Consider the following 57,671-nt stretch of genomic DNA (forward strand, 5'->3'; position numbering starts at 1 on the left):
TCGACGCGGAGCGCCCCGAGAACAGCCCGATGTCGCGGTGGATCACAAGCCGGCTCTACATCGGCGACGAGGACACGCGCCTGGCGCAGTACATGCTGCTCGGCATCGGCGGCGTGCGGGCGCTGGAGGCGATGGGGATCGAGCCCGGGCTCGTGCACCTCAACGAGGGCCACGCCGCGTTCGTGTCGCTCGAGCTGGCGCGCCGCAACTACAGCGGCACCGGGTCGCTGTCCGCGGCGCTGGAGATCGGCCGCACGCAGACGATCTTCACCACCCACACGCCGGTCCCCGCGGGCAACGACACGTACCCGGCCGGCCAGGTCGCCGACACGCTGGCGCAGATCGCCGGCACGCTCGGCGTCAAGGCCGAGGAGATCATCTCGCTCGGGCGCACGAACATGGAGGAGGGCGCCGAGCCCTTCGGCGTGACCCAGTTCGCCCTGCGCACCTCGCGCGCCGCCAACGGCGTCTCGCGCCGCCACGGCGAGGTCGCACGCGAGATGTGGCAGGCGATGTGGCCGGAGAAGGACGTCGACGACGTCCCGATCACCTACGTCACCAACGGCGTGCACATCCCGACGTGGATCGGGCACCCGATGTGGGAGCTGCTCAACCGCCACCTCGGCGAGGACTGGATGGACCGCGCGACCGACCCCGCCACGTGGGCGCCGGTCGACGACATCCCCGCCAAGGAGCTGTGGGACGTCCGCACGGCCCAGCGCGCGCAGCTGATCGAGTACGTGCGCGAACGCGCCGTCACCGACCGGCTGGAGCGCGACGAGCCGCGCGCCTACGCGGAGGCCGCCGCGAGCTTCGACCCCGACGTGCTGACGGTCGGCTTCGCCCGGCGCCTGGCGACCTACAAGCGGCTCGACCTGCTGCTCGTCGACGTCGAGCGGGCGATCCGGGTCGTCGCGGGCGACCGGCCGATCCAGGTGCTGCTGGCCGGCAAGGCGCACCCGCGCGACGACGGCGGCAAGCGGCTCGTGCAGGGTCTGTTCACGTCCAAGAACGCGCCCGGGTTCGCCGAGCGGATCGCCTACCTGAACGACTACGACCTGCGCATGGCCGCCTGGCTCGTCCGCGGCTGCGACGTCTGGATCAACCTCCCGCGCCCGCCGCTGGAGGCCTCCGGCACCTCCGGCATGAAGAACGTCATGAACGGGGGCCTGCAGCTGAGCGTGCTCGACGGCTGGTGGGCCGAGGGCTACGACGGCCACAACGGCTGGGCGCTCAGCGGCGACGTCGACCACGACCACGGCGCCCAGGACGCCCGCCACGCGCACGAGCTCTTCCGCCTGCTGGAGGAGGAGGTCGCGCCGGAGTTCTACCGCTCCTCAGGCGACGGCATCCCGCGCGACTGGGTCGCCCGCATCCGCCGCTCGCTGCGGACGCTCGGCCCCGAGTTCGGCGCCGGACGGATGCTCGAGGACTACGAGAAGAAGGTCTACGCCCGTTAGGGCCTGATCTCCGTGTGATCGGCGGTGGCGGTCGCCTCCGCGGTCGTCGTCGGGCTCGCCGTCGCGGTCGGGCTCGGCGTCGACTCGGTGGTGGGCGCCACCGTCGGCGTCTCGGTCGGGAAGGGCGTGGTCGTCGGCACCGCCGGCACCGTGCCCGCCCCGCCCGCGGGGAGCCGCGCGTCGAGCTCCTTCTGAACGTCGGTCTGGAACTGCTTGAGGCTCTGGTCGAAGGACTTCGTGACGTCCTGGACGCGGTCGTTCAGGTGGTCCTCGAAGATCCGGCCGGCGATCAGGAGCATGATCGCCACGCCGACCAGGACGGCCACGGCCGCGCCCACGAGCATCCACGGGGTGACGGTCCGCCCGGCACTGAAGCGCGCCGTGCAGTAGGGGCACCGCGGACCCGTCGCGTAGGAGATGCGCGCGCATTTGGGACAGACACGCTGCGGCGGCGGCGCGACGACGGTGGTTGCCTCCATGAGACCTAGCGTACGACGCAGTCATCCGACGCAACCCCGACGCACCGTCGATTCGGATAATCCCGGCATGTCTGAGACCGACGCGCCGACGACGATCACCGAACACGAGGCCCAGGAGGTCGCGCGCGCCAACGCGACCGGACTACAGCCCGTCGTCTTCATCCACGGCCTGTGGCTGCTCCCGAGCAGCTGGGATCGCTGGGCGACGCTCTTCGAGGAGGCGGGCTTCACCGCGCTGACGCCCGGCTGGCCCGACGACCCGGAGACGGTCGAGGAGGCCAACGCGCATCCGGAGGTGTTCGCCAACAAGGGCATCGGCCAGATCGCCGACCACTTCGACGAGATCATCAGCGGCCTGACGACCAAGCCGGTCGTGATCGGCCACTCGTTCGGCGGGCTGCTGACCCAGATCCTCGCCGGCCGCGGACTCAGCGTGGCGTCGGTCGCGATCGACCCGGCGCCGTTCCAGGGCGTGCTCCCGCTGCCGTTCTCGACGCTGAAGTCGGCGTTCCCGGTGCTCGGCAACCCGGCCAACCGCAGCCGCGCCGTGCCGCTCACCTACGAGCAGTTCCGCTACGCCTTCGCCAACGCGGTCGGCGAGGAGGAGGCCAAGGCGCTCTACGACGAGTTCGCCGTGCCGGCGGCCGGCAAGCCGCTCTTCCAGGGCGCGGTCGCGAACTTCAACCCGTGGACCGAAGCCAAGGTCGACACCGAGAACCCGGAGCGCGGCCCGCTGCTGATCATCTCGGGCGAGAAGGACCACACGGTGCCGTGGGCGATCTCCAACGCGTCGTTCAAGCGTCAGGAGCACAACAAGGACGCGGTGACCGAGATCGTCGAGATCAAGGGCCGCGGCCACGCGCTCACGATCGACTCCGGCTGGCGCGAGGTCGCCGACACCGCGCTCACGTTCGTGAAGCGTTTTCTCTAAAGGGCTCAAGGTCTGGCGCCGCCTGCCGATAAGGCGGGCGCATGCTCAGAAATCTCGTGGCGGCGCGGGCCGCGCACTGGGAGGACCCGAATCGAGCGCTCGAGGCCGCAGTGAGCGCCGAAGCCACCGGCCGTCGCACCGACGACGACGCGCTGGTCGTGCGCGCACTCGCCCTCCAGGGGACGATCGCGCTCAACCGCGGCGACCTGCGGACCGCGCTGGCGCTGGCCACCGAGGCCGACCAGCGCACGGTCCAGGAAGGCTGCGCACGAGCCGAGCTGGCGGCGCTGAAGGCGCAGCTGGCGTTCTTCTCCGGCTCCTACGCGGACGCGCTCAGCCACGCGGAGACCGCGATGGCGATCGCCGACACGTTCGGCGACCTCGAGCTGCGGCTGTTCGTCCGGCGCGCGGCGTGCATGGTCTACGGGACCGTGGGCGTCTCGGGATGGGCGGAGTGGCTGCAGGACACGCTCGACCTCTCGATCGCGGCCGGGGACGGCTGGCAGGAGGCGATCTCGCGCAACGACCTCGCCTGCTGGCACCAGCGTGAGGGACGCCTGGCCGACGCGGAGGCCGAGATCGCGCGCGGGATCGCGGTCGCGCGCCGGCTCGAGCGCCGCGATTTCGCGCTCGGCATCCTGCACTCGACGCGCGCCGACATCCGGCTGCTGGCGAGCCGCCCGGACGGCGCGCTGGCGGACGCCGAGCGCGCGCTGTCCTATCTGTGCGCGCAGTCGCACCCGAACCCCTACGTCTTCGGCGTCACCGTCCGCGCGCAGGTGCAGGCGCTGTCGGCGCTCGGCCGGCTCGACGACGCGCGCAGCTCGGGCGAGGACGCGCTCGACCGGCTCGGCGAGCACCTCCCGTACGCGCGCAGCATCGTGCTCGGCACGCTCGCGGACGCGCTTCACGACGCGGGCCAGATCGAGGAGGCCTACGAGGTGCTGCACCGCAGCGTCGCGGCCGAGCGCGAGGGCCTGCAGGACCTCGCGGAGCTGCGGGTGAGCCTCGAACGCACACGCGTCCAGGCCGAGGTGCTCTCGCAGCAGAACGCGGAGCTCGAGGCGCTCGTCCACCAGCTGGGCGACGCGCACGCCGAGCTCGAGCAGCTCAAGGAGCAGTTCCGCGAGCAGGCCGACCGCGACTGGCTCACCGGCCTGCACAACCGCCGCTACCTCGCCCGCCAGCTCGACGGCGTGGGTACGGACTTCAGCCTCGCCGTGCTCGACCTCGACCACTTCAAGGGCATCAACGACACGTTCGGGCACGAGATCGGCGACCAGGTGCTGATCCGGGTCGCCGGCCTCCTGCTCGACGTCGTGCGGCGCAGCGACGTGGTCGCCCGCACGGGCGGCGAGGAGTTCGTGCTGCTGATGCCGGCGTCGGACGCCGACGACGCCGCGCACTGCTGCGAGCGCGCGCTGGCCGCGATCCGCGCATACGACTGGAACGCCGTCGCCGACGGTCTGACGGTCACCTGCAGCGCCGGCATCGCCCGCGCGGACGAGGCGCTCGGGCTCGACCGCGTCGCCTCCATGGCCGACCGGCGCCTCTACGACGCCAAGGCGCGCGGACGCGACCAGGTCGTCATCGGTTAGGGGCCCCTAATGCGACGTGCCATGCTGGGAGGCATGGCACCCGCTCGCTCCCCGCGCGTCGCCGAAGTCGTCGAGACCATCGCGCTTTCACCCAGCCTGGTCCGCATCATCTTCGCCGGCCCTGGTCTGGACGGCTTCCCCGCCGGACCGTTCACCGATCACTACGTCAAGCTGATGTTCCCGCAGGGGGACTACGAGGTCCCGTTCGACCCGGCCGCGATCCGGGGCGAACGGCCGAAGGCCGAGTGGCCCGTCGTGCGCACGTACACCGTGCGTCACTGGGACCCGATCCGCTCCGAGCTGACGATCGACTTCGTCGTGCACGGCGACGAGGGCGTGGCGGGGCCGTGGGCCGCGAACGCGAAGCCGGGGGACCGCCTGCAGCTGATGGGCCCGGGCGGGGCGTACGCGCCGTCGCCTGACGCCGACTGGCACCTGTTCGTGGGCGACGCGAGCGTGCTGCCGGCGATCGGCGCCTCGCTGGCCCGGGTGCGCTCGGGCGTGCCGGCGAAGGTGTTCGTCGAGCTCGACCAGCTCGCGGACGCGCAGGACTTCATCAGCGTGGCCGAGGTGGAGGTCACGTGGGTGCGGGCGGGCGGGCTGCTCGATGCGCTCGCCGACGCCGAGTGGCCGGAGGGCGACGTCCAGGCGTTCGTCCACGGCGAGGCGACATCGGTGCGCGAGGTGCGTCGCCACCTCGTCGTCGACCGCGGCGTGCCGCGCGAGGCGCTGTCGGTCTCGGGCTACTGGAAGCGCCAGCGCACCGAGGACGGCTGGCGTGACGACAAGGCCGAGTGGAACCGCCTCGTCGAGGCGGACGCGGCCGCCGTCTGACCCAATAAGGGGTCAGGCCCCTTAACATTGCGAACGGCGGCGTAGAGCCAAAAGAATTGTTAAGGGGTCTGACCCCTGCTTAAGAACGGGGCCGGCGCGCCGAGCACCCCGGGTATGCCTTTCCGCCGCACCCTGCCGGTAGCCGCGATCCTCGCTCCGGCCGCACTCGTCGTCGTCGCCGCCTACGTCGCCAGTGCCGGGGTGATGGTCCATCTGCCGCACGTCGTCCATCTGATCGCGGTCACCGCGGCGGGTGCTCTGGCCGGCGCCGCCGCGATCGCCATGTCGGTGATCGCGGTGCGGCTGAACGACGGGCGCGCGGTCCTGCTCGGGTTCGCGTTCTCGGTGATGTCGGTGATGCTGGTCTTCCACGCGCTCGCCACGCCCGGGGTGCTGATCGGCGACAACGGGCTCGTGCAGGCGGCGGGCGCGCTGAACCTGCCGCTGGGCGGGACGATCCTCGCGGCAACCGCGCTGCCGGCGTTGCGCCGGCCGCGCAGCGCGGGGACGGTGCTGCGCGTGCAGCTCGTGACGATCGTCGTCCTGGCCGTGCTCGGCACGCTGGCGCTGGTCTTCCCCGGCATCGTCCCGTCGGTCCCGCGCTATCAGAGCCTGGCCGCGGACCTCATCTTCGCCATGGCCGCGCCGCTGCTGGCCGTGCTCGCCTACCGCGCCGCGCGGACCTACCTGCTCACGCGCCGGACGGCGGACCTGCTGGTCTCGACGGGGGTCGTGTTCCTGATCGGCGCCGAGTTCGGCCTGTTGAACTCGGACATGATGGATCTCGTCTGGTGGGTCGCCCACGCCTTCGAGGTCGCCGGGCTCGGGCTCGTCGGCATCCCCGCCGCGCTCGACCTGCGCCACTCGACCGCCTCGCGACCGCTGACCGGCGATCTGCGGGCCTCCGACATCGTCGCCGACGAGGAGACCTTCCTCGGCGGGCGCGTGCACGCGCTGCTGCTGCGGCTGGCCGAGAAGGACGGCTCGACCGAGGGCCACACGCGGCGGGTGGCGACGCTCGCGGTCCAGATCGGCGAGCACCTGCAGCTCCCACCCGCCCGCCTGCGCCTGCTCGCGCTCGGCGGCCTCCTGCACGACATGGGCAAGCTCGCCGTGCCGGACCACATCCTCAACAAGCCCGGCAAGCTCACCGACGAGGAGTTCGCGGTGATCAAGGGCCACCCGGTCGCCGGCCGCGAGCTGCTCAGCGAGCTCGGCGGGTTCCCCGACCTCGTGCTGGACCTGGTCGAGTCGCACCACGAGCGCCTCGACGGCCGTGGCTACCCGAACAAGGCCGAGGCGGGCAAGCTCGCGCTCGAGGTCCGCATCCTCACGGTCGCCGACGTCTACGACGCGCTGACCGCCGACCGCGTCTACCGCGAGGCGTGGCCGATCGAGCGCGCGCTCTCGCTGCTCGACGAGGACACCGGAAGCGCCTTCGACGCGACCTGCGTCGCCGCGCTGAAGGCCGTCGTGGCCCCGCACGTCGACGAGGTCACGTGGCGCGCCGGCCTCGCGGAGGCGGCCGAGGCGATCATGCCGCGGCCGCCCGCACCTAAAGGGGCCTGACCCCTTTAGACGGCGACCGCCGCGAGCGCGTCGCGGGGGTCGGTGTACGCGCGGCCCTGGTCGCGCGCGACCGGCTCGTAGGTGACCTTGCCGCCCGCGACGTTGAGGCCGGCGAGGAACCCGGGGTCGCTCAGCAGGGCGCCCTCGGCGCCTTCGTTGGCGAGCTTGGTGACGTACGGCAGCGTCGCGTTGGTGAGCGCGAACGTGGAGGTGATCGGCACCGCGCCCGGCATGTTGGCGACGCAGTAGTGGGTCACGCCGTCGACCTCGTAGGTCGGGTCCGTGTGGGTCGTCGGGTGCGACGTCTCGAAGCACCCGCCCTGATCGATCGACACGTCGACGAGCACCGCGTGCTCCTTCATCAGCTTCAGCTGCTCGCGCTTGACGACGTGCGGCGCCTTGGCGCCATGGACGAGCACCGCGCCGATCACGAGGTCGGCCTCCGAGAGCATGCGCTCGACGTTCAGCGTCGTGGAGAACACCGTCGACGCGCGGTTGTTGAGGAGGAAGTCGAGCTCGCGGAGCCGGTCGATGTTGCGGTCGAAGATGTACGTCTCGGCGCCCATGCCGATCGCGACCTCGGCCGCGGTCAGGCCGACCACGCCGCCGCCGATGATCATCACCTTGCCGGGCGCGACGCCCGGCACGCCGCCGAGCAGGAGGCCACGGCCGCCGAGCGGCTTCTCGAGCATGAACGCGCCCGCCTGCGTGGCGATCTTGCCCGCGACCTCGCTCATCGGCGCCAGCAGCGGCAGGCGACCGCGCGTGTCGGTGACCGTCTCGTAGGCGATGCAGGTCGCGCCGGAGTCGATCAGGCCCTGGGTGAGCTCGGCGTCGGGCGCCAGGTGCAGGTAGGTGAAGAGGATGTGGCGCGGCTCGAGCAGCGCGACCTCGGACGGCTGCGGCTCCTTGACCTTGACGATCATGTCCGCGCCGGCGAAGACCGCCTCGGCGTCCGGGGCGATCTCGGCGCCCTGGTCGACGTACTCGGAGTCCGGGATCGCGGAGCCGACGCCGGCACCCGCCTGGACGAGCACCTCGTGCCCGCTGTCGACCAGCTCGCGGACACCCGCGGGCGTCAGCGCCACGCGGTACTCGTCGGTCTTGATCTCGGTCGGGACGCCGATGCGCATTCGTCTCTCTCCAGGGTCGGGAATCTTCTATCGATCGTGCCCGGATCGACCACGTCTGTACAGTTCGTATGTGGAAACCACAGGACTCGACGCGATCGACTTCCAGATCGTCAACGCACTCATCCGAAACGGAAGGGCGTCGTTCGCCGACCTCGGCAAGGCCGTGGGGTTGTCGCCGCACGGCGCCGCCGACCGCGTGCGCCGGCTGCAGCGCGCCGGCGTCATCACCGGGTTCACCGCGCGGGTCGCGCTGGCCAACGTCGGCCGCTCGCTGGACGCGTTCATCGACGTGCGCCTGCTGCCGACGACGTCGTCGGAGACCTTCGAGGCGTTCGTGCTCGGCCTCCCCGCCGTGCAGGAGGTGGCGTTCGTGACCGGCCGCTTCGACTACCACGTGCGGGTCGCGTGCCACGGCGCGGACGACCTCGATCAGACCGTCCGCGCCATCCGGCGTCAGGGTGCCGCGGCGTCGGAGACGAGGATCGTGCTCCGCGCCGCGACGAGCGCCTTGGAGATCAGCTGACCGCCCGGGCGGCGTTGAAGCCGTCCGAGACGGTCACGCGGACGTGGCCGTGCCCTGGCAGGTGGATCCGGTCCCGGTTCGGGCCGCTGTAGATCGTGTGCCAGTGGCGGCCGTCACGGGACGTGTCGACGGTGGCGGTCAGCGCGCGGCTGTCCGGGTCCGAGGCGGTCCAGCCGTGTCGCGTGATGCGCACGCGGGGCGGGCGCGAGCGCTCGATCGTGTCCAGCACCTCGCCGTCCTTGACGAGCTCCACCGAGGCCGCATTCGCGGGGACCGGGCCGCCGAAGCTGCCCGCGCCGGGCGCCTCTTCGGTGGGCGTGACGCGGACGCCGGCGTCGGAGATGACGGCGCCTGTGGCATCGCGGGCGCGCAGGCGCAGCGGGGACGACGGCACGCTCTCGGGCGGGACGCTGTCCTCGTCGGGGGCGAGCACGGCGCCGATGTCACCGTGGCCGGCGCCGACGCTGCCGGTCGCGTACGCCATCCCGAGCGTCTTCGGCGCGGCGCCCTCCTGCGCGAAGACGCGAGCACCGCGGGTGAGGCCGCGCTCGCCCAGCTGCGTGAAGGCGAGCGAGAAGCGGTTCCAGTTGAACGGCGAGATCCACGCGTTGCCCGGGTTCGCGGGCGTGTCGAGGGTGTCCGCGCAGTACGACATCAGGTCGTAGAGCGGGCGGGCATTCGTGTCGACCTCCGGGGCGTTGCCGAGGCCGGTGAAGCGGGTGCCCTGGAGGCGGCCTTGGAGGTCGTCCTTCCAGGTCTCGTATGAGCCGCCCGCGGGTCCGCCGCAGGTCGTGTCGGCGTGCGGGGCGGTCAGGATGTGGCCGAGCTCGTGCGCCGCCGAGGTCAGTGGGCGCATCCCGCTGTTGACGATCATGAACGGCGCTGGACCGACGGGTCCTTGGGTCGTGAGCTGTGTGACGTCGCGACCCGACGCGAAGCCCGGGTCCCAGTTCTGGACGCCCATGATCACGTCGTAGTTGCGATACACGACGCCGGGACCGAACGTGCGGGCGGGGTTGTACGTCGAGTAGCTGTCGACCAGCTGCTGGACGGCCGCCTCGCGGCAGGCGCGCAGCGGGACGCCGTTGCAGTCGGTCTTGTTGGCGGCGTCGGTGACGTTGATGCGCGCGTTGCCGTAGTCGGTGAGCGTGATCCCCTGCGCGTTGGGGAACAGGTTGCGGGCGCGCAGGACGTCGAAGGCGCTGGGCTGGGCGGCGTCGCCGTCGACGAACAGGTCGACCGCGCGGATCATCAGCTCGCTGTTGGCGTAGCCGTCGTCGACGCGGACGCCGGTGAGCTTGAACCGGTCGTCGGCGGCGCAGTCGCCGGTGTCGCACTCGCGGGCGTTCCACGCCTTCGCGGACGGATCGAAGCCGACTGTGGCATCGACGTCGAACGTCCCGCCCTCGGTGACGCCGTGCAGGACGGAGATGTCGAACTGCACGCCGAAGCGCAGGTCGCCGCGCTCGGCGGCGGTGACGTAGGGCGTCGTGCTGACCGGCGGGTCGGTGACGATCTTCGTCTCCTCGCGGTACTGGAAGGCGCCCTCGCGCACCTTGAGCGTGACCGCGAGGCGCTGGCCCGGGTCGTTCGCGGGGGCGTTCTGCATGTCGACGTAGACGACCGCCGTGGTCGGCTTATGGCGGTCGAGCGTGACGCCGTCGTACGCGACCCGCTGCGGGTCGGTGTCGATCGGCTTCGGGACGTTGAGACCTCCGCGCACCGGGAACAGGCGCCAGTCGGTGGGCGTGCCGCCGCCGGGGAACGCCGTGAACGGCCCGCGCGGCTGGATGCCGTACATCTGCGCGCCCGCGTTGGGCTGCACGACCTGGAAGACATCGATGCCGCGGATCCGCACGTTGCCGTACGGGCGGCCCTGGAGCGGCTGCTCGAGGACCGGGTCGAGCGTGGCGCGGTCGCTGGTCGCCTGGGTGCTGCCGCCTTGGTTGGCGGCTTCGGCGATGCACTGGAAGCGCCAGCTGAGCGTCTGCAACTGGAGCGCCGAGGAGGCGGCGGCGCGGTAGGTCTGCGTGGTGGCGACGGTCTCGACGCGGTAGCCGCCGAGCATGCTGGTGTCACGGGTGACGCGCTGCCAGACGTAGCGGAACGGGCGGTCCTGGCCGTCCCAACTGCCGGGCTCGCAGCGGTAGGTGTGCGGGTTGCCGGCGTCCGGGACGATCTGCGGCCGGATGCGGTTGCTCGGCGGCGGCGGGAGCAGCGTGAACGTGCGCTCCTCGGGCGTGGGGTCGGCGGTGCCGTCGGGCGCGACCGCGGAGACGCTGAAGCGGTACGTCCCGGGATCGGTGAGGTTCAGCTGCGTCGGTGAGTCGCAGTCGAAGACGCGCCGGTGCTCGAGCAGCGTGCCGGGCGAGTCGGTGCGGGCGCAGACGAACGTCGCGTCGGGCGTGTCGGACTCGAAGGTGAAGGTGGGGTCGGCGCGCACTTGCGCGTCGTCGTCCGGCCCGTCGGTGATCGTCGTCTCGGGCGGGACGTCCTGCGCGCCCGCCGTCGCGGGCGCGATGAGGACGAGGGCGGCCGCGATCCATGCGGCACGTCTTAGGAGGGTCATGCCGTGACGCTCTCGAGTACGCGGCGCGCGGCCTAGGAGCCAACGGGCTGGCATTCACCATCCCTGGCGGAGATACTCGCGCTCGTGGGCTTCCCTCCACACTCGTTGTCCCCGGCGGAGCTGGTCGCGCTGCGGGCGATGGAGGAGCGCGGGGAGCCGTTCCTCGCGTGGCGCGAGCTCGGCGACCTTCGGTTCCTGGGGCTCGGGTCCGTGTCGTCGGTGACGGCCGGGCGGGCTGAGGGGAACGACGTCGTGCTGGCGTGGGATCGCGAGGTCTCGCGGACGCATTTCGAGCTCTCGCGGGTGGGCGCGGCGTGGACCGTGAGCGACGATGGGCTCTCCCGCAACGGCTGCTTCTTGAACGGCGAGCGCGTGCTCGGGCGGCGGCGGCTGCGCGACGGCGACGTGCTGCGGGTGGGCCGGACGGCGCTGGTGTTCCGGGCGCCCGTCGTCGGCGTGGAGAGCACGGCGGCGGCGAGCGCGGCGGAGATCGTGCGGTTGACAGAGGCCGAACGTCGCGTGCTCGTCGCGTTGTGTGTGCCGCTGCTCGTCGCGGGCGGGGCGCCCGCGGCACCCGCGCCGAACGCGGTCATCGCGGACCGGTTGAGCTTGACTTCGGCGGGCGTCAAGACCCACATCCGGTCGCTGTTCCGCAAGCTGGACGTCGAGGACCTGCCGCAGAACGCCAAGCGCGCAGAGCTCGCCCGCCGCGCTCTGGACGCCGGCCTGGTGACGATCGGCGATGCTCGCGACTGAGCTCTCGGGCGCGATCGTCGGCGGCTACCGGCTCGGGGAGCTGCTCGGGCGCGGGGGGATGGCCGTCGTGTATTCGGCGACGCACTCGACGCTCGGACGCCCGGCGGCCGTGAAGATCCTGTCGGCCGAGCTCGCCGCGGACCCCGACTTCGTCACACGCTTCCGCCGCGAGGGGCGGCTGCAGGCCTCGCTCGAGCACCCGAACGTGGTGACGGTGTACGAGAGCGGGTCGTCTTCGTTCGGGCTGTACCTCGCGATGCTGCTGGTGCGCGGGCCGTCGCTCTCGGCGCTCTTGGCGGCGGGCGAGGTCGACGCGGGGCGGGCGTTGTGGGTGGGCGCGCAGGTCGCGTCGGCGCTCGACGCGGCGCATTCGGCGGGGTTGGTGCACCGCGACGTGAAACCGGGCAACGTCCTCGTCGACGGCGACCACGCCTACCTCGCCGACTTCGGCCTGACCCGCGGCGGCGCCGGCAGCGGTCTCACCGCCCCGGGCCGGATCCTCGGCACGCTCGCCTACCTGGCGCCGGAGGTCGCGCGTGGCGAGCCCGCGACGCCCGCCTCGGACCGCTACTCGTTCGCCGCGCTGCTCTTCCACTGCCTGACGGGCTCGGTCGTCTTCGGGCGCCCGACGGCCGCGGGCGTCCTGTTCGCGCACACCAGCGAGCCGCCGCCGCGCGTTTCGGCGCGCCGGCCCGCGCTTGGAGGCAAGCTCGACGCGGTCTTCGAGCGCGCGCTCGCCAAGGACCCGGCCGAGCGGCCCACGTCCGCGACCGCGCTGGTGGAGGAAGTGGCCGCGCTCGTCGACCCGACGCTCGGCCCACCCCCACCGCGCGCGTCGCCGCCGGCGGCGGCGACCACCACGGCCCCGAGCGCCCGCTTCGCCCGCCCGCCGGCCGGCGACACGGCTCCAGACCGCGTGCCGCGCGGCACCACGCGGCCCGCCGCGCCCGCCGATCCGGCGTCCGCCGGCACGGCGCGCCACGACACGCCGCGCGACCCCGCGCCGCCAGACCCCGTGCCGCGCGGCACCATGCGGCCCGCCGCGCCGACCGACCCCGCGCCGCCGAACCCCGTGCCGCGCGGCACCACGCGGCCCGCCGCGCCCGCCGATCCGGCGTCCGCCGGCACTGCGCGCCACGACACGCCGGGCGACCCCGCGCCCGCCCACTCCTCACCCGCCGCGGGGACCTCGCGGCCCGCCCGCGGCCGTCGCGGGCTCGTCGCGGCGGCGCTGCTTCTCGCCGCGCTGGTCGGCGGCGCGATCGCCTGGATGCTGCGCGGCGACGGTGCGGCGGCGCCTGCGTTGCCGCCCTTGCGCGGGACCACGGTGCTCGGGAGCGATCTTGCGCAGCCTGGGGTCGCGCGGGTCTGTCCTGGCGGGTGCACGCTCTTGCAGACCGCGTTGCCGGACGCGACGCTCGTCGTGCCGGAGGGCGGCGTGATCCGGCGCTGGGGCGTGCGGTCGGCGCGTGGCGAGTTGGCGTTGACCGTGCTGCGCGAGCGGGAGGGCGGGTTCTTCGCGGTGTCGAACTCACGGCACGAGTTCGTGACCGACGCGGGGCCGCACGCGTTCGTCACCGACCTCGCCGTCGACCGCGGCGACCTGGTCGGTGTCACCGTCCTGCCGGGATCGGCGATCGGCGAGCGGTCCGTGGCCGGCGCGGCGACCAGCCGCTGGCCCGGGCGCATCCGCGGGCGTCAGGCGCCGCTGGCGGGTGAGCGTGGCGAGGTCCTCCTGCGCGTCGAGTTGCTGCCCGGCGCCAGCCAACACGTCCCCGCGCAGCTCAACGGGGCGGCGGCGGCGAACGCGCCGTCGGGGAGCGACCGCGCGCGGCGCCGCGCGCGCTTCACGGATGGGCGGCGGGCGGACGTGGCGCTCGTCGAGGTCGGTGACCGGTTCGCGCTCGACCTGTACGCCGGGCGCCGGCGTGTGGCGCGGATCGACGTGCCGGAGCTGCGACCACACGGCGGGCGGCTGATCGCGTTCGACGTGTCCGCCGAGCCATCCGAGCGCGAGCAGCTCGACATCGACCTCGAGTACGCCAACGAGGACAGCGCGCGCATCCTCAGCCACTTCTACGTCGCGTATGCCCGCGAGTTCGAGTTCGTCTACTGATTTCGCCGCGGGCTACCGGCTCGAGCGCGAGCTCGGCCGCGGCACCCGCGGCGTCGTCCACGAGGCGACGCAGCTCGGCCTCGACCGCCGCGTCGCCCTCAAGCGCCTCCCCGCGACGCCGTTCCGCCCCGCCGCCTGGCCGCGCCTGCCGGGCGTCGTCACGCTCTACGCCGTCGGCGAGAGCGACGGCGACCTGCTGATCGCGATGCAGCTCGTCGACGGGCGCTCGCTGGGCGCGCCGCACCCGCCTGAGGTCTTCGACGAGATCGAGCGGACCCTCGCCGCAGTCCACGCACAGGGCCTCGTCCACGGCGCGCTGACCGCGGGCAGCGTCCTCGTGGACGCCCGCGGCCACGCGCTCCTCACCGACTTCGGCTTCGGCCCACCGGACGCGACGCCGGAAGACGACCGCGCCGCGCTCGCGGCGCTGCGAGAGACGTACGAGGCGCGCGGCGGCGAGGCGGCGCGCGGCGTGGGTGCGGCGCCGGGTGAGGCGGCGCGCGGCGTGGACGCGGCGCCGGGTGAGGCGGCGCGCGGCGTGGACGCGGCGCCGGGTGAGGCGGCGCGCGGCGTGGACGCGGCGCCGGGTGAGGCGGCGCGCGGCGTGGACGCGGCGCCGGGTGAGGCGGCGCGCGGCGTGGACGCGGCGCCGGGTGAGGCGCGGCGCGGACGCGGACGCGGCCTCTCCGGGCGCCCGTGGCGCGCGGCCGCGGCCCTCGCGGTGCTCGTCGCGGGCGGCCTCGCGGTGGTCGCGGCGCGGGCTGATCATGTCCCTCCGGTGGCGGAGGGCGCGACCGGGTTGGGCAGTGCGCTCGACGGCGGCGGGGTGCGGTCCGTCGACTGTGCCGGGCGGGCGCCGAGCGGGGCGTCGCGGGCGTGCAGCGTGATGCAGGACGGTGTCGTCGTGCCCGCGCGGGGCGCGCTGCGCGGATGGGCGGTGCGCGGGGCGAGCGGGGACCTGGCGCTGCAGGTCGTGCGCGAGCGCGGCGGTCGCTTCATCGCTGTCGCGAGCACGCCGTACGTGCACGTCGATGACACGGGGCCGCACGCGCTGCCCGCCGATCTACCGGTGCAACCGGGCGATCGGATCGCGGTCGAGCTCACGCCGGGAGCCGCGCTCGGGGTTCGCGACACGGCCGGCCACACCAACCGGTTCTCCGGCCCGCTGCGCTACGGCCTGCGCCGCGCCGAACGCGGCGTGGACGCGGAGTTGCAGGTGCGCGCCGACTTCGTCCGCGGCGCGACCAGCAACCGGCCCGCGACGCTCACCGGGACCGCCGCGCGCACCGCGCCGACGGGACGGATCGTCGCGCGCAGCGAGGTCGCGCTCCGTACGGGCGAGGTCCGGACCCTTGCGGTCACGCGACTCGAGACCGGCGGCGTGGCGCTCGATCTCCTGCGCGGGGACACGCGACTCGCCCGCGCACCGCTCGCCGGCGCCGACCCGCGCGGCCGGCTCGACGCGTTCACGACGAGCGGTCAGGACACCGGTGAGCCGACGCCCGAGGTGCGCTGGCGCAACCCGGGCGGCGGCACGGTCGCGCACACCTACCGGGTGGGTGCGCGCGACCTCCTCCTGCTCAGCTGACCTTGACGGTCACCTTCATCGAGGAGTGGATCGTGCAGACGTACTTGAACGTCCCCGCCTTCGAGAACGTCTTGGAGAACGTGAAGCCCTTCTTGGACGACGTGGCGGAACCCTTCCCGCCGCTCGCGGGGGTCACGTTGTGCGGCACGCCGCCCTGGGTCCACTTCCACGTGACCTTGCCGCCCTTCTTGATCGACACCGTGCCCGGCGAGAACGAGTTGTTCTTGACCGAGACGGTCTTGGCCGAACCCGCCTGAGCAGCGGGGACGACGGCGACGGCGGTGGCCAGCGACGCGGCGACGGCCACCGCGGACAGCTTGCGCAGCATGGAAGGGCTCCTTCGAAAGTTTGGCTCGACTACCAAGCCGGACGCCCCCGCGGCGCGCGTTATTCCACGATCACCTCGACCCGCCCCGGCCACGGCGCCAGCAACCCCTCGATCGGCTTGGCGTCCACCTCGGACGGGTTCTCGTACACCCAGAACGCGTCCTTCGCGCCCGGCGCCGAGTAGTAGGACGCGTCGCCCTTGTACGGGCAGTGCGAGGTCGTGTCGGTCGGTGTGAGGAGCTCCATCCGGATGTCCTCGCGCGGCAGGTAGTAGCGGGTCGGCAGCCCGGTCTCCTCGAGCGCGATCGCGCGCGTGGACTCAGCGAGCACCTCGCCGTTGTGCTCGACGCGGACCTTGTGCTCGCTCGGGTGGGTGGAGATGCGATGGGCAGTGGAAGCCATACCTACATGGTTGCGCATGCAGCTTCCCGGCCCTCAACCCGCCGAGATCGTCTTCCACGAGGTGCCGCAAATGATTGGCAGAATCTGCCGCATCTGTATTTTTCACTCTGCCGAAATGGTACTGTTGCTGCATGCCAGGGGCCTCATATGCTCGCCGCGTCGTCGATGACGAACTCGACGAGCTGCTCCCGGCACTGCCGGCGATCGCCATCGAGGGCCCCAAAGGCGTGGGAAAGACACGCACCGCGCTTGAGCGCTCACGCACCGTGCACCGCCTGGACGATCCCGCCGAGTTGGCGGTGGCCGAAGCCGATCCGGCCCGCCTCATCCTGGGCGAATCGCCAGTGCTCATCGATGAGTGGCAACGCCTCCCCCAGGTGTGGGACCTCGTGCGGCGCGCCGTCGACGACGGGGCCGCGCCTGGGAGCTTCCTCCTGACCGGTTCCGCCCTCCCGGGCGCGCCGCCGACCCATTCAGGAGCCGGGAGAATCGTCACGGTGAGGATGCGCCCGCTGGCTCTGAGCGAGCGACACGGCACCGTGACGGTCGGCTTGCGTGATCTGCTGACCGGCACGTCGCCCGAGATCCTCGGCACGACCGAGGTGACGCTCACCGACTACGTCGATGAGATCCTGGCGTCCGGCCTGCCCGGGCTCCGTCATCTCTCGGGCCGGGCTCGACGCGCGCAACTCGACGGCTATCTCGATCGTGTCGTCGACCGGGACATCCCGGACGATGCGGGCGTGGTGATCCGCAATCCTGCCGCGCTGCGCCGGTGGATGGCGGCGTATGCCGCCGCGGTGTCGACGACGGCCGCCTTCGAGACGATCCGCGACGCCGCGACCGCCGGGAGCGACCACAAGCCGTCCCGCACCGCCACCCAGGCGTACCGCGATGCCCTCACGCGCGTCTGGATCCTCGATGACGTTCCGGCCTGGATCCCCAGCAACAACCGGCTCAACGAGCTCGGACAGGCGCCGAAGCACCAACTGGCCGACCCTGCCCTCGCGGCGCGATTGCTCGGCGTGCAGTCCGACACGCTCCTGGCGGGCGGGAGCGCAGGGCCGGCGTTCGCCCGCGATGGCACCCTGCTCGGAGCGCTCTTCGAAAGCCTGGCGACGCAGTCACTGCACACGTACGCGGCGCACAACGAGGCGAAGCTCAAGCACCTCCGGACCGCCCGCGGGCGACAGGAGATCGACCTGGTCGTCGAACGCGCGGACGGGTGTGTCGTGGCCGTCGAGGTGAAGCTGGCGCGCGCGGTGTCCGGCGATGACGGCAAGCACCTGCGATGGCTTCACGAGAAGCTCGGAGACCGGGTTCTCGATCGCGTCATCGTCACCACCGGCCCGACGGCGTATCGCCGGCCCGACGGGATCGCCGTCGTCCCGCTCGCGCTGCTCGGTCCGTGATCGCGGCTTGAGCGATTCTTGACTTCCGCACGACCGTGGCTTGAGGGAGGGCTCCGATACCTGGGACGTGAGCCACTTGAACCCCGGACAGATCGTCGCCTCGATCGTCGCGCTGGCCAACCACGCCGCCACGCTGGCCGTCGACGAGGCCATGGACGCCGCCCGCGCCGAGCGCGCGGGCAAGGTCGAGCGCGTCGCCGCGCACGTGAGCCGGATCGCGGTCGGCGCCGCCGTCGCGGTCGGTGAGATCGCGTGGATGGCCGGCGAGCTCGAGCGCTCGGAGGCGCTCGACCTCGAGATCGCCACCGCGGGTCTGGCGGTGACGAACCTGCAGGCCTCCCTGCTGGCCATCGCCACGGCCGTCGACGGGGTGGGCGTGGCGGGCGGCCCGGTCGAGGCGGTCAAGGCCGCCGCGGCCCTGAGGACCGCGGCGCTGACGCTCGACGAGCTGCTGCCCGCGTACCAGCCGGCTCCTTAGCCGGTCATCGAGAAGAAGGCCCCGAGCAGCGCGCCGCCGAGCGCCTTCGTCGGCTGCGGGTTCGCGGGCTCCTCGATCTTCACGTCGGTGCCGTAGTCGGACAGCTTGAGCGTGAAGTCGACGGCGAGCGCCTTCAGCGGGACGGGCGAGCTGCCGGAACTGGCGGAGTTCAGGACCTTGATCTGCTGCTCGTTGAGCGCGAACTTCATGCCGAACTCGCGGAACAGGCCGTCTTCCTGGCCGGTCGAGAAGGTGAGCTTGACGAGCGGCGCGATCGCGCGCAGCCCGGCCTGATCGTCGGCGCTCATCGGCTTGCCCTCGGCCTCGGCGACCTTGACGATGCCGTCCGGGTTCAGCCCGCCGGTGAACTTCCAGGTCTTCTGGCCGTCGACCTCGTCACCCTCGGTGACCTCGCCCTTGAGGACGTCGTTGCCGTACTGGCGCAGCTTGAGCAGGGCCTGCTTGAGCTCGGCGGGGTCCGTCCCGGTGCTCTGCGTGGTGCTCTTGATGCCGTCTTCCGGGCCGTACCACGTGTTCATGAACTGGATGAAGGTCTTCGCCTCGTTCGCGCGGGCGGCCATCTGGTAGTCCTGCCCGCCCACGTTGGCCTTGCCGGAGACGTCGACGGCCGTCGGGCTGCCCTTGCCGGAGATGTCGACCTTGATCGGCTTCTCCAGGAACGGCTTGATCTGGGGATCGTCGGAAGCGCCGGAGACGTTCGCGATCACCTGGAAGGCGGCGGACTTCTGGTTGGTCGTCTCCGTGATGGCCTTGGTGAGCATCTCGGCGGGCGTCGGCGCGTTCGCGGACGAGCCGCCACCGCCGCCGGAGGACGTGGGTTCATCGGTGCCGCACGCGGCCACCGTCAATGTGCTCGCGAGCAGGAGCATCAGCGCGATCGGCTTCTTCATCACCCATCGACCATGGCACACGCGACGTTCATCCGAGCCACCCCCGAGGGTGAAATGCACCACCCCAGGGTCCATCGCGGCAAATGTTCAGGGTGGCGATCCGATTGTCGGCGCTCCGCCTGCCCCGTAGCGTGGCGGCGTGCGTAAATGGCTTCCCCTGCTCGCGGTCGCCGCCGGCCTCGCCGCGACCCCCGCCCACGCCGCCGGCACCCGCCAGTGCGGCCTGACGCCGCGGATCGACGGCGTGAGGTACCAGGTCGACGTCGTCAAGGGCCCGGTCGCCTGCAAGACCGCCCGCAGCGTCGCGTCGAAGTTCCTGCGCAACGGCACGATCGCCCCGCCGTGGCACTGCTTCCGCGGCCACGAGAGCCAGAACCAGGACTGGGCGGCGTCCTGCTCGCGCGGGAAGAACCTCTTCCGCGTGTATGCGCCGGGCTAGGGGCGGACGACCGGGTTGGTCACCACGGCCTCCAAGGCGCTCGCCGGAATCCGCTTGATCCCGTTGAGGTCCTCGTCGTTCCAGCCGCGGTCGACGGCGCCTGAGACGTAGACGCGCGGTGAGCCGGCGTTGTCGGCCACGATCGCGCCGTAGGTCTTCAGCGCCTGCGCGACGACCTTCGCCTGACCGCGCAGGCCGCTGATGTCGTAGCTCGCCTTCAACCGCAGGCGCAGCCCCATCGGCGGCTGGTTCGGGTCGGTGTTCGACGACGCCCAGTGGGTCGCCGGGTGGATGTACGCCTTCTGCGTCGTCGGCACGGTGATCCGCAGCGCGTGGTTGATCACGCCCGCGTCGGCCTCCTCGCGGCGGGCGAGCCCAGGCAGCATCGGCAGGCCGGCGGCGTCGGCGGAGGTCCAGCGCTCCGGCCGCAGCGCGTTGGACTTCAGGTCCCAGACCGCGCCGCTGTACGCGCTCCAGCCGGCGCCCTCCTTGGCGGCCGCGTAGAGCTCGAAGAGTTTGCAGTCGCCCTGGCGCAGCGTCAGCACGTGGCGGTCGCCGCCGCCCTCGACCGGCGCGTCCGGCGGGACCGGATACGGACCTGGGTCGGACTCGTCGGCCTCCTCGAACGCGATCGGGACGAGCGGCTGCGTGAACGGCACGCTCACGTAGGGAATGCCGTACTCGCCGTCCCCGCCGAAGTCCGGCCAGAGCACCATCGAGCCGAGCGACCCGACGTAGTCGTGCGACGTGTCGACGGGGTACTGCGACACGTCCGTGTTCCACGGGTTGTCCTTGGGGAAGATCGGGCACCCGCCGATCACCGGGCTGCCCGCGAACGGGTCCCCAGGCGGGGCGGGCGCGGGCGGGTCAGGCGGCGCCGGCAGCTTCGGCGCGGGCAGCGTGAACCCCACGCGACGCGCCGTCGCGCAGCGCTTGCCGCGGCACGCGCGCACGCTGTAGCGATACGCCGTCCCGGCCTTCGCGCGCTTGTCCACGTACGACGTGCGGTTGCGCCCCACCCGCGCGCTGAGCCCGGCGCGCCGCACCTCGTAGCGGGTCTCGCCGGTCGCCCGGTCCTTCCACGTGAGCTTCACGCTCGCGCCCTTCGCGGTCGCCTTCAAGGCACTCACGGGGCGCAGCCGCGCCTCGGCGGGCGCGGCCAGCAGCAGGACCGCCGCGGCGGCGGCGACGAAGACCCTCATCACGGACGTTGTATCGCGCGCCTGCGGCTCGAGCTTGAATTCCCATCCCGCCTCTCGGCATCGGTAGCGTCGAAGCACGCTGGGACCGAGACGGGAAAGCGAGCAGCAGCACGAGCCGGGACCCGCGAAGGCGGGCGAGGTGCCCGAGGCGCCGGCGTCCGCGCGGGAGCGGGTGCTTGCCATGCAGCGCACGGCGGGCAACCAGGCGACGGCGCGGTTGTTGCGCTCCGTGCTGGCGCGCGACGAGTTCAAGTGGGGGTCGAAGGCCGGCGAGGCCGACCTTCCCTATCCGGCCGAGGCCGGCGCGGCGGCCACGCTCCCCCCGCCGGTGCACGCGTACTACTTCCCGGGCGTGACCGAGCGGCGCGCGCTGATCATCGGCGGCGTGCACGGCTCGGAGCCGCAAGGAGTCGCGGTCGTCGAGAGCCTGCGCGCCGAGCTCACCAAGCGCAGCGCCGCCGGGAAGCCGCCGTACTTCACGGTCATCCTGGTCCCGAAGCTGATCGCGCGCACGCATGAGAGCAAGCTCCCGAAGGTCAAGGACCGCCGCTACGTGCCGCGCGCGCCCGGCGACTCGGCCGCGGAGGTCAACAAGACCGGGATCGAGCCCAACCGGACGTTCCCGATGCCGGGCGAGGACTACGCCGACGCCCGCAAGCGCGCCACCGGCGGCGACTCCGAGCTCAAGTTCGACCCGCCTGGCAAGGAGGGTCCGCGCAAGCCGAAGGGCGACCACGCGACCGACACGATCCTGCCGGAGAACCGGGTGCTGATCCAGCTCATCGAGCGCTTCAAGCCCGAGCGGATCGCCAGCGTCCACGCCCACTTCCTCGACCCCGGGGTCGAGGCCAAGCCGGGCGTCGAGGGCCAGCCGGCCAAGGACGGCAAGCCCGCCGTCAAGGCCAGGCCGGAGGTCAAGGGCCGCGACCCCGGGACGGGTCGGCCCGGCAACGACCCCGGCGTCTTCGTGGACCCGCGCAAGGGCACGGCGGCGGAGATCGCGGAGGACGACCGCCTCGCCACCGAGATGCTCCACCACGCGCAGAAGCGCGCGCCCGCGACGCTGCAGGGCGGCGCGCAGGACCCGTTCATGGGCAACGTCGGCGGGAAGAAGCGCTTTAACGAGACCGTGCACTACGACCCGGCCGCGGCGGGCGTCGAGGGCACCTCCCTGGGCGACTGGGCACCCGTGAAGACGCCCACGCGCGGCGCGATCACGACGATCACGGTCGAGATCCCGCAGTACGCCGGGACCGGCGTGTCCGACGTCGACGCGAAGGCCGTCGAGGAGGCGCACCGCGACGCGCTGCTGGAGATCTTCCTCGGGCCGCCGCCTACTTCACCTTCACCTTGAACGTCCAGGACTGGTTCGCCTTGTCCTTGACGACCAGCACGATCGCCTTCTTGCCGGGCAGCTTCTTCAGCGTGAGCGTCTGGCGCGCCTTCACGCTGCGCTTCTTCGCGCCCGGCGCGGTGAGGGCCGCCGACTTGAACGCCGGCGCGTCGCGCCCCGCCGTGATGCGGACGGTCAGCCGATGCGCACGTCGCTTGAGCGACACGACCGGCGGGCAGCCGTCGACCTGCAGCGGCGCGCTGACGTTCGCCACGGTGCCGTTGTGGCCGGTGAAGGCGCCCTGCACCTTCTGGCGCGCGCCGCGGCAGAGGTCCTTCTTGATCACCAACGGCATCGTCGCCCCGCCGGTGAAGGCGAGGTCGAAGCGCTCGAGCGGCACATCCGGGATGCCGGCGAACGTGTTGTGGATCACGCCGTCCTTGCCCGGCAGCCCGACGTTGCCGAACAGCGGGAGCGTCACCGCGCCGGAGAGGCTCAGCGACAGGCCGGGAAGCGCGCCCGCCTCCGGCGCCGCGAACGTCACCGGGCTGGTGAGCGCGGTCGGCAGCAGCGGCGTCGTCGCGGTCGCGCTCCCGATCCGCGCGGTCGCGGGACAGCTCCCGGCGGCGAACGCGGTCGGACTGCAGGCCTTGGCGAGGCGCTTGAGGTCGATGCCGAGCGCGGGCGGCAGCCCGACGTTGGCCACCGACGTCGCCGCCTGACCGGCCGGCACGAGCACGGTCACCCGCAGCGGCGGCGCCGCGCCGACGGCGGTCGCCCCGCGCTTGCCCGCCACGGCCTCGATCCGCGGCGAGAACGGCAGCCCGGCGCAGTCGGTCGCCTGGTACGGCGCCTCGACGGTCGCGGTCGCGCCGTCGACGCCCTCCAGAACGGCCCGCACGGCCTTCGGCGCGCAACTGGAGGCGTTGAGGATGAACCCGGGGCGGTCGAAGGTGAGGGCGAGACTCCGGATCGAGACCGGGACGCCGCCGATCAGCCGCGGCAGCGGCGTCGTGCGCACGGTCAGCCCGCCGTCGGCGCGCAGCGCGATGCTCCCGCGCACGATCACCGTGCCGAGGTCGACCGGGCCGACCTTGCCTGGGATGACGATCGCCAGGCCGGCGAAGCCGCCGTCGTACGCGCCGGTCAGGTAGACGGCGCCCGCCAGCGTCACCGGCGCGTCGCCCGTCCCCGCGACCGAGCTGACCGTGCCGACCCGCGACGCCGCCGGACACGCACCCGCCGCGGCCGACGCGTCCGAGCAGACCGGCACGCCCTTCAGCGACCCCGCCAAGCCCGGCGGCATCTCGGTCGTGACCCGCGAGAGGTCCTGCGAGCCGTCCGGGCGCGAGATCTCGAGCGTCACCGCACCGGCGGGCCGCCCCGCGAGGGTCGACTCCGCCGTCGTGCGCAGCGACGGCGCGAACGCGGCCGCCGTGCAGGCGCCGCCCTTGCCGTCGGCGTCGATCGTGAACGTCGCGGTCGCGGTCCTCGGCGCGGTTCCGCTCCATGGCGTCAGCAGCGCGGAGACGACCTTCTCGCCGCACGCGACCGGGTTGGCGAGGACCGCCTTCGGCCCGCCCTGGAAGGACAGTGCGAAGGACGTGAACGGGACCTGCGGCAGGTTGTCGAACACGGTCGTGATCTGGCCCGTCGCGGGGTCGAGCTTCACGTCGCCGGGCAGCTTGACCAGCACCCCGCTGCCGGCGACCACGACGTACAGCCGGTAGCCGTCGCCGAAGTAGACCTTTCCGCTCAAGGCGGGAAGCAGCGGCGTGATGAAGCTGACCGTGCCGACCTGCGACCCGGCGGGGCAGCCGGCGTCGGAGGCGAACTGCGCGTCGGTGCACGCCTCGAGGCCGTTGGCGACCCCGGGCGAGAGCGTCGTCCCGACCGGCAGCGCGATCTCGGCGCGGCGCACGTGCGAGTTCCCTTCGGGCAGCGTCAGCGTGACGGTCGCGCCGCTGGGGACGACCCGCTGCGTGGTGTCGAGCTTCGCGGCCACCTTCGGGGCGAACGGGACGGTCGCGCAGCCGGTCGGCGTGAACGTCGCCGAAGCGGTCGCGTCCGCGTCGATCCTCGTCGTCGCCGGGATGCATGAGGTCGGCAGCGTCATGAACGCGCTGTTGAGCGTGAGATCGAGCGCGGCCAGGCCGAGCGGGCCGGGCTCCAGCGCCGCGATCGTCGAGTCGAGCCCGCCGTCGGGCCGCAACGCGATCGCGGCCTGGTTCTTGATCAGGCCGATGACCGAGATGCCGAGACGTGCCGGCTCGCCCGGCTGCGGCTCGAGGTTGTAGACGTCGCCTGGGATCGGGACGGCCAAGCGCGGCGTCGCGACGACGCTGCCGACGCGGGAGCCCGCCGGGCAGACCCCGTTCTCGAAGGTCGCGATCGGGCACCGGTCGGCGGCGTTCGGGTTCCCGACGAGGCCGGGTGGGAAGTGCAGCGCGACGTGCGACGGCGTGGTCGCGAAGTCGGCGTGGATCGCCACTGAGGCGTGGGCGCCGGCCTGGAGCACGGACGGCGTGACGGTGAAGGAGGCGTGGGCTGGGGCCGAGAGGGCGAAGAAGAGCGCGACGGCGACCTGGGGCATGCGGTTCATCACGAAGCACGCAAACGCCGCCGCGACCAGAAACTTGCGGTCCGCGGACTCCTAGGGCAAGCGGTTCCAGAACAGCTCGGTGCGGCGCGGGGCGACGAACGCGTCGAGGGCGTCCTTGTGCGGTGTCTCGAGCCCTTCGCGATACGCGAGCAGCTGCGTGATCGTCTCCTCCTGCACGGCATGCCCGGCCCGCGGCCACTCGTCGGCGAGGTGCACCAGCGACGTGAAGAGCTCGATGTCGTCGAGCGGGCGCAGGTGATAGGTCGCCATGAACCCGGTCAGGTAGGCGAGCGACTCGGTCGCCTCGGTGCCGCTGGAGACCTGCTCGCGGATGACGCCATGGTCGAGCGCCGAGATCTTGCCGCGTTTGAGCTGTTTGTCGAGCCACACGGGGAAGTCGTCGCGCGGCTCCGTCGCCCGCCAGCGCCCGACCGCCTCGATCGCCTTCTCGGTGTGGTGGATGTGCTCGAACTCGTGCAGGACCGTCCCGCGCAGCGAGATCGGGTTGTTGAACGCCAGCGGGCCGATCTCCAGCATCGGCTCCTCGAGCGGCGTCGTGCGGTCGCAGGGCACCGGACCGGGCTTGCCGGCGTGACCGCGCGCGTCGGCGAGGTCGATGTTGACGTTGACCTTCCCCGCCAGCGGGCCGCCCTCGGTGCTGTCGTTGACGTCATCGGCTCGCAGCCCGACCTCGGAGACGAGCAGGCCGCACAGCATCCGGCGGGCGAGCAGTACGCGCTCGGGCTCGCCGGACCCGTTGAGGTCGCGGATGTACGCCTGCTGGTCGAGCCACGACATCGGCTCCTTGGGCGACGAGACCCGCGCGAAGCGGACCACGCGGCCGACCGGGAGCATCGCCGGCACCGAGTGGGCGGGCGAATCGAACGGGACCATGTCGGTCTCGAACGCGCGCAGACGGCCTTCGGCGTCCTGGACGACGACGCCGATCTGCCCGCCCGACGCCGCGGCCACCGCGGCCTCCTGCTCGGTCTCCCAGCCGTCACCCACCTCATGCTGGGCGGCGATCTCGACCGTGACCATGAAGTCGCCGGAGACGATCGATCCGACGGTGAACGGGGGCGCGAGCGTCGCCGGTGCCTGCTCGCGGCGCCGCGCCAGCCGCCCCGCCGCCTGGTTGCCCGCGCCACGCTGGACCGCGAGGAGCAGCGCCGCCGGAGCAGGCTGCGCGGGCGCCGGACCGTCCTTGGCGAGCTGGTCCGGCGGGCGGTGTCTGCGTCGTTCGCGCGTGGCGCCATTCTCATGGGGCTCTAACGACGGCGTCAAGGGAGGAACCCACACCACACGACTAGGGAAACCTCCGATGCGGCGAGCGCCTCCGCCCAGCACTCTCCTAAGCCGGGACTTTATGAAACGGCAAGGAGACGCTCCGGAATGACCTGCACGGATGCACGGCGAGCACGGAGGGCGGCCATCTGGCTGCTCACCGCGCTGTTCGCGCTGCTCGGCACCGACGTTGCGGCGGCCGCCAAGGCGCCTGCGCTGAAGCTCTCGAAGCTCTCCGGCGCCCCCGCGACGGTCGCTCCCGGCGACGCGTTCACGGTCAGCGTCACGGTGAAGAACCCCGGCAAGCGCAAGGCCAAGGCGCAGACGGTCAGCGTCTCGCTGTCAAAGCTCAAGCTCAACGGGAGCTTGAAGGTCAAGGCGTTGAAGGCCCGCACGTCGGCCACCGTCAAAGGAAAGGTCACGGTCCCGAAGACCGCGGCGGCCGGCACCTACAAGCTGACGGCCTGCATCGGCAAGGCGTGCACGACGGGCGCCACCGTGGCCGTCAAGGGCACGAGCGCCGCGCCCGCCCCGCCGGCCCGGCCCTCGGGCGACACCGTCAACCTGCCGCCGGGCCCGGCCCCGCTGCCGCCGGACAACCCAACCGCCACGCCCACCCCGGGCGGGCCGAACCCGACGCCCACGCCGGACCCCGTCGTCGAGGACCCCAAGGACGCCGCCCCGCCGCTCGATCCGGGCGCCGCGACGAGCGTCTATGACTCGACCAAGTTCCTCTACACCGGCGCCAACCCGATCCAGCGTGACGTCGCGCCCGGCGCGATCAGCGACAAGCAGGTCGCCGTGCTCAAGGGCAAGGTGCAGGATCGCGTCGGGGAGCCGATCGGCGGCGTCCGCGTCACCGTGCTCGATCACCCGGAGCTGGGCGAGACCAACACGCGCGCCGACGGCCAGTTCGACATCGCCGTCAACGGCGGCGGCATCACGCTCTCGTTCGTCGTGGCCGGCTTCCTGCCGGTCCAGCGCACGCTCGCCCCGAACTGGCAGGACTACGAGACGCTCGACGACGTCGTCATGGTCCCGGTCGACCCGAACGTCAAGACGATCGACCCGGACTCCGCCGAGCCGTTCCAGGTCGTCCGCGGCACGACGTCGTCCGACAAGGACGGCAACCGCCGCGGGACGCTGCTGTTCCCGAAGGGCGTCCAGGGCTCGATGAAGCTGCCCAACAGCACCACGAAGGCGCTCGACGAGCTCAAGGTCCGCGTCACCGAGTTCACCTACGGCGACCAGGGCGACGAGGCGATGCCGGGCTCGCTCCCCGCCAACTCGGGCTACACGTACGCCGCCGAGTTCAGCGTCGACGCCGCGCTCGCCGCGGGCGCGACCCAGGTGGACTTCGACAAGCCGCTGATCAACTACACCGAGAACTTCATCGGCGCGCCGGTGGGCAGCGCCGTCCCGACCGGCTACTACGACCGCACCGACGGCTCGTGGAAGGGCGGCAACGACGGCCGCGTCATCAAGGTCGTGTCCGAGGCCGGCGGCATCGCCGGCGTCGACACCGACGGCAACGGCCAGGCCGACACGGGCCTCGGGATCACCGACGACGAACGCAAGCAGATCGCGGCGCTGTACGAGCCCGGGCAGGAGCTGTGGCGCGTCCTGATCACCCACTTCACGCCCTGGGACCACAACTGGCCCTACGGCCCGCCGCCGGGCGCGCGCCCGCCGCAGCTGAAGGAGTTCGAGTGGAAGGACCCGAACGACCCGTGCCAGCAGAAGGGCTCGGCGATCGGCTGCGAGACCCAGACGCTGCAGGAGGCGATCCCGGTCACCGGCACCGGCATGACCCTCAACTACTCGACCGACCGCACGCCGGGCTGGAAGGTCGACGAGACGATCCAGATCCCGATCGTCGGCCCGACCGTCCCGCCGCGCCTGAAGGGCGTGCAGCTGACGATCGACGTCGGCGGCGAGAAGATCGAGAAGCGCTGGTGCGACCCGAACTTCCCCACCACCGGGGCGAGCACCTGCAAGGACTATCCGCTCATCACACCCAACATCAGCATGCCGTTCAAGTGGGACGGCAAGGACGCCTATGACCGAACGGTCAACGGCCGCGTGACGGCGACGATCCAGGTCATCTACGTCTACGAGTTCAACTACTACGGCGCCGACACGGACGAGTGGCAGTCGAGCTTCAGCCAGTTCGGCTCGGACTCGCAGGTGTTCGACGGCCGCTACGCGTGCGGGAACGTCTCCGGCAACATGGACACGCACTTCTTCTGCGGTGTCCCGGTCGGCCAGACGATCACGCGGGCGATCGGCTCGTGGGACGCGCGGGCGGCCAACGGCCTCGGCGGCTGGTCGCTCTCCGACCACCACGCCTACGACCCGGTCGAGCGCGCGCTGCACCGCGGCGACGGCGCGACGACCCGCGCCGAGGCGCTCCCGCCGGTCGTCGTCAAGGTCGCGGGCACGACCAACACCGGCGTCGGCTCCGGCCGTGGCGGCGCGAACTACCCGAAGGACGGCCAGCTCGCGACCGAGGCCAACGTCGACTACATGGGCGACTACGTCCGCTCCCCCGACGGCAACCTGTACCTCCACAACGGGCTCAACCGCAACGACATCTTCCGGATCAGCCGCGACGGCAAGATCTACGCGTTCGCCGGCAACGGCAACAAGGCGTCGGAGATCACCGGCGAGGGCGGCCCCGCCAAGGACGCGAGCCTGGGCACGATCTCCGCGCTGGCGGCCGCGCCGGACGGCGCGCTGCTGATCGCCGGCTACTCGATCGACAACTACGCGAACACGATCCGCCGCGTGTCCCCGGACGGCTCGAAGGTCGTGACGATCGCCGGCTCGGCGACCGATCGCCAGCGGCCGCTCAACGACGGCAAGCCCGCGCTCGAGGCGCACCTGGGCCAGATCTACGACATGACGACCGCGCCCGACGGGACGATCTACTGGGTCGAGCGCAACGGCCCGACCAACGGCTACAAGGGCCGCCTGCGCAAGCTCGCGCCCGACGGCATCGTGACCACCGTCGCGGGCGCCGGGACCAAGACGGTCGGCCTGACGGGCATCCCCGCCGCCGATGTCAGCCTCAACGGCGACCCGCGTGGCGTCGCCGTCGGCCCCGACGGCTCGATCTACATCGCCATGGGCTTCGAGAAGCTCGTGATCCGGATCGCCCCGGATGGCATGGCCACCCGCTTCGCGGGCAAGGGCGACCGCACGGAGCGCGGCAAGATCGCCACCGGCGGCAAGGCCAACACCTCCTACATCGACACCCCGTACTCGATCGCCGCGGCGAACGACGGCACCGTCTACATCCGCTCGCTCGGCAACGATGTCAGCCCGTCCGCGTCGGTGATCCTCAAGATCGACGAGGACGGCATCCTGCGCCAGGCGGCGGGGCGCATGCTCGGCACCTGCGGCGCCGGTCGCCCGGACGGCGAGAGCGCGTCGAGCGTGTGCATCTCCAACCACTCGACGACGATCGGGATCGACGGCGACGGCGGCGTGACGTTCGCCGACGGCCGCTACCTGATCCGCAAGGTCGCGCCGCCGCTGCCCGGCTTCGACGCCGAAGGGCTCGCGCTGCCGTCCTCGGACGGCCTCGAGGTCTACGAGTTCGACCGCCTCGGGCGTCACCTGCGCACCCGCGACGGCCTGACCGGCGTGGTGACGAAGACGTTCGAGTACGACGCGGCCAAGCGGCTCGTCGGCGTGGTCGACATGAACGGCAACCGGACGAAGATCGAGCGCGACGGCGCCGGCGTCGCGACCGCGATCGTCGCCCCCGGCGGGCAGCGCACGGCGCTGGCGATCAATGGCGGGTGGCTTGAAAGCGTCACCGATCCCGCCGGCAAGGCGCACACGCTGACCTACCACGCGGGCGGGCTGCTGGCGAGCTTCAAGAAGCCCGAAGGCGGCACGACGCGCTTCGACTACGACGCCGACGGGCGCCTGACGCGCCACCGCGGCGCCGACGGCGAGGAGCGCACGCTCACCCGCACCGAGGGCGAGTTCGGCCCGACCGTGGCGATCACGACCGCGGGCGGGAAGGTCACGAAGTACTCGATGGAGGTGCTCGCCAACGGCGACCGCCGCCGCACGGTGCAGCAGCCCAGCGGGGCCAAGAGCACGTCGGTCGTCGGCGTCGACGGCATCACGACGCTGACCGAGCCCGACGGGACGAAGACCGCGGTCGAGTACGCGGCGGACCCGCGCTGGGGGCCGCAGGTGCAGATCGTCGCCGACAAGACGGTCACGACGCCGAGCGGCAAGACGACGCGGACCAAGCGGACCGACAGCGTCGCGCTGAGCGAGCCGCGCAACCCGTTCGCGATCAACCAGCTGCGGACGACGTTCGACATCGACGGCAAGCAGTCGTCGTGGACGTACGCGAACTCGCAGGTCACGCAGCGCAGCGCCGAGGGCCGCGAGACGGTGCAGACGCTCGACGCCAAGGGCCGCGTGATCAAGCAGACGCTCGGCACCGGCGTGAACGCGATCGACTACACCTACGACGCGCTCGGGCGTCCGAAGACGATGAAGCAGGGCAGCGAGCAGACGACGTTCGCCTACGACGACAAGTACCGGCTGGCGTCGAGCACCGACGCCGCCGGCAACGCGGTCTCGTACGTCTACGACGACGCCGACCGTGTCATCGAGAAGCGCCTGCCCGGCAACCGGGTCTACAAGTACGCCTACGACGCCAACGGCAACGTGAAGTCGCTGACGACGCCGCGCGGGAAGGTGCATACGTTCGGCTCGACCGGAGACGACCGCTCGAAGTCCTACACGCCGCCGGGCGCGAGCGCGTACGACCGGACGTACTCGACCGAGCGCACGCTCGACGCGACCAAGCTGCCCAGCGGTGCCACCCAGGCCAACGGGTTCGACGCGGCCGGGCGGCTGAAGAGCGAGGACCATGTGCAGACGACGCGCGCGTTCGCCTACGACGGCGACCTCGACCGCTATGACACCGCGACCCGCACGCTGGCCGGTGGCGGCGGCGTGCAGGGAATCACGTACAAGTACGACGGCATCATGCCCGCGTCGCTGGAGTTCACCGGTGCGGCGGCCGGCAAGTACGAGTACACGATCGGCGACCGCATCCTGCCGACGAGCGAGAAGCTCACCGTCGGTGCGACGGAGATCACCCGCGCGCTCGCCTTCGACGGCGACCGCCTGGCGACCAAGACCGGGCCGTTCACGATCGAGCGCTCCGGCCCGGCGGGCGCGGTGTCGAAGATCACCGACGGCAAGCTCGCGCTCACGTACGCCTATGACACCAACGGCCGTCCGGCGACCCGCACGCTGTCCGTCAATGGCACCGAGCGCTTCTTCCAGAAGTTGACGTTCGACAACACCGGCCATGCCACTGCCCGCGAGGAGCGCGTCGAGGGCGCCGCCGACGCGCTGGCGTACACGTACGACGGCTCCGGCCAGCTGCGCACCGTCAAGCGCGGGGCGACGCTGCTGGAGGACAACGCCTACGACGCGTCCGGCAACCGGATGGGCGACGGCGCGGCGTTCGACGACCGCGACCGGCTCACGTCGCGCGGCGGCAAGGCCTACACATGGGACGCCGACGGGTTCCTCACCGGCCGCGGCGCCGACACGTTCAGCTACTCGCGCGACGGCGAGCTGCTGTCCTCCACCGTGGGCGGGACGACGACCACGTACGCGTACGACGCCTTCGGGCGGCGCACGGCGGCGGGGACGACGAAGTACCTGTACGGCAACCCCGCGAACACGTTCCAGGTGACCGCGACCGTCGCCGCCGACGGTGCCGTCACGACCTACTACTACGACGCCGACGACCGCCTCTTCGCGGCCGAGCGCGGCGGCGAGCGCTACTACGTGGGGACCGACGCCGTCGGCTCGCCGCGGCTGGTCGTGCGCGCCTCCGACGGCTCGGTCGTGCGCAAGGTGACGTATGACTCGTTCGGCGTCGAGACCGATGTGAGCGGCGCGTTCGAGCTGCCGATCGGCTACGCCGGCGGTCTGCGCGACGCCGCCACCGGGCTCGTGCGCTTCGGCGCCCGCGACTACGACCCCGCGGCCGGCCGCTTCACCGCGAGCGACCCGACGTTCTTCCGCGGCAGCGCGGAGAACCTCTACACGTACGCGGGCAACAACCCGGTCACCCAGCGCGATCCCTCGGGCCTCGCCTGCGTCGGCTGGTCGATGTACGCCACCTTCGGCGGCGGCATCCAGTTCTGCCGCGACAACAAGCTCGACTGGGACGCCGACTGGTCGGTCTGCGTCGAGGGCGGCCTCGGCGCCGGCGGCGGCCTCGACGTCGACGTCATGGGCGGAGCCGCGGACACCGGCGCGTCGGCCTTCGCCGAGCTCACCGGCAAGCTGGGCATGGTCGGCGGCACCGTCGGCGGCGAGCTCGACCTCGGCTGCATGAACGCCAAGGCGGGCGCGAAGGTGATGTACGGCTGGGGCACCGCCGGCATCGACACCACCGGCTCGATCTCGGTGGGCGGCGGCCAGAACGACCTCCCCATGCCCGGCGCCCGGCTGGAGGGCAAGATCGGCCTCAAGGGCTGCAAGAAGTTCGCCTTCATCTAGGAGCCGGTTGACGAATACCGGTACGCCCGCCGCGGCACATCCGCCGCGCCTCGCGCCACCCACGCGGCTCACGGCCCAGAGGGCCGCATCGCGAGCGCGGGCGTCCCGAGTCACTGGCGGCTGCACCACGGCGGTCGGACCGACCATTCCTCAACCGACTCCCAGTAGATCAACGCGCCGGGAATGTTCGCATTCGGACATTCCCGGCGCAGGACTTCGGGAGCGGATAGCGTCGCTCGTGCGTCATGGAGTTCCTGATCCTCGGTCCACTCGAGGTACGTGACGAGCGCGGTCCGGTGGCGCTCGGTGGGAGCAAGCCGCGCGCGATCGTGGCGCTGCTCCTGCTCAATGCCAACCGCGCGGTGAGCGCGGAGCGGTTGGCGCTGGCGCTGTGGGGCGAGGACGCGCCCGCGCGTGCGATCAAGACCCTGCAGGTCCACGTCTCACGACTGCGCAAGGCGCTCGGCGACCCCGACACGATCAGCACCTCACCCGCGGGCTACACGCTCCGCGTCCGTCCGGGCGAGCTCGACGCCGAGCGCTTCGACCAGCTCTTGGAGGACGGCCGGCGCGCGCTGAAGGCCGGCGAGGCCGATCGCGCCGCGGACCTCCTGCGCACCGCCCTCGGCCTGTGGCGCGGGCCCGCGCTCGCCGACCTGCGCGACGAGGCGTCGCTCGGGACCGAGTCCGAACGGCTCGAGGAGCACCGGCTCAACGCGCTGGAGCTGCGGATCGAGGCCGACCTCGCCCGTGGCGGCGAGTCCGAGCTGATCGACGGCGGCGAGCTGCAGCGGCTCGTCCGCGAGCACCCCACGCGCGAGTCGCTCGTCGCCCCCCTGATGCTGGCGCTGTACCGCCGCGGGCGCCAGACGGAGGCACTCGAGGCGTTCCGGGAAGCCCGCCGGCGGCTCGTCGAGGCGGGTGGCATCGAGCCCGGTCCCGAGCTGCGAGCCCTGCAGGCCGCGATCCTGCGCCAGGACCGCTCCCTGCTGGGACTCGGCGACGCGGAGCTGCCACCCGAGCTCGAGGGCGAGACCGGACAGCCGCTCGAAGGGCGAGACATCGAGCTGGCCTGGCTGCGTGAGCGGTGGGAGGGCGTCCGCGCGGGCGCGGGAGCGCTGATCACGCTGCGCGGCGAGACCGGGATCGGCAAGAGCCGCCTCGCGGCCGAGTTCGCCGCTGAGACATACCGCCGCGGCGCGACCGTGCTGTACGCGGACGGCGCCGGGCCGCCGGCGGCGACGCTCGGCGTGCTCGCCCGTGCTCGCGCCGCACCGGGGCCGACCGTGGTCGTCGTCGACGACGCCGAGCGCGCGCCGGACGAGGTCCGCGACGCGCTGGAGACCTTCGGCGCCTCGGTCTCCGGGGCGCCGGTGCTCGCGCTCGTGCTCGAGGCGGGCGGCGGCGACGGGGGCGAAGGCCTCGTGCTCTCCCCGCTCGATCCGGGAGCGGTGCAGGCGATCGTCACCCGCTACGTGCCCGACGGCGACCCACCGTCGGAATGGCTGCTCGGCGCGAGCCGCGGCGTGCCGGGCGCGATCCACGAGCTCGCCGGCCAGTGGGCGCGGCGCGAGGCGGCGCGCCACGCGGAGGAGCGGATCGAGACCGGCGCGCGGCGGACCGCGGAGCAGCGCGCCGACCTGCGCTCGCTCGAACGCGAGCTGGCCGACGACCTCGAGGTGCTCTCCGCGGCGCGGGAGACCCCGGCCGCGCCGTCCCGCGTCACCGGCGTCTGCCCGTTCAAGGGCCTCGCGTCCTTCCAGCAGGCCGACGCCCAGTACTTCTTCGGGCGCGAGCGGCTCGTCGCCGAACTCGTCGCGCGGCTCGTCGGCGCGCCGCTGCTGGCGATCGTCGGGCCGTCGGGCAGCGGCAAGTCGTCCGTGCTGCGCGCGGGCCTGCTGCCCGCGCTGGCCGCCGGCGTGCTGCCCGGGAGCGAGCGCTGCCCGGTCGTCGTCATCCGCCCGGGCGCGCATCCGAGCGCCGAGCTGGCGGCCGTGCCCGACGGGCCGGTCGTACTCGCCGTCGACCAGTTCGAGGAGACGTTCACGGTCTGCGAGGACGAGCAGGAGCGCGCCGCGTTCGTCGCCGAGCTCGTGCGGATCGCGCAGGCGAGCGAGGGCCAGGGCGCCGTGGCGATCGCGATGCGCGACGACTTCTACGGGCGCTGCGCCGAACACCCGCGGCTCTCGCGCCTGGTCGCCGACAACCACGTGCTCGTGGGCGCGATGGGCGACGACGAGCTGCGTCGCGCGGTGGAATGCCCCGCGCAGCGGGCCGGGCTGATCGTCGAGCCCGACCTCGTCGACGCGCTCGTCACCGACCTGCGCGGCGAGCCGGGTGCGCTGCCGCTGCTCTCGACCGCGCTGCTCGAGCTCTGGCAGGGGCTCGCCGGCCGCCGCCGCCTGCGGCACGCGGCCTACGTCGAGGCGGGCGGTGTGCGCGGCGCGGTCGCGCGGCTCGGCGAACGCGCCTACGGCGCACTGGACGTCGCCGAGCAGGAGATCGCCCGGCGCGTCCTGCTGCGGCTCGCCCCGATCGACGACGAGGGGGCGGTCGAGCGGCGCCGGATCGCCCGTGCGGACCTCGGCGGCGAAGCGGTCGAGGAGGTCGTCGAGCGGCTGGCCGCGAACCGTCTCGTCGCGCTCCACGGCGGGACCGTCGAGCTCGCGCACGAGGCGCTGCTGCGCGAGTGGCCGCGCCTGCGCGGCTGGATCCAGGAGAGCCAGGACGTCCGCCGCGTCCAGCGCAGCCTCAGCACCGAGGCGCGCAACTGGGTCCGCCTCGACCGCGACGAGGGCCTGCTGCTGCGCGGGGCGCTCCTCGCCGAGGTGCGCGAGTACATCGACCCGGACACGCTCGACGTCGCCGTCGAGCGCGAGTTCCTGGCCGCCAGCCTCGAGCGCGCCCGCCGTGAACGCCGCGCGCGGACGCGGCGCTGGGAGATCATCGCCGGCGCGCTGCTCGCGGGTGTCATCGCGATCGGCATCGTCGCGATCATCGCGATCGACCAGCGGCGCGGCGCCGAGCGCGAGCGCAACCTCGCGCTCTCGCGCGCGCTCGCCCTGCAGTCGGCGCAGACCCTCCCGGACGACCCCGAGGTGGCGCTGCGGCTGGCGATGTGGGCGGATGACACCGCGACGACGCCACAGTCCACGGCCGCGCTCCGGCAGGCGGTCCTCGGCTTCCGCCAGCGAGCGGTGCTGCGAGCCGACCCGCGGACGTCACAGACCGCTGCCTTCAGCCCGAACGGCAACTGGATCGTGACGGGAGGGGACAACGGGAACGCCTTCGTCTTCAACGCGGCGACCCGCGCCCGCGCGGCGGCGCTCCCGGGCCGGGCGGCCGTTCTCAGCGCCCGCTTCTCGCCCGACGGGACGCGGATCGCGCTCGGGTACGGGGACGGGACCGTGCGCGTGACGGGCGCCACGCTCGAGGCGCCGCACGTCGTGCTGCGCCTGGACGGTCCCTCGATCGACCGCGTCGCGTTCAGCCCGGACGGCAAGCGTCTCGCCGCCGCGGCCGGCGACGGCACCGTGCACGTGGTCGCCGACGGCCGCACGACCGACGTGTCCGTGGCGGACGGCATCCCGATCCGCGGGGTCGACCTCGATCGCGAGGGACGGATCGTCACCGCGGACGACGCCGGCGAGGTGCGGCTCTTCGCGCCGGACGGGACGCCGATCCGGACGTTCCGCAAGGGCGACGGCGTTCCCGCGAGGGACGTGGACTTCAGCCCGGACGGCAAGCTCGTCCTGGTGGTCGGCGAGGACCACCTCGCGCGGCTGTTCGACGCCCGCACCGGGGCGTCGCTCGGAGAGGTGTCGGCCGGCCCGCGCAAGCTGACCAGCGGCGCGTTCAGCCCTGACGGCGAGCGGTTCGCGGCGGGCAGCTACGACGGGACGGTCCGGGTCTGGACGACGGTGGGCCATTCCGAGCTGTTCGCGCTGCGCGGCCAGCAGTCGCGGGTGCTGGACGTCGGCTTCGGCGCGTCCGGCGACCGCCTCGTCAGCGCGGGCAACGACGGGCGCGTGAAGGTCTGGGACGCGTCGGGCATCCGCGCGTTCCATCTGCCGTCGCAGGCGTCGGGCGTCGACTTCAGCCCGAGCGGACGGTGGATCGCGACCGGCTCGGACGTCACCGGCGACGGCACGGTGCGGGTGTGGACCGCCGCCGACGGCACGCTCGCCCGGTCGTTCTCCGGCCCGGCCGGCTGGACGCCGGCGCGGTTCTCGCCGACCAGCGACGAGCTCGTGATCGGCCGCGACCCGACCGCGTCGGCCGAGCGGGTCATGCTCCCCGACGGCCGCCCGCAGCGGGCGGTGCAGCTCAAGGAGGGCAGTGGCATCAACATCGCGCGGCTCGATCCCACTGGGCGGCGTCTCACGGTCGCGGCGTTCGCCACCAACGAGGCCGTCGTCCAGGACGTCCGCTCGGGCCGGAGCTGGAGCCTGCGGGGCGGCCCGCCCGAGATCGTGGATCTGCAGGCCTCTCCCGACGGCAAGCACGCGGTCGCCGCGTCGCGTGAGGGCGAGCTGTACGTCTGGGACCTCTCGCGCCCCGATCGTCCCGTCCGCACGCTCCGCGGCCACACGGGACACATCAACACGCTGGCCTACAGCGACGACGGCCGGGTCGTCACCGCCGGGGCCGACCGAACCGCCCGCGTCTGGGATCCGCGGACCCTGCACCCGCCCGTGGTCCTGCGCGGCCACACCGACGAGGTCAACGCCGCGCAGTTCACGCCGGACGGCAAGCGCGTGATCACGGCGAGCGCCGATGGCACGGTCCGGCTGTGGGACGCGCTCGGCGGTGACGCCCTGGTCAAGCTCGAAGAGCAGCCCGACGTCCCGCTCTATGACGTCACGCAGGGTCCCGGTGGCAGCATCGCGACGCTCGACGATCACGAGATCGTGCGCGTGTTCCGGTGCGAGGTCTGCGGGCCGCTCGGTCAGATCCGAGCGGCCGCGCGTGCCCTGAAACCCCGCGCCTTGACCGCGGTCGAGCGCGAGCGCTATCTCACCGACGTCCGCTAGGACGAGTAGCGGTTGCAGCAGCACGGCGTGAACGCCGTGCACAGCGGGCCGAGGTCGCTCACGGACCCCATCGTGCCACCTGACATCGACGAGCGGAAGTCGCCCGCGCGGACGAACTCGCCGGACGTGAAGCGGCCGATCAGCGACTGCGTGCGGCCGCCCGCGACGACCTGGGCGTCGGCCTTGATCCAGAGGACGTCGAGCTCGCCGAACGCGGCCTTGTCCTCCTTGATGCGGTCGCGGAACGCGATGTCCTGGACGCGCATCGCGATGTAGTTCTCGGCCGTGTCGTCGAAGAACATCACCTGCCACCTGCCGTCGCCCGCCGCGCTGCCAGGCATGTCGACCGCGTCGCCGAGGTAGCCCGCGAGCTTGACGAGCTCGGTGCGGCTGCGCGAGTCGACGAACGTCTTGATCGCCTTCGCGACCGGGTCGCCGCCGAGTGACTTCTTCGCCTCGGGGCCGTTGCGGAACTTGACGCTCTTCGCCGTCGTGGCCAGGTCGTACGCCTGCCGCGGCGTCTTCTTGCCGAACAACGACGCCGCGAGGCCGACGACGAGCGGGTGCGGCGAGAGCGGCTCGCCGGCAGGCGTGCCGTTGCCGTTTTCTTCTTCCGATACACCCATTGAGTTGTTCCTCCTAATTGATTGAGGAAACGTTAGCGGCGTTGGAGCGGCAAGGCCAGCGGCGAGTCGGCGGACGGGTCGTGGAGACGCAGGAAGAGCCAGCCGATGCCACTCGTGCCGCGGAACAGGCCCGGCGTGGTCCCGAGCAGCCCGCACGGCCAGTCGCCGCCGCCGAACCGCTCGAGCGCGGCCTCGCCGAGCGCCGCGGCGGTCGTGTGGTCGCCGGCCTCGATCAGGGCGTCCGCCGCCCCGGCCATGCCGTGGCAGAGCGAGAGGTCGTCGATCGAGAACGGCAGCCGCGTGCACACGTGGTCGTGGGTGGTGCTCGTGGCGACGCGGGCATCCTGCGCGTGCGGGCCATCCCCGAGCAGCTCGTTCGCGCGCAGGCGGCTGAGCGCGATCCCCGCCTCGCCGTAGCACCACGTCCCGACCATCCCGGGCGTGTGCGCGCCACGCCGCGACGGCAGCCGCAGGTCGGGCCACGTCCCGGACGTGACATCGAGCCACGACCGCTCGTAGGCGAACGCCCCGCGCGCGGCGTCCGCGAACCGCTCGTCACCGGTCGCGGCGAACAGCTCGAGCAGCGCCCAGGCGATGCCCGCGGCGCCGTGCGCCGCACCGCACTGAAAACTGTCCCGCCGGCGGGATGCACCCCGCCACGCCCACCCGTACCGGTTCACGGTCGCGTCCCGGAGCAGCCCGTCGCCGATGACACACGCGGCCTCCACCTCCCCCGCGGCGACCAGGGCGGCGAGCGCGCCGGCCGCGCCGAGCACGACGTCAGGGCACCGCCGCGCGGGGACCCGGCGAGGCCCGCCGGCGCCTGCCGCCGCGGCGGCGCCGCGCCGCGCCGCTGCGCCGGCGTCGCCCGCCGTCTCCGCGGCGGCGCGCAGCTCGCGCTCGGCCCACGCCGCCGTGAATTCGTCGCCCGCCGCGACCAGCTCGTCCTCGCCGAGCAGCGCGCCCGCCTCGCGCGCCGCCCACGCCACTCCGAGCGCGCCCGCGAACAGGCCGTCTCCCGTTCCCGGCCGGGTCAGCGCGTGACGGAGCGCGCCGAGCGCCGTCCGGCGCACGTCCCCGTCGCCGGTGCGGGTGAACAGCTGGGCGAGGAACAGGCCGATGCCGGCGGTGCCGTCGTAGACGAGCGCTCCGACCGGGCGGTACTCGGGCCGCGACGGGTCGCTCGGCTCGACGACGGCGCCCATCCAGCTGCAGCCCCCGTCATGCCACACGGCGTCGGCGGTGATCGCGCGGCCGATCCCGGCGGCCGCCTCGAGGAAGTCAGAGGACATGGCGACCGTCCAGGAGGGGGTCGAGATAGGGGGCGTCCAAGGCGACGCCGTCGCGGGCGAACCGCCGCTCCACGACCGCCAGCCGCTCGTCCTCGCCGGCCGGGCCCGCCTCGACGAGCCCTTCGGCGAGCTGCGCGCACCGGCGCTCGCCGAAGCTCTGCGGGCCGCCATGGTCCTCGGCGAGCCCGAGCCCGGGCCGCAGCGCCAGCGCGAACGCCGGCGTGAACGGGCGCAGCCAGCACGCGAGCCGCTCGGCGACGCCCGCGAGGTGCTCCCGCTGCGCGCGGAACGTGTCCAGCCCGATGTACAGGACGGCGGCGTCGCAGCGGTCGAACAGGTGCGCGTGGTGGGCGATCTTCAGCCGGAACGGCACGCCCGCGGCGTTCAGGTGCCGCGTGAGCGCGCCGACGAGCGCCGCCGCCCCGCGCTCGGTCACATGCCAGTAGGCCCGCACGAGCTCGGTCCCGCGGACGTCGCCGGCGTCGCCGAGCAGGGTCAGGAACCCGGGTGAGAACGGGGACGGCCCGGCCGGCAGCGGCACGCTGACCGTCGCGCCCTCGTCCTCGCAATCTGAGCGCGCCGCCCGCAGCCGCAACCCGCCGCGGGCGAGCACCACCATCTCGCCGTCGGTCCGCTCGACGGTCCAGCCGCCGTCGCGTCCGCCGCGCCCCGTGTCGGCGCGGGCGACCGCGTACGCGAGCCGCGCGTCGCCGCCCGCCGGGTCCGGCTCGCCCCAACGCGCCGGGCCGACGCGCCCACGGCAGTAGAAGGACGTGTAGAGCTCCTGCGTGAGCCCGTGGACGAGGTAGCTGTCCGGCGCTCCCTCGGGCGCGTGGCCGCTGCGCCGGCCGAGCCACTCGTAGCGGTCCGGCGGCAGGATCGTCACCGCGCGCAGCACGCCGCGGACCTGTTGGCGATAGAGGCTCATTGTGCGACCTCGCCACACTGGGACGCCTGAAACCCGCGGCTGGTCCCGAGCTGAACGTGGGCCAGGCTCATCCCCGCAGCCCCAGGACGTTCCACGCGTAGAGCCCGGGCGAGCGGAGCATGTTCTGAGCGAGCTGCGTCAGCGCGAGGATGTGCCCGGACACGACCGACGCGCCGCGCGCGTATTCGAACGCGATCTCCAGCAGCCGGACGGCCACGAGCTCGGCGATCTCGATCGGCGAGGCGGCGGCCGAGCGCCGGTAGCCCGCCCAGAGCGCATGCATCTCCGGCCCGCGCCGCTCGAGCCCGGCGCGCGCCGCCGCGGCGACCGCGGCCTCGTCGGACTCGCGCGCGATCACCCGGATCGCGTCGATCGCCGCGCGCACGTAGTCGGCGAGCGCGGACGCCAGGTCGAACGCCGGCCAACCGGGCCCGGCGAGCTCCCAGTCGATCACCAGCACCCGCGTCCGGCGCCGCCCTCCGGGCGCCGTCACGAGCAGGACGTTGTCCCAGCGCAGGTCGCGGTGGGCGAAGCCCGGCTCGTAGCCGCCGTCGCGCAGTCGCAGGAGCCGTTCGCAGAACCCGTCGTCGGCCTGCACGCGCGCCAGCAGCTCGATCGCGCCCGAGCTGAACGTGCGCACCCGCTCGAGCGCGGGCTCCGGGAGCGTCACGCCCCACGGGCGATCGTCCCCAGGCAGTTCCTCAACCTCGACTTGAGCCTGATGGATGGCTCCGAGCGCCTTCCCCAGCGCCCGGGCCGAGGCGGGCGAGTCGCGCCGCCGGCTCCAATCGAGCGCCGCCGGCGGCGACGCGAGCACCAACCGCCCGTCTTCGTGCGCGACCACCCGCGGCACCAGGCCGGCGACCGACTCGTCGGCCGCCAGCGCACGCAGGACGGTCGCCTCGCGATCGAGCGTCCCGCCGCTTCCCGCCTCCTTGACGACGAACGCCGGACCCGTCGATGAGGTGACGAGGAAGACCGCGTTGCGCCGCGAGACCTCGGTGACCACCAGGTCGCCGTCGAGCACGGCGCCCGGCTTGACAACGCCGAGCGACAGGAGATAGTGGGCAATCCGTGAGTGTTCAAGCATTCGGAGGACCTTGATGCCGTTGCCCATCCATATCGCGTTCGTCTCGCTGACGAAGGACGTGTCCACGCGCAGCCTTCTGCAGGTGACGGCGGCGATCCAGAAGCAGGTGACGCGCGACTTCGCGCCGATCTGGGGCGTGACCGCGACCATCGACGCCTTCGGCGACCTCGACAGCGTCCCCAACGACTACCTGCCGATCGTGGTGTTCGGGGAGACCGGTGAGCTCTGCGACGAGCTGGTCTCGCTCGTGGGCACCGAACCCGCGGAGCGGCTGCTCGACGAGTTCGACACCAACAGCGTCGCCGGCGTGCACCTCAACGCGCTCACGCGCCAGCCGTTCGCGCTGGTCTCGGCGACCGACGCGTGGACGGTGCTGGCCTCCCACGAGGCGCTCGAGATGCTGTGCGATCCGTTCGGCAACCGGCTCGTGGCCGCGGCGCACCCGACCCGGCCGCGCCAGCGGGTCAAGTACCTGATCGAGGTCTGCGACCCGTGCTGCTCGCGCTGGTACCCCGTCAACGGCGTGCCGGTCTCGGACTTCTACACGCCGCGGTACTTCGACCCGGTCCGCGGGCCCGGCGTTCGCTACAGCTACACCGGCGCGCTCGACTACCCGCGGCAGATCCTCGAGAACGGCTACCTGACGTTCCTCGACCCGAGCGACTCGCAGCTCTACCAGCAGCGGTTCGGGGAGGACGAGCCGGTCGTGCTGGCCGGGCTGGCCGAGCTCGCCCGGTCCGGCCTCCCGCTGCGCACGCTGGTCGACTCCAACCCGCTCACGCCGCGGCTGAACCCGCGGGCGCTGCGCGCGGCGGAGGCCGCCGACGCCGCCGACGACCCGTACCGCGGCGTCAGCGAGGCGGCCCGAGGCGCCGCGCTGAACACCGCGGAGGCGTTGTACTCGATCGCGCGCGGGATCGGCTGACCCGGTCAATCGATCGCCTCGGCCAGCTGCTGCAGGTGCGCGTTGCCGCGCAGCTGCGTGAGGCAGCGGCCGCGGATCGGGCCGATGCTGCCGACCGGCATGTCGAGGTCGCGCGCGATCTCGTGGTAGCTGCCCGCCGTGTCGTCGAACAGCGCCCGCATCAGGCGCCGGTGGCGCGGCGGGAGCCCGGCGAGCGCGCGGCTGACCGCTTCGCGGCAGGCGGCCGCGTCGAGGCGCGCCTCGGCGTCGTCGTCGGTCGAGACGTCGCTCGCGAGGTCGTCCGCCGTCGGCAGCTCCTGCGCGTTGCGCTGGCGCAGCCGCTGGCTCTCACGGCGCGCGGTCGTGGTCAGCCACCCGCCGAGCGCGCGCGGCTCGCGCACGCCGCGGATGCCGCCCATCAGCCGCATCCACGTGTCCTGCACGGCGTCCTCGGCCTCGTGCAGGCTCAGGCCCTGCGCCCGCGCCACCCGCAGCAGCTGCGGCTGGAAGCGGCGCACGAGCCCGTCCCAGGCGCGTTCGTCGCCGGCCGCCGCGGTCACGACGAGCCGGTCGAGGTCGGATGGGTCGAGATGGATCAGCGATGGGCTCATGGGCACTCCTCAAAGGGGAAGTTGGAGTGCCCGAGACCTTCCGAGACGGCGGCTACAGCTCGCCTGCGGTCCGGTTACAACCGCTTACAGCCGGGGTGGGTGACGAGGTTCACCCCCACGATGGATACAAGAGGGCCCGCGGCCGGACGAAGATACGCAGTACAGGAGGTTGACCCCCTCCCACAAGCAGAACAAGGCCACCGGGCAGTCCCGCTCCCTCCCCCCGACACTCGCCGGCCTCTCTCTTCATCGGACCGTCGCGCCTGACCAGCGCGGCGGTCCGCTCCTCTTTAAAGGACGCTTTCGAGCGCGTCCAGCGCCGGCTCGGGGTCGCGGCGGCCGACGCCGATCCGGAAGCGGTCGCGCGGGACCGCGCCCAGCTCGGACGCGTAGATGTCGCCCGGCAGCAGCACCACCCCCACCTGCTCGACGAGGTCGCGGCAGAAGCGGCCGGTGTCATCGCCGAGGTAACGGGGGAAGCAGACGCAGCCGCCCTGCGGGTGCTCCCACTCGAAGCGGTCGGGGTGACGAGCGAAGAAGGCGTCGAAGACCGGGAGGTTGCGCTCGATGATCGCGCGGTTGCGACCGCGGACCGCATCACCGTGCCGGAGCGCCAGCGTGGCCAGGAACTCGCTCGGGCCGGCGTTGCAGATCGACGTGTAGTGCTTGCGGCGCTCGAGCTGCTCGAGCAGGGCGCGGTCGTGCGTCGCGAGCCAGCCGATCCGCAGCCCTGGCAGCCCGTACGCCTTCGACATCACGTTGAGTGAGATCGCTCGCGGCGACAGGTCGCAGGCCTGCGGGAGCGTGCGCGCGGGGTCGAGCTCCAGGCCGCGGTAGACCTCGTCGCTGAACAGCACGATCCCGCGCTCGTCGCACAGCGCGGCCAGCGCCTCGAAGCTCGACCGAGACGGCACCGCGCCCGTCGGGTTGTTGGGGAAGTTGACGGCGACGAGCCTCGTCTCGGGCCGCAGCAGCGCCTCGAGCTCGGCGAGATCCGGCGCCCAGTCGTTCCCGGGTCGCAGCACCCACCCGCTCACGTCGGCGCCCGTGCGCAGCGTCAGCGTCTCCATCGACTGGTAGTTGGGAACGGTGACGACGGCGTGATCGCCCGGGCCGAGCAGCTCCTGCAGCGCCCAGAACATCGCCTCCTCCGCGCCCGCGAACGCGAGCACGTCGCGGTCGGGGTCGACCGTGTCGTAGGTCGCGGCGATCGCGGCCCGCAGCTCGCTCGACCCCCACGTCGGCGCGTAGCCGAGCCCCAGCGCCTCGAACGCCTCCCGCTCGCCGGACATCTCCAGCAGCTCGCCGATCGTCAGCGTCTCGGCGTCGGAGGCCGTCAGGTGGTACTTGGCCTTGAACTCCCACTCGCCGAGGTAGACCTCCAGGCGAAAGTCGGGCAGCTGGACGGTCACCGGCGGATCTCCTTGAGCATCGAATAGACCGTCGCGCGGGAGACGCCGAGCGCGGTCGCGGTGTGGTCGGCGGCGTTGCGGGTCGCGAACAGGCCCGCCTGCTCGAGGCGGCGCAGCAGCTCGAGCCGCTGCGCGCGGGTGAGCCGCTCGCGCGCAAGCCCCAGCTCGGCGCAGTAGTCGGCGACGCCGGACGCGATCTGCTCGCGCCAGTCGCGCTCGAAGAGCTCAGGCGGCGGCGCGACGGTGGGCGCGAACAGCGCGCCGAGCACCCGGGCGGCGTCGGCGAACGGCGCCCGGTCGAGGTTGACGCACAGCAGCCCGCGCGGCGTGCCTGCCGCGTCCGGGACGACGGCGCTGACGGCGCTCAGCGGACGCCCGTCGAGCTCGACCTTCGGGTACGGGCCCTGCATCGGCTGCTCGCCCCAGTGGGCGGGCAGCTCCTCCAGCAGCGATCGATCGCCGACGGAGCGCCCGCTGAACGGGTTCCAGATCGCGAGGATCGTGTCCGTGGCGAGGTCGTGCACGACGACCTCGGCGTGCGGGTGCAGCAGCGCGGCGATCGCCGCGCAGGCGGGTTCGATCGCTCTCAGCCAGGGCGCCATGCCCTGACAAAGTATCTAGCCCTGGACTAATTGTCCAGCCAACTCGGCGACGACCTCGCCCGCGGACTGGATTCGCTCGATCGCGCCCACGCTCTGGCCCGCGTAGAGCGCCATCGCCGCGATGTCACCCGTCGTCAGCGCGTTGGGCGACACGACCGACCAGCGCGTCACCGGGAATGTGACGCCGCCGAGCGTCGTCTCGCCGACCGGCTCGGTCTGGGACCGGCTCGCCGCCGCGACGCAGGAGGTGAGCACCCGGTGCGGCGCGGCCGGCCACATCATCGAGAAGGCGTCGGTGATCACCGTGTCCTCGCCGGTCGCCACGAGCAGCGCGCCGACGTAGTCCTGGTGCGCGCCCTCCTCGAGCGCCTCGTGCGTGGCGACGAAGCGCGTCCCGACCCGCGCGGCCGCGGCACCCGCGGCCAGCACCGCGGCGACGCCCCGCGCCGTCGCGATCCCGCCCGCCGCGACGACGGGAACCTCCACCGCCTCGAGCACGCCGTCGAGCAGTGGCAGCAACCCGAGCGTCCCTCGCACGTGGCCACCCGCCTCGAAGCCCTGGGCGACGACGATGTCACACCCGGCCGCGGCGGCGAGGCGCGCCTCCTCCACCGAGCCCACCTGCCAGGCGGCGAGCGCGCCGCCGGCGTGGACCATGTCGACGAGGCTGGGGTCCGGTTCGCCCCAGAAGAAGTCGACCAGCGGCGCATACTCCGCCGCCACCTCGACGACGGTCCGGTCGAGCAGGAACGGCACGAGGAAGTTGACGCCGATCGGGCCGGGTGGCAGCGCCGCGAGCGTCGCCTCGAGGAGGTCAGGCGGCTGCAGGACCCCGCTGATCATGCCCGCCGCGCCCGCCTCGGCGACCGCGACCGGCAGCGGCGGGTCCGACGACACGCCGCCCATCGGCGCCTGCTGGATGGGAAGGCGGCAGCCGAGCATGTCGGTGAAGCGCGTGGAGAGGGTCGGGATCACATGGCCGAGCGTAGGTCCGGCCCGGTGGCCGTGACAATCGGTGGACCACCCTGATCTTCAGGGCGTCGTGACCTGGATCCTGAAGCGCATCCGCCACGGCGCGCGCTCCAGGGCGTCCCCGGTCACCAGCGCGTTACCGGGCGCGGCCATCGGCTCGAACGCGACGAGCGGCTCGGCCAAGGGGGCGAAGAACTGCGCGTACGGCGCGCCCTCCAGGAACGTGACCGTGATCCGGCGGTTCGCGCCTTGGAGGACGAACGGGCCGTCGACGTCGGCCAGCGCCTCGTCGTGGGCGCTGTCGCCGAGCGTCGTGGCGCCGCGTTCGCGCGGGTGGCGGCCGCCGGTCGGGAGCATGTGGTCGTCGAGCTCGAGCGTCGTCGCGGCGCCGATCTCGACCCGCCACTGCTCCCGCGGCTCGCCCGGAAGCTGCAGGAACGGATGCCACCCGAACGCCACCGGCACGTCCCCGTAGACCTCGGTCGTCGTGGTCAGCGCGTCGGGCGTGAGGTGGTGCTCGACCCGCAGCTCATGCGGAAACGGGAACGAGGGGTCGTCCCAGGTCTTGGTGGCGGAGACGAGGTCGTGCCGCTGCTCCTCCACCACCCAGCCGTGCCGCGCCTCGGGGAGGCCGTGCATCGGCGAGCCGAACCCGTCCTGGCGCGCGGCGGAGGCGTCGACCGCCTTGCCGTCGAGCTCGAACCGCGCCTTCGAGAGCCGGTTCGCCCACGGGTACAGCAGCGGCGACCCGGTCGTCTTGCCGGCGTGCACGAACGTCGACGCGTCCGCCCGCTGCCCCAGCAGCTCCTCGCCGTGATGGCGCAGGGACGTGACGAGCATCGCCGCCGTCGGGGCGATCGTCGCCTCCAGAGAGCCACTGCCCAGGACGACCTCCACAGTTGCCGGAGCGTAGCGTCTTCGGGCATGCGCTCCGACATCGCCCCCGGCGGCACCTTCCCGGACTACGAGCTTCCCGACCAGGACAGCGTCACCCGCAAGCTCTCGGAGATCCAGGGCGACGACCCGATGATCCTCACCCTCGCCCGCGGTCACTACTGCCCGAAGGAGCACCAGCAGCACCTCGAGCTCGCCGCGTTCTATCCCAAGATCGCCGTCGCCTACACCAAGATCGCGACGATCTCGACCGACGAGCACCACACCAGCCAGGAGTTCCGCGCCTCCGTCGGCGCGCAATGGCCGTTCCTCGAGGACCCGGGCCGCACCGTCCAGAAGGACCTCGACATCCAGGAGTACACCGACCCCGACAACGACCCGATGATCCCGCACACGCTCGTGCTCAAGCCGGGCCTGGTCATCCACACGATCTACAACGGCTATTGGTTCTGGGGGCGCCCGTCCGTCGTCGACCTCTGGCACGACCTGCGCGACGCCTTCGCCGAGGTCCGCCCGGACTGGGACCTGGGGAAGCCGGGCCTGCGCGAAGCGTGGGAGGCGGGCGACTTCTCGCACTTCCACGGCTGGGACAAGCGCCCGCCCGCGTGACCTGCGGCTACATTCCAGCGCGATGATTTCGCGCAGGATTCCCCGAATGTCTTTCGCGACGCTGATCGCGAGCGTCGCTGTGGCCGGCCCGGCGGCGGCGGCCGCGGAGGGCCCCACCCGCGATGAGCTGGTCGCCCGCGCGAAGGCGCTCGGGCTCGGCGCCAAGGCCGACACCATCGCGCGCGACGCGCTGCCAGGCGCCCGCCTGGTGGCCGGCGGCGACGGAGCGCTCGGGGAGTCGCGCCTCGGGGGCGAACCCGACCTGCCCGCGGGGACCCCGTGGCCGCGCTGTGGCGGCCACCGGCTGAGCTTCCTCGCCCAGCTGCGGCTGGCGGATGTCGCGGCGCTCGCGCCCGGAGCCGTCCCGGCGAACGGCGGCACGCTCGCCGTGTTCGCCGACCTCACCGAGAACGCGGACGGCGTCACCGACGTCGAGGAGGCCGTCGGACCGGTGGGCTCGAAGACCTGCGTGGTCGTGCGCACACTGCGTGGGCGGCTCGCGCGCCGCCCCACGCCGAAGCGGGTGGCGAAGCTGCGCAACCGGCCGGTGCAGCTCAAGCCGACGCTGACGATCCCGGACTCCATCATCGGCGAGGAGCGCTACGACCTCGATCGCAAGGCGACAGACGCCTACGCCGAGCTCGAGTACGAGGCCGCGCTGGGACGGTTGGAGACCGTCACCGAGTCCTCGCCCGTCCACCAGGTCCTCGGCTGGCCCACCCCCGTCCAGGACTCGCCGCTGTACGGCTGCGGGAAGACCGTCTCCAAGCAACCGAGCCATCGGCTGCTGCTCCAACTCGACTTCGACGAGCGCCTCGACTTCGCGATCGGCGACGGCGGAGCGCTCTATCTCTCGGGCCGCGCGGGGGATCTGCGCGCCGGGCGCTTCAACCGCCTCTGCGCGGAGTTCCAGGAGGGCTGAAGCGACATGCGCCGACTGCTCATCGTCGCGGCCTTGCTCCTCGCCGCGCCCGCGAGCGCGAGCGCCGCGCTCGAACAGGTGCCGCCGACCACGATCAGCGGACCGCGCAGCGAGTGCGTCCAGTCGACGGGGCCGACGGGCGAGGTGCTGGCGGCGACCCGCACGCGCCTGCAGCTGCTGCGGCCGACGCGAGAAGGCTTCAAGGCCGAGGCGACACCGGATTTCGATACCCCGCCCGTGCCCGACTGCGGGTCGGCGTCGATCAGCGCGAGCGGCTCGGGCGTGATCGCCTGTTGCAACTTCCGGGAGGGTCCGGCGGCGGCGGTGCGAGAGCCCGGGGGCGCGTGGAGCGAGCCATCCGAGCTGGCGGAGGAGGGCTACGCCGGCGTGATCGCGCTGGCGACGGCGGTGTCCGAGCGCGGAGACGCGCTCGTCATGTACTCGGCCGAGTCGTTCTCCCGCGACGATCGTGGGGCGGTGCGCTTGTACGCCGTCCGGCGGAGCCCGGGCGGAGGGTTCGGTGAGCCGGAATCGCTCGGCGGACCGTACGGCGACGACGTCAGGGGGTTGCAGGCGGGTCTGACGGCGGAGGGCGAGGCGATCGTCCTGTGGGAGACCCCGGACGACTTCGATGCCGTTCCGCGGCGCAACACCGTCGACCTGATGGTCGCGACCGCGCCCGCCGGTGGGCGCTTCGGCGCACCGGTGAAGCTGGCCACGATGCCGCGACTGTCGCATGCGTCGCTGGCGGTCGCACCCGACGGCCACGCGCTGGTCGCCCTCGCCGACGCGACGACCGTCCGCGTCGCCGAGCGCGCTCCCGGCGGGGCGTTCGGCGCATCGGTGCCGGTGGTCGCGCACAAGGACCCCGTGGGCGCGTCCACGCGCGCCGCGCTCGACGGCGCCGGGCGCGCGGCGATCGCGTGGACCGGCGTCGCGTTCGGAGGCGTCGGCGCGGTCACCCGCGCCGCACCTGGCGCCTTCTCCGCCCCGGTCTCACTCGCCCCCGCGGTGCGCCGGCTGCCGTACGACGCGTTCCTGCTGCAAGACGGCGGCCTCACCTACGACATCCCCGCCGGGGGTTGGTGGTTCGGCGGCGCCGAGATCCAGACCGGCCTCGATCCGAGCGGCGCGTGGGTCACCTGGGACCAGCCGCAGGCGGCGCGCGGGCCGTTTCACGACCTGGCGGCGGTCGCGACGCTCCCGTTCGACGGCTCGCCCGCGCTCACGCAGACGGCGGGAACGCCGACCGCCAGTGCCGGCGAACCTCGCCGCGTCGCGCTGCCGGATGGCACGCCGGGCCTGATGTGGCTCGACTTCCCGGATGACGACCACATCCGCCTGCGGCTCGCCACCGAGGGCGCCCCGGTCTCGCCCGCCCCGCCGGAGCTCCGCGTCGGCCGCCCGCTGAAGACCGCGCTGGGCGTGAACGACAAGCTCCGCCTCCCGGTGCGCTGCGGCGGGCCGTGCGAGATCCGCGCCGAGCTCGTCGGCGCCTCGTGGGCCGACACACTGCTCCAGCTCCCACGCGGCGGGTCCGGAACGCTCGTCCTGGACAGCTACGCCGAGCCGATCGCGCCACGCCGCCCCGGCCGCGTGCGCGTGCGGCTGGTCTACGCCGCACTCGACGGCGCGCGGACGGCGACGCGCACCGTGTCGCTCCGGCTCTCCCAGCGGCGCGCCGCGCCGATCGCGTGGCCGCATCTGCACGACCTGCGCGCGGTGCGCCGCGGCAAGCGGATCGAGGTCTCGTGGACGGCCGACAAGCCGACGGAGTCGAACTTCCAGGTGACCGGCTCCACCACGCGCTCCCGGTTCGAGCTGCCGGTTGCCGTGACGCTGCTGTACGACCGCGCACGAAGGCGGGCGTTCAGCGTGACGCTGCCCGCCGCCGAGGTGCGCTACGTCACCCTCTACAGCTTCGGGCCGCGCCCGTACAAGACCGTCGTCCGCGTCCGCTGATCGCGATCAGGCGTCCGGCGTGCGCCCTCCTCGCCGCTCGATCGCCTCGGGCAGCACCGAGCCGGGGAGCCCGGAGAGCTCGCCGACCGGACGCACCTGACGCGCGAACTGCACGGCCATCGGCGCGCTGAGCTGCTCGGCGCTCGTGGCCTCCTTGACGCGGTGGAGGCGGACGACGATCCGGTCGAGCGTCTCGGGCGTGACCTCGGCCGCGGGCACCCGCGCCATGAAGTCGTACACGCCGCGCTCCGCGAAGTGATGCCCGTGCTGCTCCGGCGGACCCTCGGGGTTGGGGAAGGACCGCTGCAGGCCGAGATCGGGCAGCGCGCCGGCGTGCAGGAGCCGGTCGTCGAGGGTCACCTCGTACGCGTTGCCCGCGGGGAAGCCGGTGACCTGGCCGAGGGGCCCGGAGACGAGGTGGCTGTCGACGATCGAGAGCTCGCCCTCGCGCACCCTGACGCGCATCCGGATGTACTGCTCGTCCTGTCCGGCCGCCCCCTGGTCGCCGCCGGAGCCCTTCGCCTGCTGGTCGCCGAGCCGCAGCTCGCCGCCGGCCGCGTCGGGCCCCTGCGCCTTGAACGGGGCCTTCACGCGGGACGCGCCTTCAGGGGCCGCCGCCACCGCGGTCTTGCTCTGGCCCTCGTAGCTCGGGATGTGTTCCGCGGCGGGAGCCTCGACCCGCGCGTCCGGTTTCGTGGGACGGCTCTCGTCAGGCTGGAACGCCGGCCGCCGCTTGGACGATGTGCGCTTGGACTTCTTCATGGTCCGCTCCTTCACCAGTTCCGGCCGTAGCGATAGTCGTGGATCCACCGGTAGTAGATCTTGCTCAGGGCGTAGCCGCGACGCCCGTCGATCACTCCGAACCAGTCGGTGTTGTGAACGTAGAGGTTCGGTTGGCCCGCGGCGCGCCCGGAGAAGTTGGCGACCTCGAAGCGGTCGACCGGGCCGAGGTTCCACTCGCCCACCCAGTCGCCGATGAAGCTCGCGCTGAGCGCTGTCCCCGACGAGACCATGCGCCCGAGATACTCCTCCGACCAGTCCTCGTGGTTCCACGCCCAGAGGTCCGTGCGGCCGTTGCCGTCGAGGTCGGCGGCGAAGAACCGGTCGTGCCGCGCCAGGCCGCCCCACCCGGGGACGTCGCCGTCGTACCGGCGCACGAACGCGAGGCCGCTCCCGTTGGAGCGGAACATCCCCAGGTACGGCATCGACCAGTCGTCGCCGTTGAAGATGTAGATGTCACAGCGCCCGTCGCCGTCGAAGTCGCCGAGGATCAGCTTGTCGTTGCGCGCGAGGCCGCCCCAGCCCGGGATGTCGCCGTCGAAGCGGGCGGTCATCGTCAGGCCCGACGCCTGCGAGCGGAACAGCCCGACGTACGCCATCGACCAGTCCAGGCCGTTGAAGATGACGAGGTCGTCGCGGTTGTCGTTGTTGAGATCGCCGACGAAGATCTCATCGTGCCGGGCGAGCCCGCCCCAGCCCGGGATGTCGCCGTCGTAGCGGTTGGTCATGTTGAAGCCGGTGCCGGTGCTGCGCAGCAGCCCGACGTAGGTCATCGACCAGTCGTCGCCGTTGAACACCACGAGGTCGTCGCGTCCGTCGCCGTCGAGATCCGCGCGGTAGAAGCGATCGTTGCGGGCGAAGCCGCCCCACCCGGGGATGTCGCCGTCGTAACGGGCGATCAGCCGCAGGCCGCCGGCGCCGTCGGACGCGAGCAGGCCGAGGTAGGGCATCGCCCAGTCGACCCCGTTGAAGATGACGACCTCGTCGGCGCCGTCGCCGTTGAAGTCCCCCACCACGATCTGGTCGTTGGGCTTGAACTGCCATGAGCCGGGCACCCGTTCGACGCCGCTGAACGTGTGCGCGAAGCCGCTGCCGTCGGCCTGGAAGAGCTGGATCGAGGTGCCGTGATGAAGCAGCACGTCGGTGCGCCGCTGGTCACCGAAGAACCGGCCCGCGTACGCGTTGCGGAAGTGGTGCTCGGTCTCGCTGTCGCGGTGCTGCTTGTTCGACGTGTAACAGACCGGGCAGAACTCCGGGCTGTTGCCGTTCATCCGGCAGTTCTCGACCGGGCGGTAGATCCCGGTCTCCAGCGTTCCGCCGCCCTCGAACAGGCCGGCGTCGAAGTTGCTGCTCCACGTCGCCGGTCGCGTGCCCTGGTTGTAGTTCGCGCCGGAGCCGACGCCCGTCGGCAGCGGCGTCGTGGGCGCGATGAACTGGCGCCACTTCGTCGTCGACCGGTCGGTGTTCGTCGTCAGGTTGATCCAGCCCTGCTCGCCGCCGGTGTAGTTGCCGGTCACCGAGTACTCGTCCGCGAACCCGCCGATCCCGTGGCCGAACTCGTGCGCGATCACGGTCCAGTCCACGCCCATCGGCACGTGCGCCCGGCCACCGCCGCCGCAGCCGCCGTAGTTCGGGTTGTTGAGCACGACCAGGATCTCGTTGGCGTCCGGCACCCACTTGTTGATCGCCGCCTGCAGCCGCACTTCCGTGTTCGCGCCGTACTCGAGCCAGCAGTGCGACCACGACCCGCTGAAGATCATGCCGAGCGCCGTGTTGTGGATCGTCTCGGACGCGATCGTGTCGTCGCTGGGATCGACCGTGCCCTTCTCGTCGTACGTCCGCACGCTCACCCCCGAGTCCACCGACTCGAGGTTCACCCGATAGATGTTGAACGCCGAGGCGTCCTCGGAGAAGTAGTCGTGGCCGAACACGCCCTGGATCAGGGTCGTGTCCACCCAAGTGTTGTAGGCCGCCTGGTCGGCGGCGGTGAAGCCGTCCCCGAGGACGGCGATGTTGCGCTTCGTTCCGGGAGCGCCTGCTCTTCGGAGCACCGTCATGCTGTCAGCCATCGATCAACGATCCCTGATCGATACAGAAACAACAAACGGTCCTGCCGGCGGGACACTGCGGCAGCCCCCGAATCCGAGGTCTGCCGCAGCGATTGAAGTGGAGACGGCGGGAATTGAACCCGCGTCCGCGATCGCGTAAAGGACGGTATCTACGAGCGTAGCCGGTGCTCTAGATCTCGCCCCCTGGTCGCTTCACCGGCGAGGTCTCAGGGGGCCAGCCCGATCGAATGTCCCCGCGGTCAGCTCAGGCCGGCTGATCCTTGGGTGATCCTGCTATCTGACTCGGCCTGATCCCGCCGCAGGCTGCGGGGGCCGAGACTCTTCACCTAGTTTCGGCTAGGCGATGAGCTGGAAGTCGTGGCTGGTCGCCACGGCCGTGCGATCATTCGCATTTGTTGTTACCGGGGTTTTACGAGGCCTCCGGTACCTCGACTCGCAACCGACCCCACGAACCGACCACGTCGAAGCCTGTCGTCCCCGGGGTTGTCTAACCATTGTAGTCAGCAATACGGGAAACGCTGCGCCGGCGCGAAGCCGAACTTCCCGCCCTTGGCGAAGAGGTAGAGCGGGTTGGGGTCCTGGCCGGCGCGGATCAGCTTGGTTCCTCCGAACGACAGGCGGGCGACGTAGTAGCCCTTCCCGGGTCGCTTGACCTTCAGGGTCGCGCCCGCGGCGCTGAAGCGTGCGCGGCTCTTCGAGACCACGGGCCCCTTGTACTTCTTCGTGCCACGGCAACCGGTGACGCGCTGCAGGGACAGGGTCGCGACTCCACCGGCGGCTTCGGCGGCGAACTCCGTCGTCACGGCGAATCCGACGCGGCGGGCGCTGCGCGAGCCGACGACCCGCGATCTCTTGCGCAGGAAATCGGCGCGGACGAGCACCGGCGTCGGCGCCGACCAGTCGCCGAAGAAGTTCACGAGCCTGTTCTCCTGATCCTGCCCCTGCGCCACGACACGCGCCTGGCACGCCCACTCACCCGGTCGTGGGAACTCGTCCTCGGGCAGGTTCTGCGCGGTCGCGCCCGCTTCGGGAACGACGGTCGCGCCGAGCGTGCATTGGACGCCGGGCATCCCACCGCGCGGCTCGGGCGCGGTAACGCGGTCCACGACGCCCGACGTCTCGATGCGGCGCAGGACGAGTTGCCCGACCACGGTCGGCGTCAGCATGGCCGCGACGCCGAACGACCCGGTCGCGGTCTCGCCCTGCGTCAGGCAGTCGCCGCGGTCACCCGCCAGCACGGAGACGGAGACCGTGTACGTGCCGTTGCCCTCGAACTGCAACTCAGGACCGGCGGCGACGATGTCGCCGGCCGCGCCGTTGCGCCCGGTGCAGAACGGCGCGGAATTGGGCTGGACCGAGGCGCCGTGCGGGACGGCGGCGATCGTCAGCGCCGCGCGCTGGAAGCCCGCCGTCTGCAGGCGGTAGCCGATCTCATACCCGCCGACATAGCTCGACACGGGCGCGGACGCGAGCGGGATCCAGTCGCTCACGGCCTCGTGGGTGTCCCACGGCGTCTCGCGCAGGAACAGCTCCGGGGGCGCGGCGGCTGCGGGGGCGGCGAACAGCAGGCTCGCGGCCAAGATGAGAAGAAGCCGCGCCATGGGCGGACACTACCGGCCGTTAGGGTGCGGATCCATGCGGAGCTTCGATGTTGTGGTGGTCGGCGCGGGGCCGGCCGGGGAGGTCGCGGCCGGGCGGCTCGCAGAGAAGGGGCTGAATGTCGCCATCGTGGAGGACCGACTGGTCGGCGGCGAGTGCTCGTTCTGGGCGTGCATGCCGTCGAAGGCGCTGCTGCGGCCGTACGAGGCGCTGGCGGAGGTCAAGCGGATCCCGGGGGCGGCCGAGGCGGTGACCGGCGGGCTCGACGTCCCGGCGGTGCTCAAACGGCGCGACGAGGTCATCCACGACCTCTCCGACGACGCCCAGCTCCCGTGGCTGGAGGATCGCCACATCACGCTGGTCCGCGGGCACGGACGGCTGACCGGCGAGCGCCGCGTCACGGTCGGCGACGAGGTCCTCGAGGCCCGCCGCGCGGTCATCCTGGCGACCGGCTCGGCACCGAAGGTCCCGCCCATCCCGGGCCTGCAGGAGTTCGATTGCGCCTGGACGAACCGCGATGCCACAGTGGCCAAGGCGGTCCCCGAGCGGCTCGTCGTGCTCGGCGGCGGCGTCGTCGGCGTCGAGCTCTCGCAGGCGTTCCAGACGCTCGGCAGCCAGGTCACGCTGATCGAGGGCGCGCGGCGGCTGATCCCCAACGAGGAGGAGTTCGCCTGCGTCCAGCTGACCGCGGCGCTGCGCGAGTACGGCGTCGACATCCGCACGGCGCAGAAGGCGGAGCGGATCACCCCCAACGACGACGGATCCGTGACGGTCACGACCACGGACGGCAGCGAGGCGGTCGGCGACAAGGTCCTCGTCGCGCTCGGCCGCACGCCGCTGACCAGCGACCTCGGTCTCGAGGTCGTGGGCCTGACGCCCGGAGAGCTGGTCAAGGTCGACGCCCACAACCGGGTCCCCGGCCGTGACTGGCTGTACGCGATCGGCGACATCAACGGCAAGGCCCTCTTCACCCACATGGGCAAGTACCAGGCGCGGGTGACCGCCGACTGCATCCTCGGCCACAGCCACGTGATCGCGCACGGCGCCGACGGCAAGCTCTCGCCGCGGGTGATCTTCACCGAGCCGCAGGTCGCCGCCGTCGGGCACACCGAGCAGAGCGCGCGCGAGGCCGGCCTCGAGATCGAGATCGTCGAGACGTCGACGAGCGGGAACGCCGGCGGGTCCTTCTATGGCCGCAACGCCCCCGGCACGACCCGCTGGATCGTGGACCGCGAGCGACGGATCGTCGTCGGCTGCACGATCACCGGCGCCGAGGTGGCGGACTTCCTGCACGCGGCGACGATCGCGATCGTCGGCGAGGTCCCTCTCGAGCGGCTTCGCCACGCCGTGCCGAGCTTCCCGACACGCAGCGAGATCTGGCTGAAGCTTTAAAGAAGTCGACGCGGAGGGAGCCGCTCGAGGTCCCTCCACCACGCCCCCGGCAAGCCGGCGACGTCGCTTCAGGGCGGCGGGCCTTTCACCTCATGGCCTCGCTCTTTGCGTCTCAACCTCCGCGTCTGGGCAGAACCTATTCGTCACCGATGCCACAAGGCAAGACTCTGAAATCCGTTCATCCCGCATCCTCCGTGAATTCATGACTTCAGGCGCATTCGTCCGTCAGGACTCGCGCTTCCGCGGCCTGCCCCACGGCGGCCCGGAGCGCCACCACCTCTACGTCGCGCTGGCCTGCCCGTGGTCGCAGCGCGCGGTGATCGTCCGCGCCGTGCTCGGCGTCGACATCGGCATCTCCTACGCGCACCCCTACCGCGACGAGCGCGGGTGGGCGTTCACGGGTGGGCGCTTCACCGACGAGGTCAACGGCTGGGACTTCCTCGAGGCCGGCTACCGCGCGACCGACCCGGAGTACGACGGCCGCGTCAGCGTCCCTGTGCTGTGGGACAAGGAGGACGAGCTGATCGTCTCCAACGAGTCCGCCGACATCATCCGCATCTTCAACGACTGGGCCGACGGCGATCTCTACCCCGAGGCCCTGCGCGACGAGATCGACGCGGTCAACGAGTGGGTCTACGCCGAGCTGCAGAACGGCGTGTACCGCGCCGGGTTCGCCCGCTCGCAGGAGGCGTACGACGAGGCGTTCCGCGGCGTGTTCTCAGCGCTCGAGCGGCTCGAGGCGCTGCTCGAAGACCGCCCGTATCTGGCGGGTGACCGGATCACCGAGGCCGACTGGCGCCTGCTGCCCACGCTGCTGCGCTTCGACGCCGTCTACCACACCCACTTCCGCTGCAACGGCAAGCGGCTGATCGAGTACCCGAACCTGATCCGCTACGCGGCCGACCTGTACAGCCGGCCGCGCATCGCGGAGACGTTCGCGCTCGACGAGGTCAAGCGCCACTACTACACGACCCATGACGAGCTGAACCCGAAGCGGATCATCCCCGCCGGGCCGCTCGACCTGGGATTCGTCAACGCCTGAAGGAGCGCTCCATCTCGCGCTTCATCTCGCGCTCCTTGATCGCCTGGCGCTTGTCGCCGACGTCCTTGCCGCGGGCGAGCGCGATCTCGACCTTCGCGCGGTTGCTGTCGGAGAAGTAGAGGCGGGTGGGGACGAGCGTCAGCCCCTTCTCCTTCGTCTTGCCGATCAGCCGCTCGATCTCGCGCCGGTGCATGAGGAGCTTGCGCGGGCGCTCGGGCTCGTGGTTCTCACGCGTGGCCGGCGCGTACGGCGGGATGTGGACGTTGTAGAGCCAGACCTCGCCGTTGACGACGGAGGCGTAGCCGTCCTTGAGCTGGGCCTTGCCCTCACGCAGCGACTTGACCTCGGTGCCCGTGAGCACCAGGCCCGCCTCCCACTTGTCGAGCAGGTTGTAGCGGTATGACGCAGAGCGGTTGGAGGCGATGTCC

The 57,671-nt window shown here is 72.4% G+C and carries 43 protein-coding genes and 1 other RNA gene (2 of these 44 running past the window's edge); 21 read left to right on the forward strand and 23 right to left on the reverse strand.

Translation table 11 applies throughout. The features are described from left to right. On the forward strand, positions 1–1,460 hold the 3' portion of the coding sequence (glgP, locus tag G569_RS45620; RefSeq protein ID WP_169542066.1) for an alpha-glucan family phosphorylase. It extends 670 nt beyond the left edge of the window; the window shows 1,460 of its 2,130 coding nt (coding positions 671–2,130); its start codon lies beyond the left edge, outside the window; it ends in the stop codon at positions 1,458–1,460. Here glgP and G569_RS0104805 read toward each other — a convergent pair. Next, on the reverse strand, positions 1,457–1,939 hold the full coding sequence (locus G569_RS0104805; RefSeq protein WP_028062575.1) for a hypothetical protein: 483 nt from the start codon (positions 1,937–1,939) through the stop codon (positions 1,457–1,459). The genes glgP and G569_RS0104805 overlap by 4 nt on opposite strands. Positions 1,940–2,006: 67 nt before the next feature. Here G569_RS0104805 and G569_RS0104810 point away from each other — a divergent pair, with 67 nt between their 5' ends. The 4 genes from G569_RS0104810 (at position 2,007) to G569_RS57265 (ending at position 6,871) form a co-directional block, all read left to right on the forward strand. Next, entirely contained in the window at positions 2,007–2,870 is an 864-nt protein-coding gene (locus tag G569_RS0104810) for an alpha/beta hydrolase (protein ID WP_028062576.1), read from the forward strand. Positions 2,871–2,911: 41 nt separating this feature from the next. Further along, complete coding sequence (locus G569_RS0104815) at positions 2,912–4,468, forward strand: tetratricopeptide repeat-containing diguanylate cyclase (RefSeq protein WP_084284213.1); 1,557 nt, start codon at positions 2,912–2,914, stop codon at positions 4,466–4,468. 33 nt (positions 4,469–4,501) lie between these two features. Continuing rightward, positions 4,502–5,302, forward strand: coding sequence for a siderophore-interacting protein (locus tag G569_RS0104820; protein WP_028062578.1), 801 nt, complete (start codon positions 4,502–4,504; stop codon positions 5,300–5,302). Positions 5,303–5,416: 114 nt separating this feature from the next. After that, complete coding sequence (locus G569_RS57265) at positions 5,417–6,871, forward strand: HD-GYP domain-containing protein (protein WP_053225866.1); 1,455 nt, start codon at positions 5,417–5,419, stop codon at positions 6,869–6,871. Between the two features lie 5 nt (positions 6,872–6,876). Here the strand turns inward: G569_RS57265 and ald are convergent, their stop codons facing one another. Continuing rightward, complete coding sequence (gene ald / locus G569_RS0104830) at positions 6,877–8,004, reverse strand: alanine dehydrogenase (protein WP_028062579.1); 1,128 nt, start codon at positions 8,002–8,004, stop codon at positions 6,877–6,879. Positions 8,005–8,074: 70 nt separating this feature from the next. Here ald and G569_RS0104835 point away from each other — a divergent pair, with 70 nt between their 5' ends. Next, positions 8,075–8,527: an Lrp/AsnC family transcriptional regulator gene (locus G569_RS0104835; protein WP_037494770.1), complete on the forward strand. Its 453-nt coding sequence runs from the start codon at positions 8,075–8,077 to the stop codon at positions 8,525–8,527. Here G569_RS0104835 and G569_RS0104840 read toward each other — a convergent pair. Continuing rightward, positions 8,520–11,096 (reverse strand): hypothetical protein, encoded by a 2,577-nt coding sequence (locus G569_RS0104840; RefSeq protein ID WP_028062581.1) that lies wholly within the window; start codon positions 11,094–11,096, stop codon positions 8,520–8,522. The genes G569_RS0104835 and G569_RS0104840 overlap by 8 nt on opposite strands. A gap of 84 nt (positions 11,097–11,180) precedes the next feature. On the opposite strand from G569_RS0104840, the gene G569_RS0104845 reads away from it, so the two are divergent. The 3 genes from G569_RS0104845 to G569_RS0104855 are packed head-to-tail and all read left to right on the forward strand — an operon-like array spanning position 11,181 to position 15,556. Beyond that, a complete protein-coding gene (locus G569_RS0104845) occupies positions 11,181–11,852 on the forward strand; it encodes an FHA domain-containing protein (protein WP_157591822.1) in 672 nt (223 codons plus the stop codon). Further along, positions 11,839–13,968, forward strand: a complete 2,130-nt coding sequence (locus tag G569_RS57270) for a serine/threonine-protein kinase (RefSeq protein ID WP_053225867.1) — start codon at positions 11,839–11,841, stop codon at positions 13,966–13,968. The genes G569_RS0104845 and G569_RS57270 overlap by 14 nt, the downstream gene beginning before the upstream one ends. After that, complete coding sequence (locus G569_RS0104855; RefSeq protein ID WP_028062583.1) at positions 13,940–15,556, forward strand: protein kinase family protein; 1,617 nt, start codon at positions 13,940–13,942, stop codon at positions 15,554–15,556. The genes G569_RS57270 and G569_RS0104855 overlap by 29 nt, the downstream gene beginning before the upstream one ends. On the opposite strand, the gene G569_RS0104860 is transcribed toward G569_RS0104855, so the two are convergent. Both G569_RS0104860 and G569_RS0104865 read right to left on the reverse strand, forming a co-directional pair. Next, complete coding sequence (locus G569_RS0104860) at positions 15,549–15,884, reverse strand: cupredoxin domain-containing protein (RefSeq protein WP_053225868.1); 336 nt, start codon at positions 15,882–15,884, stop codon at positions 15,549–15,551. The two genes, G569_RS0104855 and G569_RS0104860, sit on opposite strands and share 8 nt — an antisense overlap. Before the next feature lie 59 nt (positions 15,885–15,943). Next, positions 15,944–16,285: a DUF427 domain-containing protein gene (locus tag G569_RS0104865; protein WP_028062585.1), complete on the reverse strand. Its 342-nt coding sequence runs from the start codon at positions 16,283–16,285 to the stop codon at positions 15,944–15,946. Between the two features lie 74 nt (positions 16,286–16,359). Between G569_RS0104865 and G569_RS0104870 the strand changes: the two genes are divergently transcribed. Next, positions 16,360–17,697, forward strand: a complete 1,338-nt coding sequence (locus G569_RS0104870; RefSeq protein WP_245602403.1) for an ATP-binding protein — start codon at positions 16,360–16,362, stop codon at positions 17,695–17,697. A gap of 67 nt (positions 17,698–17,764) precedes the next feature. Beyond that, positions 17,765–18,175, forward strand: a complete 411-nt coding sequence (locus tag G569_RS0104875; protein ID WP_028062587.1) for a hypothetical protein — start codon at positions 17,765–17,767, stop codon at positions 18,173–18,175. Here the strand turns inward: G569_RS0104875 and G569_RS0104880 are convergent. Continuing rightward, positions 18,172–19,086: a hypothetical protein gene (locus G569_RS0104880; protein ID WP_028062588.1), complete on the reverse strand. Its 915-nt coding sequence runs from the start codon at positions 19,084–19,086 to the stop codon at positions 18,172–18,174. The two genes, G569_RS0104875 and G569_RS0104880, sit on opposite strands and share 4 nt — an antisense overlap. Positions 19,087–19,225: 139 nt before the next feature. Between G569_RS0104880 and G569_RS0104885 the strand changes: the two genes are divergently transcribed. Continuing rightward, positions 19,226–19,525, forward strand: a complete 300-nt coding sequence (locus tag G569_RS0104885) for a hypothetical protein (RefSeq protein ID WP_028062589.1) — start codon at positions 19,226–19,228, stop codon at positions 19,523–19,525. Here the strand turns inward: G569_RS0104885 and G569_RS0104890 are convergent. Beyond that, the gene (locus G569_RS0104890; protein WP_064750279.1) at positions 19,522–20,409 is read right to left on the reverse strand and encodes a hypothetical protein; all 888 of its coding nucleotides are present in this window, start codon (positions 20,407–20,409) and stop codon (positions 19,522–19,524) included. The genes G569_RS0104885 and G569_RS0104890 overlap by 4 nt on opposite strands. Before the next feature lie 457 nt (positions 20,410–20,866). Here G569_RS0104890 and G569_RS0104895 point away from each other — a divergent pair, with 457 nt between their 5' ends. Beyond that, a complete protein-coding gene (locus G569_RS0104895; protein ID WP_157591823.1) occupies positions 20,867–22,081 on the forward strand; it encodes a M14 family metallopeptidase in 1,215 nt (404 codons plus the stop codon). On the opposite strand, the gene G569_RS0104900 is transcribed toward G569_RS0104895, so the two are convergent. Beyond that, positions 22,062–24,662 (reverse strand): hypothetical protein, encoded by a 2,601-nt coding sequence (locus G569_RS0104900; RefSeq protein WP_028062592.1) that lies wholly within the window; start codon positions 24,660–24,662, stop codon positions 22,062–22,064. The genes G569_RS0104895 and G569_RS0104900 overlap by 20 nt on opposite strands. 51 nt (positions 24,663–24,713) lie before the next feature. Further along, positions 24,714–25,946 (reverse strand): hypothetical protein, encoded by a 1,233-nt coding sequence (locus G569_RS0104905; protein ID WP_028062593.1) that lies wholly within the window; start codon positions 25,944–25,946, stop codon positions 24,714–24,716. A 108-nt stretch (positions 25,947–26,054) separates the two neighbouring features. Between G569_RS0104905 and G569_RS0104910 the strand changes: the two genes are divergently transcribed. Continuing rightward, complete coding sequence (locus G569_RS0104910) at positions 26,055–32,504, forward strand: RHS repeat-associated core domain-containing protein (protein WP_028062594.1); 6,450 nt, start codon at positions 26,055–26,057, stop codon at positions 32,502–32,504. Between the two features lie 245 nt (positions 32,505–32,749). Continuing rightward, positions 32,750–37,537: an nSTAND1 domain-containing NTPase gene (locus tag G569_RS0104915; RefSeq protein WP_028062595.1), complete on the forward strand. Its 4,788-nt coding sequence runs from the start codon at positions 32,750–32,752 to the stop codon at positions 37,535–37,537. Here the strand turns inward: G569_RS0104915 and G569_RS45635 are convergent. From G569_RS45635 to G569_RS0104935, 4 genes are all read right to left on the reverse strand, one after another. Beyond that, on the reverse strand, positions 37,534–38,163 hold the full coding sequence (locus tag G569_RS45635) for a hypothetical protein (RefSeq protein ID WP_037494775.1): 630 nt from the start codon (positions 38,161–38,163) through the stop codon (positions 37,534–37,536). The two genes, G569_RS0104915 and G569_RS45635, sit on opposite strands and share 4 nt — an antisense overlap. A 32-nt stretch (positions 38,164–38,195) precedes the next feature. Continuing rightward, complete coding sequence (locus G569_RS0104925; RefSeq protein WP_028062596.1) at positions 38,196–39,455, reverse strand: lanthionine synthetase LanC family protein; 1,260 nt, start codon at positions 39,453–39,455, stop codon at positions 38,196–38,198. Next, positions 39,445–40,383, reverse strand: coding sequence for a T3SS effector HopA1 family protein (locus G569_RS63680; RefSeq protein WP_028062597.1), 939 nt, complete (start codon positions 40,381–40,383; stop codon positions 39,445–39,447). Before G569_RS63680 ends, G569_RS0104925 begins: the two co-directional genes overlap by 11 nt. Positions 40,384–40,450: 67 nt before the next feature. Next, a complete protein-coding gene (locus tag G569_RS0104935; RefSeq protein WP_028062598.1) occupies positions 40,451–41,473 on the reverse strand; it encodes a phosphotransferase family protein in 1,023 nt (340 codons plus the stop codon). 19 nt (positions 41,474–41,492) lie between these two features. Between G569_RS0104935 and G569_RS45640 the strand changes: the two genes are divergently transcribed. Then, the gene (locus tag G569_RS45640) at positions 41,493–42,398 is read left to right on the forward strand and encodes a hypothetical protein (protein WP_169542067.1); all 906 of its coding nucleotides are present in this window, start codon (positions 41,493–41,495) and stop codon (positions 42,396–42,398) included. Positions 42,399–42,403: 5 nt separating this feature from the next. Here the strand turns inward: G569_RS45640 and G569_RS0104945 are convergent, their stop codons facing one another. The 5 genes from G569_RS0104945 to G569_RS45645 form a co-directional block, all read right to left on the reverse strand. After that, positions 42,404–42,988, reverse strand: coding sequence for an RNA polymerase sigma factor (locus tag G569_RS0104945; protein ID WP_053225871.1), 585 nt, complete (start codon positions 42,986–42,988; stop codon positions 42,404–42,406). A gap of 290 nt (positions 42,989–43,278) precedes the next feature. Beyond that, the gene (locus tag G569_RS0104950) at positions 43,279–44,400 is read right to left on the reverse strand and encodes an aminotransferase class I/II-fold pyridoxal phosphate-dependent enzyme (RefSeq protein WP_028062600.1); all 1,122 of its coding nucleotides are present in this window, start codon (positions 44,398–44,400) and stop codon (positions 43,279–43,281) included. Next, positions 44,397–45,002, reverse strand: a complete 606-nt coding sequence (locus tag G569_RS0104955; RefSeq protein WP_037494777.1) for a helix-turn-helix transcriptional regulator — start codon at positions 45,000–45,002, stop codon at positions 44,397–44,399. Before G569_RS0104955 ends, G569_RS0104950 begins: the two co-directional genes overlap by 4 nt. Positions 45,003–45,017: 15 nt before the next feature. Further along, positions 45,018–45,977: an NAD(P)H-dependent flavin oxidoreductase gene (locus G569_RS0104960; RefSeq protein ID WP_028062602.1), complete on the reverse strand. Its 960-nt coding sequence runs from the start codon at positions 45,975–45,977 to the stop codon at positions 45,018–45,020. Positions 45,978–46,034: 57 nt separating this feature from the next. Beyond that, entirely contained in the window at positions 46,035–46,871 is an 837-nt protein-coding gene (locus tag G569_RS45645; protein ID WP_053225872.1) for an aldose 1-epimerase, read from the reverse strand. 27 nt (positions 46,872–46,898) lie between these two features. Between G569_RS45645 and G569_RS0104970 the strand changes: the two genes are divergently transcribed. The 3 genes from G569_RS0104970 to G569_RS0104980 are packed head-to-tail and all read left to right on the forward strand — an operon-like array spanning position 46,899 to position 50,361. Beyond that, positions 46,899–47,477: a redoxin domain-containing protein gene (locus G569_RS0104970; protein WP_028062603.1), complete on the forward strand. Its 579-nt coding sequence runs from the start codon at positions 46,899–46,901 to the stop codon at positions 47,475–47,477. 46 nt (positions 47,478–47,523) lie between these two features. After that, positions 47,524–48,399 carry a DUF1963 domain-containing protein gene (locus tag G569_RS0104975; protein ID WP_028062604.1) on the forward strand — a complete coding sequence of 292 codons (876 nt, stop codon included), beginning with the start codon at positions 47,524–47,526 and terminating at the stop codon, positions 48,397–48,399. Positions 48,400–48,405: 6 nt separating this feature from the next. Next, positions 48,406–50,361, forward strand: a complete 1,956-nt coding sequence (locus tag G569_RS0104980; RefSeq protein WP_028062605.1) for a hypothetical protein — start codon at positions 48,406–48,408, stop codon at positions 50,359–50,361. Positions 50,362–50,367: 6 nt separating this feature from the next. Here G569_RS0104980 and G569_RS0104985 read toward each other — a convergent pair whose 3' ends face one another. From G569_RS0104985 to G569_RS0104995, 4 genes are all read right to left on the reverse strand, one after another. Next, on the reverse strand, positions 50,368–51,123 hold the full coding sequence (locus tag G569_RS0104985; protein ID WP_157591826.1) for a hypothetical protein: 756 nt from the start codon (positions 51,121–51,123) through the stop codon (positions 50,368–50,370). Positions 51,124–51,134: 11 nt separating this feature from the next. After that, a complete protein-coding gene (locus tag G569_RS0104990) occupies positions 51,135–53,210 on the reverse strand; it encodes a M64 family metallopeptidase (RefSeq protein ID WP_084284228.1) in 2,076 nt (691 codons plus the stop codon). Between the two features lie 95 nt (positions 53,211–53,305). Next, positions 53,306–53,689: a transfer-messenger RNA gene (gene ssrA, locus G569_RS60465) on the reverse strand. 21 nt (positions 53,690–53,710) lie between these two features. Next, complete coding sequence (locus G569_RS0104995) at positions 53,711–54,811, reverse strand: hypothetical protein (protein ID WP_028062608.1); 1,101 nt, start codon at positions 54,809–54,811, stop codon at positions 53,711–53,713. Positions 54,812–54,845: 34 nt separating this feature from the next. On the opposite strand from G569_RS0104995, the gene G569_RS0105000 reads away from it, so the two are divergent. Together G569_RS0105000 and G569_RS0105005 are read left to right on the forward strand one after the other, a co-directional pair. Next, positions 54,846–56,201 (forward strand): dihydrolipoyl dehydrogenase family protein, encoded by a 1,356-nt coding sequence (locus G569_RS0105000; RefSeq protein ID WP_028062609.1) that lies wholly within the window; start codon positions 54,846–54,848, stop codon positions 56,199–56,201. A gap of 202 nt (positions 56,202–56,403) precedes the next feature. Continuing rightward, on the forward strand, positions 56,404–57,243 hold the full coding sequence (locus tag G569_RS0105005; protein WP_053225873.1) for a glutathione S-transferase family protein: 840 nt from the start codon (positions 56,404–56,406) through the stop codon (positions 57,241–57,243). Here G569_RS0105005 and smpB read toward each other — a convergent pair. Then, positions 57,233–57,671, reverse strand: partial view of an SsrA-binding protein SmpB gene (gene smpB / locus G569_RS0105010; RefSeq protein WP_028062611.1) — the 3' portion only. The gene runs 5 nt beyond the window's last position; 439 of the gene's 444 nt are visible here — the last part of the coding sequence; the start codon falls outside the window, past its right edge; its stop codon occupies positions 57,233–57,235. The genes G569_RS0105005 and smpB overlap by 11 nt on opposite strands.

The sequence above is a fragment of the Solirubrobacter soli DSM 22325 genome (assembly GCF_000423665.1).
In the GTDB taxonomy this organism is placed as follows: Bacteria; Actinomycetota; Thermoleophilia; order Solirubrobacterales; family Solirubrobacteraceae; genus Solirubrobacter; species Solirubrobacter soli.

Excerpts from the sequence above, each read along its gene's own strand:
- ald (WP_028062579.1), bottom strand. The coding sequence starts at position 8,004 with ATGCGCATCGGCGTCCCGACCGAGATCAAGACCGACGAGTACCGCGTG.
- G569_RS57270 (WP_053225867.1), top strand. The coding sequence starts at position 11,839 with ATGCTCGCGACTGAGCTCTCGGGCGCGATCGTCGGCGGCTACCGGCTC.
- G569_RS0104985 (WP_157591826.1), bottom strand. The coding sequence starts at position 51,123 with ATGAAGAAGTCCAAGCGCACATCGTCCAAGCGGCGGCCGGCGTTCCAG.
- G569_RS0104880 (WP_028062588.1), bottom strand. The coding sequence starts at position 19,086 with ATGAAGAAGCCGATCGCGCTGATGCTCCTGCTCGCGAGCACATTGACG.
- G569_RS0104860 (WP_053225868.1), bottom strand. The coding sequence starts at position 15,884 with ATGCTGCGCAAGCTGTCCGCGGTGGCCGTCGCCGCGTCGCTGGCCACC.
- G569_RS0104900 (WP_028062592.1), bottom strand. The coding sequence starts at position 24,662 with ATGAACCGCATGCCCCAGGTCGCCGTCGCGCTCTTCTTCGCCCTCTCG.
- G569_RS0104945 (WP_053225871.1), bottom strand. The coding sequence starts at position 42,988 with ATGAGCCCATCGCTGATCCATCTCGACCCATCCGACCTCGACCGGCTC.
- G569_RS0104935 (WP_028062598.1), bottom strand. The coding sequence starts at position 41,473 with ATGCTTGAACACTCACGGATTGCCCACTATCTCCTGTCGCTCGGCGTT.
- G569_RS0104955 (WP_037494777.1), bottom strand. The coding sequence starts at position 45,002 with ATGGCGCCCTGGCTGAGAGCGATCGAACCCGCCTGCGCGGCGATCGCC.
- G569_RS0105005 (WP_053225873.1), top strand. The coding sequence starts at position 56,404 with ATGACTTCAGGCGCATTCGTCCGTCAGGACTCGCGCTTCCGCGGCCTG.
- G569_RS0104855 (WP_028062583.1), top strand. The coding sequence starts at position 13,940 with ATGCCCGCGAGTTCGAGTTCGTCTACTGATTTCGCCGCGGGCTACCGG.
- G569_RS0104925 (WP_028062596.1), bottom strand. The coding sequence starts at position 39,455 with ATGTCCTCTGACTTCCTCGAGGCGGCCGCCGGGATCGGCCGCGCGATC.
- G569_RS0104995 (WP_028062608.1), bottom strand. The coding sequence starts at position 54,811 with ATGGCGCGGCTTCTTCTCATCTTGGCCGCGAGCCTGCTGTTCGCCGCC.
- G569_RS0104975 (WP_028062604.1), top strand. The coding sequence starts at position 47,524 with ATGTCTTTCGCGACGCTGATCGCGAGCGTCGCTGTGGCCGGCCCGGCG.
- G569_RS0104865 (WP_028062585.1), bottom strand. The coding sequence starts at position 16,285 with ATGGCTTCCACTGCCCATCGCATCTCCACCCACCCGAGCGAGCACAAG.
- G569_RS0104990 (WP_084284228.1), bottom strand. The coding sequence starts at position 53,210 with ATGGCTGACAGCATGACGGTGCTCCGAAGAGCAGGCGCTCCCGGAACG.
- G569_RS0104815 (WP_084284213.1), top strand. The coding sequence starts at position 2,912 with ATGCTCAGAAATCTCGTGGCGGCGCGGGCCGCGCACTGGGAGGACCCG.
- G569_RS0104970 (WP_028062603.1), top strand. The coding sequence starts at position 46,899 with ATGCGCTCCGACATCGCCCCCGGCGGCACCTTCCCGGACTACGAGCTT.
- G569_RS0104915 (WP_028062595.1), top strand. The coding sequence starts at position 32,750 with ATGGAGTTCCTGATCCTCGGTCCACTCGAGGTACGTGACGAGCGCGGT.
- G569_RS0104810 (WP_028062576.1), top strand. The coding sequence starts at position 2,007 with ATGTCTGAGACCGACGCGCCGACGACGATCACCGAACACGAGGCCCAG.
- G569_RS0105000 (WP_028062609.1), top strand. The coding sequence starts at position 54,846 with ATGCGGAGCTTCGATGTTGTGGTGGTCGGCGCGGGGCCGGCCGGGGAG.
- G569_RS63680 (WP_028062597.1), bottom strand. The coding sequence starts at position 40,383 with ATGAGCCTCTATCGCCAACAGGTCCGCGGCGTGCTGCGCGCGGTGACG.
- G569_RS57265 (WP_053225866.1), top strand. The coding sequence starts at position 5,417 with ATGCCTTTCCGCCGCACCCTGCCGGTAGCCGCGATCCTCGCTCCGGCC.
- G569_RS0104980 (WP_028062605.1), top strand. The coding sequence starts at position 48,406 with ATGCGCCGACTGCTCATCGTCGCGGCCTTGCTCCTCGCCGCGCCCGCG.
- G569_RS45635 (WP_037494775.1), bottom strand. The coding sequence starts at position 38,163 with ATGGGTGTATCGGAAGAAGAAAACGGCAACGGCACGCCTGCCGGCGAG.
- G569_RS0104820 (WP_028062578.1), top strand. The coding sequence starts at position 4,502 with ATGGCACCCGCTCGCTCCCCGCGCGTCGCCGAAGTCGTCGAGACCATC.
- G569_RS0104840 (WP_028062581.1), bottom strand. The coding sequence starts at position 11,096 with ATGACCCTCCTAAGACGTGCCGCATGGATCGCGGCCGCCCTCGTCCTC.
- G569_RS0104805 (WP_028062575.1), bottom strand. The coding sequence starts at position 1,939 with ATGGAGGCAACCACCGTCGTCGCGCCGCCGCCGCAGCGTGTCTGTCCC.
- G569_RS0104910 (WP_028062594.1), top strand. The coding sequence starts at position 26,055 with ATGACCTGCACGGATGCACGGCGAGCACGGAGGGCGGCCATCTGGCTG.